Raw genomic sequence first — 53,706 nt, 5'->3', positions numbered from 1 at the left:
GCTTACATCCCGCGCGGCATCTGGCCGGCCGCATGAGCACTGCTCACCCCATCCGCGCGGCTCGCCGGCGCAACGCGCGGATCGCGCTCGCGCAGCATGTCGCGCGTGAGTTGCGCATGTTGACGGCGAAGTTCTCGGTCGTCAGGTCGCGCGTCTGCAATTGCTCGCAGGCCTCGCGCGCCTGCGCCAGCGTGCGGGCCGGATCGTCCACGAGCGCGTTCACGGCGTCGCGCAACTGCTGCGTGTTGAAGGGCTCGACGTAGTACGCGGCCTTATCGTCGAAATAATCTTCGAGTGCGCCCACTTTTGTCACGATCATTGGCTTGCCGACTGCGGCGGCTTCGAGCATCACCGTGATGCCCGAGGCGTGCGTGTTCGGACGCAGCGGCACGACGATGATATCGGCCCACTCATAGAGCGCGTGCTGCTGCTGAAGGCCCGAGACGCGCACGACTTCGACGTTCGGCGCGCGCACTTCGGCGGGAATGCGGCGACGCGTGGCGATACGCACATGGTAGCGCGCGTCGTTGCCGAGCGCGGCGGCGAGCGTGGTCCAGTCGCGGTCGCGATCGTTGCCGATGCCCGCGATACGCACGGGCGTATTCGGCTTCCAGTGCGACGGCGGACGCAGCGGAAAGTCCTGCGTATTGAGGCCGTACAGCACATGGCGCGCGTCGCGGCCGAAGAAGTCGCCGCACAGCGCGGCGTTCTCGCTCGCGAGCGTGGTCAGCAGATCGGCACGCTTGAGCAGACGCTGGTACGCGGCGCGACGCAGCGCGCCGTAACCGGGCCAGCGGTCGAGCAGCCAGACGCTTTGCGCGAGCAGCAGCGGACGCGCGCCGCCCTTCTTCGCATGCATCAGCAGCACGGCGGCCACGGCCAGATGCTCCTGCTCGGTATGCGTCCAGATCACGTCCGCGTCGAGAATCGCGCGGCGATTGCGCCACGCGTGAATCAGATCGAAGCCGAGCGCCGCTTTCAGCGCGCGGCGCGCGAAACGCACCGGCGTGCCTTCGCGCGCGTCTTCGGCGTAATTGAGAGCGAATTCCGCGGATTCCGCGTGATGGTAGCCGTACAGGCAACCGATATTCTCGCCCTTTCGGTAACGGCGCGGATCGGCGCCGTAAAACAGGTGCACGTGGACTTGGGTACCGCTCATTCGAGGTCCTCCGTAAATTCGATTGCAGGCGCGCGGGCGAATCGGCGCTTCGATGCCGATGCATGTCTGCCGCGCGCCGCGTAGCGCGTTCCGTCTGCGCGTTTAGCGTTCGGTGCGTGTCGTGTCGTTCAGACCGGCGCGCGACGCGCCTCGCGCGCGCCGCCGCGCACGGCGCGCCAGCGCGCGAACGCGACGCCGGGCGAGCCCGCGCGCAACGCGCTCAGGCCCGTATGCAGCAGCCCCGGATAAACACGCGTGCCGACCAGCGTCCACCACCACCACGCCGTCTCGCGATGCAGCGGCGGCAGATGGCTGCGCAAAATCAGATGGAAATTGAACGCGGCGTTGCGGATCGACGCGAGCGTCTGCGCATTGCGCGGATCCTCGCCCGGACGCGGCGCCGGATAATGGTCGACAGCCACGCGCGGGTCGTAGACGAGCTTCCAGCCCGCGCGCTTCACGCCCATGCTGAACGCCATGTCGTTGTGCGTCTGCGCGCCCGTGCCGCGCAGACGGCGGTCGAAACGCAGTCCGCCGATCGCCGCGCGCCGGTAGCTCATGTTCGCGCCCTTGAGCAGATCGACTTCGCGCGCCTCGCCCACGCCCAGATGATGATTGCCGACGATGCGGCCCGAGCGCTGCACGCGGCCCACCAGCGGGCGCTCGCCGTCAAGCACGCGGCCTTCTTCGTGAACCCAGTCGCGGCCGCCGAGCGCGCCGAGCTGCGCATCGGCCTCGAAATGCGCGGCGATGCGCGCGACCCAGTCGGCGTGCGGCGCGGCGTCGTCGTCGGTGATCGCGATCACGTCGCCCGTGGCCGCTTCGAGACCGCGATTGAGCGCGGCCACCTGACCCGGTTCCTCGACGCTCGCCACGTCGACGTTGAGCACGCGCGGCGTCACATGTTCGGCGAGGCACGCGTGCGTCGCGGCATCGTCGGCGCGCGCCACCACCACGATCTGATCGGGCGCGCGTTCCTGGCGCAACAACGCCGAGAGGCAGCGCGAGAGATCTTCAGGACGCCTGTACGTCGGTACGAGCACGGTCACTTTCATCGCGTGTTCCCCTTTCATCAGGCGCTCAGATATTCCTGCACGGCGCTGTAGCCATAGCCGTAGCTGCCGCGCGCGCGCGCCGGCACGCCGTTGAAGACGCCGCCCGTCACATGCACGCCCGCGGTGCGCAGACGCTTGAGCGTATCGGCGATTTCGCCTTCGGTATGCATGCCCGAACGCAGCACGAGGAAGGTCGATCCCGCGTGACCGCTGATGATCGCGGCATCGGTCACGGCCAGCACCGGCGGCGTATCGACGAGCAGAATGTCGTAGCGCTTCGCGAGGCCGTCGAGATACTGGCCCAGACGCGGCGACATCAGCAGCTCGGACGGATTCGGCGGACGGCGGCCGCACGAGATGAAGTGCAGGTTGTCCACTTCGGTCGCGCGAATCGCTTCGTCGAGCGAGATCTGACCCGAGAGCAGTTCGGAGAAACCGTTGTCCTGCGGGCCGCCGAGATAGCGCTCAAGCGCGCCGCGGCGCATGTCACCGTCGATCATCAGCACGCGCTTGCCCGAATGCGCGAGCAGCACAGCAAGGTTGGCGGTCATGAAGCTCTTGCCGACGCCCGGCACCGAACCCGTGAGCACGACCACGCGATTGCGCGCGTCCATCACGCTGAACTGCAGCGAGGTGCGCAGCGAACGCAGGCTTTCGACCGTGAGATCCTTCGGCGCGGCGCTCGCGAGCACTTCGCGCAGACGCGTGCCGCCGCGCACCGGCGCGCGCTTTTCGAGCGCCGTCTGTTCGGCCGAGAGCGGCACGAGACCGTAGACGGGAAGCTGGAACGTGCGTTCGATCACGTCCGGATCGACGATGCCCTTGAACATGTTCCGGCGCATCAGCACGAAGCCGGTGCCGAGAATCAGGCCGAGCATCGCGGCCGCCGAAACGATCAGCAGCTTCTTGGGCTTCGACGGCTTGCCCGGACGCATCGCCGGATCGACGATATGCACGTTGCCGCCCGTGCCCACGCGCTGCACCGAGAGTTCCTGAATGCGGTTCAGCAGCAGCACGTAGATGTCTTCCGCCACCTTGGCGTCGCGCTGGAGCTGCACGGCCTTCACTTCGGTCGCGGGCAGATCGCGGAACTTGGTGTCGTACTTGGCGCGCTCGCCCTGCAGTTGCGCGAGCTGCTGGCGCGCCGCGATCAGCACCGGATGCTGGTCGCCGAAACGCTGTTGCAGCGAAGCGATCTGCAATTGCAGCGCGGAAATCTGCTGCTCGTACTGCACGCTGCCATCGAGATAGATCTTCGCTTCGTCGCTGGCGTTGATCGAACCCGACTTGCTTTGATACGCGGTCAGCGCGGCTTCGGCGTTTTCCAGATCGGACTTCAGGCGCGGCTGCTCGCTGCGCAGGAAGTCGAGCATCTTGCTCGCGTCGGCCTGCTTGGTGGCCACGTGCTCGCGCAGATACGACTGCGCAACCGCGTTCGCCACGGCGGCGGCGTGCTCCGGATCGTTGTCTTCGAGCGAGATGTCGATCACGCCCGTCTGCTTGCCCTGCTCCTGCACCTTGATGGCGTTCTGGAACGCCGTGACGGCGTCCAGATCGTTCATGCGCACGACCGTGAAGCGCGTGCCGGGACGCGCCTTCAGCGCGCTCACGAGCATCGTCACGCCGCCGCCCTGCACCTGCTGGCCGACCGTGCCTTCGACGAGACGGCCGCCGTCGGGACCGGAAATCACGAAGCGGTTGTCGTCGAGCGCCGTCAACGTGAGCTTCTTGCCTTCGAGTTCGGGCGCGACGTCGATCGAATCGACAGTCGCCACTTCGCCGCCCCATGCGTAGCTCGTCAGACCGAACCACGGACGCGCGGGGTTGCCCGGCGTCGCGAGACGCGCGGCGAGACTGCCGATCACCGGCAGCGTGACCGGCGAGACCGAGTAGTTCAGCTTGAACTGCTGCACCACCGGCTCGAGCACGCTGCGGCTCTGGATCATCTGGATTTCAGCGTCCGTCGGCAGCGAGCCCTGCTGGCCGTTGGTGATGTTGGCGCCCGACTGCGTTTGCGTGAGCGCCTGCGACGTGTAATCGGCCTGCTCCACGCGCACTTGCGTGTCCGCGGTGTAGACCGGTTTGGCCACGTAGCAGTAGAACACGGCGCAGCCGACCACCACGGCCGCGATCGCGATGAGCCAGCCGATGTCGTCGATGATGACGCGCAGCAACTGGCCGAGGACGACGTCCTCTTCCTCTGTGCGGGCCGCCGGGGCCGCCTGACTGTTGGCTTGAATGCTCACGTTTTCGATCCCGTTTTAAATCGTGTTGCGTGGGAGGAAAGACCTCACGCCCTTAGCGCGTGATCTGCTTCAGGTAGAAGACCGTCTGGACCGTTGGCAGGACCTGCTGCAGCAAGCGGTTGAAGGTCGTCGAGGCCGCCGTACCGACGTACACGACATCCATCGGCTTGAGCTGGAATTGCGACGACAGCATGATCGCGTCCGGCTTCGTCATGTCGAGACGATAGATCTCGGGCTGCGTCGGGTTGTCCTTCATGCCGCGCATCACGAAGATCTGGCGCGGATTCGCGTCGGTGTCGAGAATGCCGCCGGCGGACGTGAGCGCGTCGGCGATCGTCAGCTTGCCGCGAATCATGCCGGTCTGGATCGGCGTCTTCACTTCGCCCATCACGAATATGCGGCTATCCGAACGGTCCGGCACGTTGATGATGTCGCCGTCCTGGAGCATCACGTTCTGCGTCGCGTCGCCCGAATCGAGCATGCGGTTCGCGTCGAGCACATAGAGCTTGCCGTTGCGCGTGAGGCGCACGCGGTTGATGTCGGCGTTGTCGGTGGTGCCGCCCGAGCGCGTGATCGCGTCGACGAGCGACAGCGGCACGTCGCTCATGGCGAGCGGGCCCGGCGTCTTCACGTCGCCGGTCACCTGGATTTTCTGGCTGCGGTAGGCGAGCACGCGCACGTCCACCTGCGGATTCTTGATATACGGACCGAGGCCCGACGCGAGGCGATCGCGCAGCTGCCCCGGCGTCTTGCCCGCCGCCATCACGCGGCCGACGAACGGGAAGTAGATCGTGCCGTCCTTCGCCACGGTCTGACCGTACGGATCGGACTCGCCGGACAGCGCGTTGGTGTACGGCTGCGTGAGTGTCTGCCCCACGGTCTGCGTGGTGTTGCCGCCCTGCGAGAACGTCGAGCCTTGCGGCGTCGAGATTTCCGGGTGGTCGTAGACCGTCACGCCGAGAATGTCCTGCGGCGCGATGTGATACGTGTAATCGGCGGCATTGGCGTACTTCGCGGGCGGCAGATCGACCTGCACGCCCGCGGCGGCCTGGGCCTGCTGCAGGACGAGCTGCGAGGTGATCAGATGCACGTCGTACTGCTGTTGCGGCTGATTGTTCGGCTGCTCTTTCAGGCTCGACGTGTCGAGATAATTGCCCGGTGCGGTCGCGCACGCGGAAACGAAGGCGCTCAACGCCAGCACGGTCATCAGATTGAGTTTCTTCATTGGCATATTCGGCTTAGCCACCCCTTAACCAGACGATCCATCAATTCGAGACTCTCGCGATACGCGGCTTCGTCGAGGCCGTGCGGATCGGAAACGTCCGAGTTCTCCCAATTGCCCAGCGCGAACACCTTCCCGCGCGCGGTCGGCTCGATGCGCTCCACGGCCGCCACCTGGCGGCGCTCCGTGACGAGCACGAGATCGGCGGCGCGCACGAGCTGGCTCGTGAGGCGGCGCGAGCGGTGTTCGCCCACATCCACGCCGCGCTCCGCGAGCAGTCGCTGCATCACCGGATCCATGTCCTCGCCGTCGAGCGCCCGCAGGCCCGCCGAGTGAAACGCGCCTGCATGCGCTTTCGCGTGCTCGCGAAGGCCCGCGCGAAACAGCTGCTCCGCCGCCGGTGAGCGGCAGACGTTCGCGTGACAGACGATCAATACGTCGTTGAACATGGCCGTATGGCTCCTTGTTGCGGCTTGCAGCGTGTGCCGGCGATCAGGCCGTGACACGCGTCTGCGTGACGGCTTCGGCACGCGCGCGGCTCGCCTGCGTGGCGCTCGCGCGACCCACCGCGTGATACTCGAAACCGAGTTCCTGCAGCGCGGGCGGGTCGTACAGATTGCGGCCGTCGAACACGATCGGCGTTTTCAGCTGCGACTTCAGCGTTTCGAAATCGGGCGCCTTGAAGACCTTCCATTCGGTCGCGACCACCAGCGCGTCCGCGCCGTTGGCGGCTTCCATCGCATCCTGCGCATAGCTCAGGCGTTCGAGCTGCTCGGGCGTCTTCGCGAAGTCGAGTTCGATCACGCGCTGCGCTTCCTTGATCGCGACCGGGTCGTACGCGACCACGCGCGCGCCGCGCGCGAGCAATTCGGCGATCAGCGTGCGGCTCGGCGCTTCGCGCATGTCGTCGGTGTTCGGCTTGAAAGCGAGGCCCCAGAGACCGAACGTGCGGCCCGTGAGATCGGAGCCGAAGCGCGTGACGATCTTCTGCGCGAGCACCTGTTTCTGCCCTTCGTTGACGTTCTCGACCGCGCGCAGGATCTGCAGCGGCTCGCCGAAATCTTCAGCGGTGCGCATCAGCGCCTTGACGTCCTTCGGGAAGCACGAGCCGCCGTAACCGCAGCCCGCGTACAGGAAGTCGTAACCGATACGCGGATCGGAACCGATGCCGCGACGCACCGCTTCGATGTCCGCGCCCACGCGATCGGCGAGATTCGCCAGTTCGTTCATGAACGAGATGCGCGTGGCGAGCATGGCGTTGGCCGCGTACTTCGTGAACTCCGCCGAATGCACGTCCATGTAGAGCGTGCGTTCGTGATTGCGGTTGAACGGCGCGTACAGGCGCTTCATGAGTTCGCGCGCGCGTTCGCCGGGCACGTCTTCGTCGCAGCCCAGCACGATGCGGTCGGGGCGCGCGAAGTCTTCCACGGCCGCGCCTTCCTTCAGGAACTCGGGGTTCGAGACCACCGAGAACATGTGGTTTTCGCCGCGCTTGCGCAGCTCGGACGCGATCGCGTCGCGCACCAGCGCCGCGGTGCCGACCGGCACCGTCGACTTGTCGACGATCACCTTGAAGCCCGTCATCGAACGGCCGATGTTGCGCGCCGCCTGCAGCACGTATTGCAGATCCGCAGAGCCGTCTTCGTCGGGCGGCGTGCCCACGGCGATGAACTGCACGTCGCCGTGCGCGACAGCCGCTTCGACATCGGTCGAAAACGTCAGACGGCGCGCGCGACGATTGCGCTCGATGATTTCCTGAAGGCCCGGCTCGTGAATCGGCACGACGCCCTGATTGAGCAGGTCGATCTTGCGCTGGTCCACGTCGAGACAGAACACGTCGTTGCCGATGTCGGCGAGACACGCGCCCGTCACGAGACCCACATAACCGCTGCCAATGATCGTCAGATTCATGCCCACCTCAAATGTAATTGCCTGTTGGTGTTCGCGAGAGCCGCGGCGTCATGAGCACGCCGCGCGCCCGCCGCGCGTCAATATGCGTTCTGTCCTGCGAAGCCTTTCCACATGGTCATGGCGACGATGCGCAGATCGAGCGCGAAGCTCCAGTGCTGCATGTAATGCAGGTCGAAGCGCACGCGGTCGCGCATTTTTTCCACGCGGTCGGTTTCGCCGCGATAGCCGTTGACCTGCGCCCAGCCCGTGATGCCCGGCTTGATGCGATAGCGCGCCATGTAGCCGCGCACGAGGTCCTTGTAGATGTCGTCGTGCGCGAGTGCGTGCGGACGCGGACCGACCACCGACATCTCGCCCTTGAGCACGTTGATGAATTGCGGCAGTTCGTCGAGGCTCGTGCGACGCAGGAAGGCGCCCACGCGCGTCACGCGCGGATCGCCGCGGCGCGCCTGCGTGACCTGGCCCGCGACTTCCGCATGCACCTTCATCGAGCGGAACTTGTAGATCTCGAACTCGTTGCCGTCGAGCCCCTTGCGGCGCTGCTTGAAGAACACCGGACCGCGCGAAGTCAGCTTCACCGCGAGGCCGACCACCGCGAACAGCGGCGCGAGCGCGATCAGCACGCAGCCCGCGAACAGGAAGTCGAACACGCGCTTGGGCATCACGCGCAGATCCGTGACCGGCGAGGCCGCGAGATTGATCGCCGGCACGCCGAGCAGATCGACCACGGGCTGGCTGAAGAACGAGAGACTGCGCACGTCCGGAATGAAGCGGATGTTCACGAAGTCGTTGCGCAGCGCCATCGTGATGCGGTGAATCGTGCGCTCCTTGGTGATGGGCAGCGCGAGCCACATTTCGCGCACGTCGTGTTCGCGTACGAACTCGATCACCGACTGCAGGTCGCGCGCGACCGGCACGCCGTCGAGGAACGCTTCGCCGTCCGCGTCGCTGTCCTCATCGAACACCAGCGCCGGATGAAAGCCCGCCTCGGGACGGCTCTTCATCTGCTCGACGAGAAAGCGCGCATACCGCGGGCTGCCCACCACGGCCACCGCCTTGTGGTTGTAGCCTTCGCGGCGCAGACCGCGCAGCACCATATGCACGAGCGCCTTCGAGACGATCAGGAACGCCACCGACGCGACCACCCAGTATGCGAGCCAGATGCGCGAGAGCGAATCGGCACGGTGGACGCTGAAGCTCAGCAGAATGCCCGTGCACTCCACCGCGACCCACGCGGCGCACACACGCGCGAACAGCACGTAGAGCGACTTGCCGCGCCACGACTGGTAGATGCCGAAGGCGGGGAACATCCAGATCGCCAGCACGCAGTTGAACGCCAGCGCCACGCTCTCCGGGTCAGACAGCGGCGCAAGCCTTCCGTGGTGCAAGGCAGCCGCCAGCAGCGCGCCTGCGGCGATGGCGGCAACGTCGATGATTCTCGCTAGAACGCTCAGCATGTCCGGCACCTCGGGTTGAAAAAAATAAACGACAGCCACGCGTTCTGCGCCATAGCGCACTGCGGGCTGCACGACGGGAATCAGGGAATTTCACGCCAGATTACCCCGGCGTTGATGAAACGGATCCGAATAAACCCTAATAAAGCGCGATAAAAATTCCGCGCGCAAGGTACAAAAGTATCTCCAAATGTTTCGTTGCTAACGATAGGGTTTTTGGCGCATTTTTTCGGCAACGATTGCCGGATAGCCACGCCGGACGGGCCGTTGAGGGGTCGAATTCGCGGCAAAATTTGCCGCTCCGCGCGTCTTTTGCGTCGATTTATTTTTCTGTGCAACGCGCATATCGCCTCTTTTTATTCGAATTTTTGTGCGCAGCGATTTATGACGAATAGCCGACTTTTAATTTAATCCGAATATTTTTCATTTTCTTCTTTACGGCGTGATTTCTGTTGATTTTAAGCATGCTACAAATCGCAGAACCGAAACCCCTTTCAGGAGATCGAGATGACGGATACGGGTTCCGCAACGGCAACGGTGCGAGCGGATCAACCGCAGAATGCGGTACGCAGTGCGCTGCAAGTCTGCCCCGTGGTGCTTGCGGGCGGCTCGGGTTCGCGGTTGTGGCCGCTGTCGCGCGAGCAGTACCCGAAGCAGATGATCAACCTCGTCGGCGAACAGTCGCTGCTCGCGAATACCGCGAGCCGCCTCGATGCGCTCGCTGAGCGCGTCACGCTCGCCGACAAGTTGATGATCGTGTGCAACGAGGAGCATCGCTTCACGACCGCCGAGCAGGTGCGCGCGGCCGGCAAGGAAGCGAAGCTGATTCTCGAACCGCTCGCGCGCGACACCGCGCCGGCGCTCACCATCGCGGCGCTGTCCGTGGTGGCCGAGCAGCAGGACGGCATTCTCGTCGTGATGCCCGCCGACCATGCGCTAGCCGACCTCGATGCGTTCCAGGCCGCGGTCGCCGACGGCGTGCGCCACGCGGCCAGCGGCCAGATCGTGACGATGGGCATCGTGCCCACGCGCCCCGAAACGGGCTACGGCTACATTCACGTGGGCGAGCCGGTCGCGAACGGCGAAGAGCAAGGCGCGCGACGCCTGAACGGCTTCGTCGAAAAGCCCTATTTCGAACTGGCGCAGCAGTACGTCTCGTCGCAACGCTATTGGTGGAACAGCGGCATCTTCATCGTGCGCGCGAGCACGTGGCTCAAGGCCATTCGCCACTTCCACCCCGCGATTCACGAAGCGTGCACGGCGGCCGTCGAGCACGGCAAGTCCGATGGCGACTTCTTCCGCGTGGACCGCGAAGCCTTCGAGCGTTCGCCGGCGAATTCGATCGACTACGCGGTGATGGAGCCGCTCTCGGGCGATCCGAGCGTGGCGAGCGGCGTGGTCGTGCCGCTCACGGCGGGCTGGACCGATCTCGGTTCGTGGGACACCGTCTGGCAAGTCTCCGACAAGGACGACGCGGGCAACGTGGCGCAAGGCGAAGTGATGTTCGAAGGCGCCAACGACACGTTCGCGCATTCGGACGGCCGCCTGATCGCGTGTCTGGGCACCGAGAATCTGGTGGTGATCGAAACCGCCGACGCTGTGCTCGTGGCCGACCGTTCGCGCGCGCAGGACGTGAAGAAGATCGTCCAGCGCCTGAAGACGCAACGCCGCAGCGAAGCCGTGGCGCACCGCCTCGTGCATCGTCCGTGGGGTCATTACGACAGCGTCGACAGCGGCGAACGCTTCCAGGTGAAGCGCATCGTCGTCGAGCCGGGCGCGCGTCTGTCACTGCAGATGCACCATCATCGCGCCGAACATTGGGTCGTCGTGCGCGGCACGGCGCTCGTCACGCGCGGCGAGGAACGCTTCATCGTTTCGGAGAACGAATCGGCGTACATTCCGCTCGGCGTATCGCATCGACTTGAGAATCCGGGCAAGATGCCGCTCGAAATCATCGAGGTGCAGTCGGGCTCCTACCTCGGCGAAGACGACATCGTGCGTCTCGAAGACGTGTACGGACGCCAGTGATGCTCATGCATGGCCGGTGCTGCTGAAGCACCGGCCATGCGGCATGCGGTCAGGATAGCGACAGCAGCAACAGAAGTGACAGAAGCAACAGCGGCAGCAACGAGGACGGGGCGTCGGCAACAACCGAACGCCCTGCCATGGCGGAGACACGACGAAACGCTGTAGCAGCCCAACGAACGGAATCACGAACGGTCGTGCTGCTACGGCGTTTTGCCAAAGACGGTGATGCGAGACATGTACGCAACGCAGTGTGCTACGACACGCGCGACGCATTCAATTGCGGCGTCGATGACTGAGTTGATAGCAGCGTCGATTGCAGCGGCGATTACAGCAATGAAGCCAGGCGAACGCGCGGATCGCTCCGCGGTGGCGGCTGGCGCGCGGTCGAACGCGCGCCGGCGCCTGTCTGACACGGTACTAGCCCAGATGCGTGCGGTAACGCGAGACGTGCACGCGGCGCTCGGCGCTGGAATCGCAGGGATCGACGCTCGCACGCAAGGGCGTGCTCGCGGTGAAACGCTGCATGGGCGCCAGCCGCACACTGCCGGCCGCGCTGCGCGTGATCACGCCATTCGTGCTTCGCGTCGTGCTCAGCGCCGTGGTTTGCGCGCCCGCTTCGCTAGCCGCTTCCGATGCGACGCTGCTGCCCGGTTCAGCCGCGGACGTGGCCGCCTCCGGTTCGATTTCGCCTTCGCGCTCGACCCATTGACGGGCCCAGTCGAATGCGAAATTGCGCGCGCTATCGGCGTCTTCGAACGGCGGCCCGATCAACCCCGAACGTTCGAGACGCTTGCCATCCTTGAGGATTTCCACGGCCGCGCGGTACATATTGTTGCGCGACGTTTCCACGCTCAGGTGCATGGCGTAGCCGTCCCATTCCACGATCTGCGTGGCTTCGACGATGGCGTTGGTCCAGAGCGGACCGGCGTCGACGTCGAGACCCTCTTCGAAGCGGGCTTCGACGGGCATGGCGGCCTGGTTAGCTGTCCGAACGGCGCTCTGCGCGAGCGGCATGCTCACGCGCGTGGCCGTGGCGCTCGAGTCTGCCTGGGGCGGCACGAGGCCCGCGCCAGGCACGCGCGGACGCGTTGGCGCAGGCTGCGCCGCACGCGCCTGCTGGCTGCGTGTTGTGGCGTGCGTCTGCGCACTCGTGATCGCTTCGTCCAGACGCGCGAGCTGGCGCGTCATGCTCTCGATCGGATTGGCCAGCGGCGTCTCGGCGATCGAAGCCGGCGCCTGCCAGGCCTCGGGGCTCTTCCAGTAGACGGCCGGCAGGCCGTCGTCCTCGACAGCTTCCTCGACCGCAACGGCCACGGCCTGAACGGCCTGGGCCTCCTGCACGACCGGCTGGGCCGGCACGGGCTCGGGCACATAGACGAAGTTACGCCCGCGCTGCGCAAGCAGTGCGACCAGTTCGCCCAGCGTGCCGGTCACGTGCCATTCCTCGAAACGGCGGCGGCATGTCGGTCCGGACGGATAACGCGCGGGCAGCCGCGACCAGGACTCACCTGTCGTGAGAATCCACAATACGGCGTTGGCGACCACACGCGGCTCGGCGCGGGGGCGGCCGCGCCGGTTGAGCCGAATAGGCGGTTCATCGGATACGAGCGAGGACACCAACATCCACTCGTCGTCGCTCAGTTCATCGAAATTCATGCTTTTCTCCACGCAGCCGGACCGGGGCTGCAGTGACTGAGACGTCGCTCGCGAATCTTTGCTGTTCGCGTTGACGTGCTCGGTTGCACCATATGTTTATATGTCATGTCCGTTTGCGTCACCGACTGCACGAAGGCAGTGCGCGTGTTCACGGTATTGACGCAAAGAACGTGGTCTCACTCGTGCAAGGGAGAATTTGTGCAGGAAGCATACCACCTGAAACCAGCCGATGAGGAGGCCCGTAATAAGTGTTACGGTTAGAAACAAAGTATCGCTTTGTGCGGCAAATTGCAGCCTTACCGCTCGCTAAAAACGCCCTGTTTTTCTGCCATCGCACGCAATTTAGCGCCTCATCCGCGCATCGCGTGGCAGCCCCGTCGACCGGATTCTTTCACGACTCGCTTCGTGTGCCAATGCATTAATTCGAATTGAATCGAATTCAATGAATTCGAATTAAATCGAATCGAATTGCATCATCACCCGCTTTTCTCTTTTCGATGTTGTGCCCGCAACAAATGACATGGCGATGAAACCGCCGCGCTTGATGGGTTGCACCTGCGCACATCATGCCGCACAGATTGAAACACGGCACTCATCACCCTGATGCGAACGCGGTGACATGCGTCCGGACGCAATCCGGAAGCAATTCGACGCGCCGGAATCATGCGGCCACGCTCGAAAAGCCGCGAAACGAATCCGTCTATAGTACGAAGGCCACGAACATCATGGAGAACTGGGTATGCAAACATCAGCACCGCGCAACGCCGGCTCGCACCGGCCGCTTCGACTGCATCGACTGCATCGACTGCATCGACTGCTGATACCCGCCGGCGTGGCCGTCGCCGCGCTGCTCGCGCCGTGGGGCGCCGCCCAGGCGCAGCTCGGCAATCTGCTCAACCAGGGCGGCAACAGCGGTTCGACTTCGGGCGCGCTCGGCAACCTCGGCGGCCTCGGCAGTTCCCTCTCGGGATCGTCGGTCACCTCGGGCAGTCTCGGCAACGTCACGGGTGTGCTGCAATACTGCATCAAGAACAATTACCTGAATGCCGACGCCGCGAGCAACGTCAAAGACTCGCTGCTCAGCAAACTGCCCGGCGGCGCATCCACCAGCGATAGCGGCTATCAGCAGGGCAGCAACGGCATTCTCACGACAAGCAGCGGTCAGAAGCTCGACCTGTCCGGCGGCGGCCTCAAGGACGCCGCCACGAAGCAGGTTTGCGACATGATCCTGAGTCAGGCCAAGTCGATGCTCTGATCGACGCTCGTACGCCGGACGGCCGCGCTCATGTGCACGCACGACGCGGCCGCCTGCGCCGCAGGACCTTCTTTGCAAGAATGTGCGGCGCGGCGCAGAAGTGCGCAATTAGTATGCCGCGACGGTTTGAAACGCTTGAACACCGGCCCGGTTTGGGTGTCGAATGAGTTGTACGGTTTTCAAGCGTCCTGAGCTCATGCCATGAATCCGCGCCTCGCCCGCCTCGCCCCTTTGCTGTCGTGGTTCGCCTTCGTCTGCGCCTTATGCGCGGGGCTGGCCGCACTGCTGGTTCCGCTTTCCGTCAAAGCGCAGCCGCAGGACGAGCATTTCGACTGCAAGTCGAATCCCCACGCATTTATTGCATCGCTGATTGAAGAAAAGTCGATCGAAGCGCAGCCCAGCCGCGTGGAAGCCAATTCGGTGAATGCGTTCCGACCCGTGCACGGCAGCCGTTTGAGCGCGTTCGGCTTTCCGGTTTATGTCGTGATCGGTTATGCGCAGGACGATGATTTATTCCGCCGCGGCGCCGGAAAGGAAATCCCTGCGCCGCTCTATGGCGTCGTAGTGTCGGCGCCGGCGGAATCGGTACGCACGCGACTACGCGAAGCCGATAGCGACGCCACCGTGCATTCGGTCGTGCCGCTACTGCTCACTGCCATCGTGTGCGGCGGTTGAATAACAATCTTTCTTGCGTGAAAGGAATGCACGCGAAACGGCCGGGCCAAACCGCGCGGCTCGCGCGCGTTTTGGCATTGAGCTCAATTCAATCAGCCTGAAAAGAACGCCAGCGCGCCGAGCACCACGCCCACCGCGCCCACGCCGAGCGAGCCGCGCAGCAGCCATTTGCTGCGCGTGAGCAGCGTAATCGCCGTCAACGCGATGGAAATCTGAATCAGCGTGGTGGCCTGCGCCCAGCGATGATGGCCGTGCAGGAGTTTTTCGCTGCGCACATCGTCTTCTTCGACCTGCTTTTCCAGCGCTTCGGCTTTCGCGCGAATCGGTTCCTTTTGCTGACGATAACGATCCGCGTCAGCGGCGAAACGACGCTGCGCATCGCCCGCATTCGGCGCGAGCGCGGACAGCGACGCGCCGAGTTCAGCGAGATTCTGCTTTTCGCCCTTCGCCTGGTAATACGCCCATTGATTCGCCGCTTCGGTTTTGTGAATCGCCGCTTCGTTCTTGTAATAGAGCGCGAGGTTTTCGCTGTTGCCGCTCTGATACGCGAGAATCGCGCCGATCGAGGCGAGAATTGCGGTCATGACCGCCATGCGGCTCGGGAACGGATCGCGGCCGCCTTCGCCGTGGCTTTCGTGGCCGCCGTGCCCATGACCGGCGGCCGCATGCTCGACCGCGTGATCGTGCGGTCCATGCACTTCATACTCTTCAGACATCCAACGACTCTCCGGTGTGACTGGCTGCATGTTTTTCTGACGCGCTTGCGCGCGCCGGAGGCTCAATTATCGTGAGCGCGCGGCCGTTGTCCAGTATTCGAAATGCATGTCGATACAAGAAAGAGAAACGCATCATTTCGAAAGCTATTCGCAAGATCAATCGTCTATCAATAGACGATGCGTTTAGCATGCTGCGGCGCATTCATTATGTACGCCGTTTGCTAACGAAGCTGGCGCGTTGCGTTGAGGCATTTTTTTCCGCGCCGCCACATCCTTATCACGCTCTGGATTGCGTTGGGCGCAGCGGCCTCGCCGCGCGCCCGGAGCACGCCATGCCGGCAGACGACGCAGCCGATTCGCTCGGCAGCCTGATCGACGCGATCTACGACGCGGGGCTCGACGCGCGCCGCTGGCCGGCCCTGCTTGCGCGCCTCGCCCGGCGTATCGGCGCGACGTACGTGAACCTGAGCGTGCTCGCACCGGACGAGGCGCTGCCGCTCGCCGACTGGAACGGTATCGAAAGCGGCTTTGCCCGCCGTTACGCGCAGCATTACGGCGCGCTCGATCCGCTCGTGCCGCAGGTGCGCCGCTGGCCGGCGGGCACGCTCGTGACGGACACGATGATCCGTCCGCAAACCGCGCATGCCAGCAGCGAATTCGTGCAGGACTGGGTACGCCCGCAGCGCATTCACACGGTCGCGTTCGCCAGCGTGATGCGCGAGGACGGCGTGACGGCCGTGCTCGGCGCGCTGCGTCATACGCCGCGTTTCTACGCCGACGATGAACTCGACGTACTGCGCGCGCTGCTGCCGCATCTGCGCAACGCCATCCGCGTGCAACGTCGCGTGACGCAGAGCCTGCAGAGCACGTCACACCCGCCAGCCGATCCGCTCGCGGCGCTCGACGCCTTCGATGCGCTCGACAGCCTCGCGCAATGCGTGCTGATCGCCGACCGCGACGCGCACGTGGTATTCGCCAACCGTGCGGCGAGCGCGCTGCTCGCGCAGGCGCGCGGCCTGCGCGAAGAACGCCAGGGGCTATGCGCGCCGACGCTCGATGCCACGCAGCGCTTGCGCGCGATGATCGCGCGCGCGTCGTCCAGCGAGTCGGGCACACGCGCGGGCGGCGCGATGCTGATTGAACGCGCGGCGCACGACGCGCCGCTGCAGGTGCTGGTCGCGCCGCTGGGTACGCATCGCGTCATCGAGGGCGCCACGGCCGTCTCGCGGCGCGGCACGGCCATGCTGGTGATAACCGATCCGCAGGCCGCGCGGCGCGGCGTGGAGCAGCGTCTGATCGCCCTGTTCGGACTCACGCCCGCCGAGGCGCGCGTGGCAGGCGAAGTCGGCAAAGGTCATGAGCCGCGTGACATCGCCGCGACCTTGCAGATCATGCCGTCGACCGTGCGCACGCATCTGCATCACGTCTTTGCGAAAACGGCCACGCGCCGTCAGGGCGATCTCATGCGTCTGCTCGAACAGATCGCGCTGACGCGCGGCGATTGAATAGCGCGATCGACCCTAAAAAAAGCGGCGTAAAAATGAAACCGGCCCGCGCAATCGCCGCTCGAAAGCAGCACATTGCGCGGGCCGTGATACGGCGAAATCGACTCGAATCCGAGTGATCAACCGCCCAGATAGGCGCGCTTGATATCGTCGTTGGCGAGCAGGTTGTCGGCGCTGTCCGCCAGCACGACGCGGCCCGTTTCGAGCACGTAGCCGCGATCGGCCACATGCAGCGCCTTGTTCGCGTTCTGCTCGACGAGGAACACCGTCACGCCTTCCTCGCGAATCGCGCGGATGATGTCGAAGATCTGCGCGATCACGAGCGGCGCGAGGCCGAGCGTGGGTTCGTCGAGCAGCAGCAGACGCGGCTTGCTCATCAGCGCGCGGCCGATCGCGAGCATCTGCTGCTCGCCGCCCGACATCGTGCCCGCACGCTGCTTCGCACGCTGATTCAGGCGCGGAAACAGCTTGAAGACGTGCTCGATGCCCGCTTCGATCTCGTGCTGCGAGGCGAAAAAACCGCCCATCTGCAGGTTTTCGAGCACCGTGAGGCTCGGAAACACGCGACGGCCTTCCGGCGAAATCGCCATGCCCTTGCGCATGATTTCATGCGTGGGCAGACGCGTGATGTCCTCGCCTTCGAACGTCACGCGGCCCGACGAGGCGCGCGGCGTGCCGCACACGGTCATCATCAGCGTGGTCTTGCCGGCGCCGTTGCTGCCGATCAGCGTGACGATCTCGCCCTTGTTCACTTCGATCGACACGCCCGCCAGCGCTTCCACCGCGCCATAGTGGGTATGGACCTGTTCCAGCTTCAGCATCAGTCCTCTCCGAGATACGCCTTGATCACGCGCGGGTCGTTGCGCACTTCATCGGGTTTGCCGATCATGATCGGTTTGCCGTGCTCCATCACCAGAATGCGATCCGACACGCCCATCACGAGGCTCATGTCGTGTTCGATCAGGAGTACGGAGATTCCGAACTCATTGCGCAAGCCGTCGACCATCTGCTGCAGCTCGATCTTTTCCTGCGGATTGAGACCGGCAGCCGGTTCGTCGAGCATCAGCAGACGCGGATCGGTAATCATGCAGCGCGCGATTTCGAGGCGTCGCTGATGACCGTACGAGAGCGTGCCCGCTTCGCGATTGGCCACGTTTTTCAGGCCCACGCGATCGAGCCAGTACGCGGCGCGTTCGAGCGCGGCGCGTTCGGCGCGACGATAGCCGGGCGTGGCGAACAGGCCGCTCAGCATGTTGCGGTTGACCTTCAGGTGCTGCGCGACCATCAGGTTTTCGAGCACCGTCAACTGCTTGAAGAGGCGAATGTTCTGGAACGTGCGCACGAGGCCGCGGCGCGCCACCATGTGGCTCGGCTGGCCCGTGATCGCGTGGCCGTCGAGCACGATGTCGCCCGCGGTGGGCTTGTAGAAGCCGCCCACGCAGTTGAACACCGTGGTCTTGCCCGCGCCATTCGGCCCGATGATGGCGAACACTTCGTTCGGACGCACATCGAAGTCGATGCCGTCGACGGCCAGCAGACCGCCGAAGCGCATCTGCAAGCCCGCTACTTTCAACAGGTTTTGTGCGCTCATTGCGGCAACTCCACATGCGGACGGCTGGCAGGCAACAGACCCTGCGGACGCCACATCATCATCAGCACCATCACCAGACCGAAAATCAGCATGCGATATTCGGCGAAGCCGCGCGCCACTTCCGGCAGCGCCGTCAGCAGGATCGCCGCGAGCACCACGCCGAGCTGCGAGCCCATGCCGCCCAGCACGACCACGGCGAGAATCAGCGCCGACTCGATGAAGGTGAACGACTCGGGCGTGACGAGGCCCTGGCGCGCCGCGAAGAACGCGCCCGCGAGACCCGCGAACGACGCACCCAGCGTGAACGCCGAGAGCTTGATGCGCGTGGGATTCAGACCGAGCGAGCGGCACGCGATTTCATCTTCGCGCAGCGCTTCCCAGGCGCGGCCCATCGGCATGCGCAGCAGGCGGCTCGTGACGAACAGCGTGAACGCAACCAGCACCAGCGCGAGCAGGTACAGGAAGATCACCATGTGCTCGCCGCTGTACTCGATACCGATCAGATCGTTGAAGGTCTTCGCGCCATCGACGCTCGCGTGGCGCGCGAGTTCGAAACCGAACACGGTGGGCTTCGGAATCCCCGAGATGCCGTCCGGGCCGCCCGTGATGCTCGTGAGGTTATTGAGCAGCAGGCGGATGATTTCGCCGAAACCGAGCGTGACGATCGCGAGATAGTCGCCGCGCAGACGCAGCACCGGAAAGCCCAGCACGAAACCGAACGTGGCCGAGGCCAGCGCCGCGAGCGGCAGGCATTCCCAGAACGTGAAGCCGAAGTACTGGTTGAGCAGCGCGTACGTATAGCCGCCCACCGCGTAAAAGCCCACGTAACCGAGGTCGAGCAGGCCCGCGAAACCCACCACGATATTCAGGCCGAGGCCGAGGATCACGTAGATGAGCGCGAGCGTCGCGACGTCGATCGAGCCGCGCGAGCCCATGAACGGGAACAGCGCGCCGAACGCGAGCAGCACCCAGATCGCCACGCGCTGCTGACGCGCGCCGAGCGCGGGCGCCGAGGGCAGCTTCAGGCCGCTCGTCGCGCGCTGGAACAGCGGCTTGACGAGCTGGAACACGAACACCACGGCGGCGGCGATCCACACCGGACGCCAGTGTTGCTGCAGCACGACCTGATAGCCGTCGAGCGTCAGTTGCAGGCCGAGAATCGGCGCGGTCAGGATGATGGTCGCGACGGCGGCGGCGAACGCGCCCTTCACCGTCTGCGCCGACGACTGGCCGTGCGCGCGAGTGTCGGCCGCGCGAACCGGAACAGATTGGCTCATATCGACCTCACACTTTTTCGACGTCCGGCTTGCCGAGCAAACCGGTGGGACGGAACAGCAGCACGAGCACGAGCAGGCCGAAAGCCACCACGTCCTTGTACTCCGACGGCATGTAGCCCGCCGCGAAGGTTTCCGCGAGACCGAGCAGCACGCCGCCGAGCATCGCGCCCGGAATGCTGCCGATACCGCCGAGCACCGCCGCCGTGAACGCCTTGATGCCCGCGATGAACCCGATATACGGATTGAGCTTGCCGATCGTCAGACCGATCAGCACGCCGCCCACCGCCGCGAGCATCGCGCCGAGCACGAACGTGAACGAGATCACGCGGTTCGTGTCGATGCCGAGCAGGTTGGCCATCTTCATGTCTTCCGCGCAGGCGCGGCACGCGCGACCCATGCGCGAACGCGAGATGAACAGCGTGAGCGCGATCATCAGCACGAGCGTCACGCCGACGATCAGCATGCGCGCGTACGGGATCGTCACTTCGAAGTTGCCGCCCATGTTGAAATCGAGCGCGCCGGAAATGAGTTCCGGCACCGACACGTCGCGCGCGCCCTGCCCGATCTGCACGTAGTTCTGCAGGAAGATCGACATGCCGATCGCGGAGATCAGCGGCACGAGACGCGGCCCGCCGCGCAACGGCCGATACGCCACGCGCTCGACCGCGAAACCGTAGAGCCCGGTGACCAGCACCGAGACGATGAGCGCCGCGCCCAGCACGAGCGGCAGCGGATAACCCGCCGAGGTGCCGATGGCCGTGAGCGTGACGAGGCCCACATAGGCGCCGATCATGTAGATCTCGCCGTGAGCGAAGTTGATCATGCCGATGATGCCGTAGACCATCGTGTAGCCGATGGCGATCAGCGCATAGATCGCACCCAGCGTGAGCCCGTTGACGAGCTGCTGGGTGAACTGAGGAAGAAAATCATTCATGCGTAAGCCCCGCGGCCATGAAGCCGATGAGAGACCTTGGAGAAACTCTTGAAACCGTGACGATCCGTCCGCTGTTGCGCATCGTTGGAAAACGCCCCGCCCGCCGCGACGGCGAACGGGGCGTTGCGATGCGCGGCGAGAATCAGTTCGCGGCGGTCTTCGTGGCGTCCTTGTGCCACGTGTAGACGACGAAACGGAACGACTTCAGGTCGCCCTGCTTGTCGTATTCCACCTTGCCGATCGGCGTGTTGAACGCGTTGGCGTGCAGGTAGGCCGCGACCTTGGTCGGGTCCGTGCTCTTCGCGCCCTTGATGCCGTCGGCGATCACTTCGACCGCTGCGTAGGCCGGCATCTGGAACGGGCCGTTCGCGTCGCGCTTGGCGTCGGCGAAGGCCTTCACGAGCTTCGCGTTGGCCGGGTCGGCGGCGAAGTCGGCCGGCAGCGTCACGAGCATGCCTTCCGAAGCCGGGCCAGCGATCGCCGTCACGTCCTTGTTGCCCACGCCTTCCGGACCCATGAACGTCGCTTTCACGCCCTGTTCACGCGACTGGCGCATGAGCAGGCCCATTTCCGGGTGGTAGCCGCCGAAGTAGACGAAATCCACGCCCTGCGACTTGAGCTTCGTGACGACTGCCGAGTAGTCCGAATCACCGGCATTGATGCCTTCGAACACGACGACCGGAATGTGGGCCTTGTCGAGCGCGGCCTTCACCGACGTCGCGATGCCCTGACCGTACGACTGCTTGTCGTGCAGGATCGCGACCTTCTTCGGCTTGACCTTGTCGATGATGTACGCAGCGGCTGCCGGACCTTGCTGGTCGTCGCGGCCGATGGTGCGGAAGATGAACTGGCGCTTCTTGCCTTCGGTCAGCTGCGGCGCGGTCGCCGACGGCGTGACCATCACGACGCCTTCGTTCTCGTAGATGTCGGAAGCGGGGATCGTCGAGCCCGAGCAGACGTGGCCGACCACGTACTGGATGTGCTGCGAGACGATCTTGTTCGCGACGGCGACGGCTTGCTTCGGCTCGCACGCGTCGTCCATCAGGACGGCTTCGAGCTTGTTGCCGTTCACGCCGCCAGCGGCATTGATCTGTTCGATCGCGGTCAGGGCACCCGCCTTGACCATGTCGCCGTACTGGGCGACCGGGCCGCTGAACGGACCGGCAATGGCGATCTTCACGGTATCGGCTTGCGCGGATGCACCAAAGGCGAGCAGCGCGGCAGCCAGGGAAACTGCGGTGAGGCGGGACAACGTCATCAGGAGCTCCTCGATTGTTTTCGGGTCAACCGGTCAGACGGATTGACCTGCGCAAACGAACAGCACCCCAATGGCGAGCATTGGAGAACGACAACGACGGGCCAGAAAAGAAAGACGCAACGGGGCCCGGCATATATCACCCGCTTTGTTGCGGTTGAGTTCGGAGAGATCACGTGGATACGTGTCTCTGTTGCGCAAGCGATCCGCCTGCCCCGTTCACTGCATTTCGCGCCGGGAAGGTGGTCCGGGCTCAATCAGCGACCCGCGGATGCTATCAATAAACCCTCCCACTCGCAAGCAAGGGTTTTTTCCGATACCTACAGGGGTATTGACTTGAGTCAATTGACGAAAATCATTAGGAACCGCTTGAAAACATTTGGAAAATGACCGGTGACCGCGACGCGAAATCGGCCGTTCACGCGCTGAGGCCCGACTGGCGCGGCACGACGGATTTCATTTTCCGATCCGAAATAAATGGCGCGGTTTTTTCCTTTCGGAAACCGCCGTGATTTCCGAATCGAAACTATTTATCCGATCGGAAACTTACGTCATTCACATCAAGCAATATCAATACAATTCGCACATGCGCATACAGGAAAACCCTAAATGCAGAACGCGCCAAGTCGTTGATTCGATTCACAAAACTTACACAAACATTTCAATCGACTCGCGGAGTCGGATGGAGACTCCGAGAAAATCGCCGCGCACACACGCTGCGGATATTTCCATTTGGAAACCAGGAAAATTTTCGGGCGCCTACGTATTTTTCTAAAAAATGGGCCAACGACGTTGATGAAAATCAGCGGACATACCGTCGCATTACCGCACCACTGCGCCGCAGCGTCGTTCCAGACGCGCGAACTCCGGTGTATGCTCGCTGCCTCGCCGCCGGTCTTATGCACCAACGCGGCGCACGGCGTGCGGGCATGACCGGGGCACCTTTGCGGGCCAACTTCCGGGGCACCACGGGCGCCGCGCGCCGCGCTGCGGCGAAGCCGCACACAGCGGCCCACACCCGTCCAGAACCGAACATTCGGGGGAGATCAAAGAGAATGAAGACCGTCAAACTGGCCGCCCGCGCCGCCACCCTTACCCTGATCGCCAGCGCCGCCGCGCTCTCGCTCGCCTGCGGCGCCGCGCACGCAGCCGAGACCGCCACCGTCGAAGTGCTCTCGATCGTCGAACATCCGGCGCTCGACGCGATCCGCGACGGCGTGCGCGACGAGCTGAAGGCCGCCGGCTACGACGCCGGCAAGAACCTCAAGTGGGAATACCAGAGCGCGCAGGGCAACACCGGCACCGCCGCGCAGATCGCGCGCAAGTTCGTCGGCGATAACCCGAGCGCGATCGTCGCCATCGCGACGCCGTCGGCGCAGGCCGTGGTGGCCGCAACGAAGTCGGTGCCCGTGGTGTATTCGGGCGTGACCGATCCGGTCGCCGCGCAGCTCGTCAAGACGTGGACGGCGAGCGGCACCAACGTGACCGGCGTGTCCGACAAGCTGCCGCTCGACAAGCAGGTCGCGCTGATCAAGCGCGTCGTGCCGAACGCGAAGACGGTGGGCATGGTCTACAACCCCGGCGAAGCAAACTCGGTCGTGGTCGTGAAGGAACTGAAGGCGCTGCTCGCGCAGCAAGGCATGACGCTCAAGGAAGCCGCCGCGCCGCGCACCGTGGACATCGGCTCGGCCGCCAAGAGCCTGATCGGCAAGGTCGACGTGATCTATACGAACACCGACAACAACGTCGTCTCGGCCTACGAAGCGCTCGTGAAAGTCGCCAACGACGCGAAGATCCCGCTCGTCGCGTCCGACACGGACAGCGTGAAGCGCGGCGCGATCGCGGCGCTCGGCATCGACTACAGCGACCTCGGCCATCAGACCGGCAAGGTCGTCGTGCGCATCCTGAAGGGCGAAAAGCCCGGTTCGATCGCTTCGGAAACCAGCAACAAGCTGCAACTGTTCGTGAATCCGGCCGCCGCGCAGAAGCAAGGCGTGACGCTGTCGGCCGATCTGCTCAAGGACGCGACTTCGGTCGTGAAGTAAGGCCCGCGCGCGCATGAAGGATCGACAGCCGAGCAGGTAGCGCGCGCCGCGTTTCCCATCGGAAACGGCCGCCCGCCGTCGATTCCGCAAGGCCCGCCAGGGCACCCTCGCACGCGCCGGCGTGCGGCCTCACCCGGGCCGCACGCCGCTGCGGCGACCGATCCGGCGACGTCGCCACAATCGACGCGCCGGAGACCGCAACAGGATTCCCCATGTCCCTCTATTCGCTGCTGGGCGCGCTGGAGATCGGCCTGATCTTCAGTCTCGTCGCCCTCGGGGTGCTGATCTCGTTTCGCATCCTCAACTTCCCCGACCTGACCGTCGACGGCAGCTTTCCGCTCGGCGGCGCCGTCGCGGCCACGCTGATCGCCAGCGGCCACGATCCGTTTCTCGCCACCGTCTGCGCGATGCTCGCGGGCGCCGCCGCCGGTTTCGTCACGGGCTGGCTCAACGTACGCCTGAAAATCATGGATCTGCTCGCCAGCATCCTGATGATGATCGCGCTTTACTCGATCAATCTGCGCGTGATGGGCGCGCCCAACGTGCCGCTCATTTCCGAAGCCACCGTCTTCACGATGATCCAGCCCGCGTGGCTGCCCGACTACGTGCTGCGCCCGCTCGCGCTGCTCGTCGTCGTGTGCGTGGCGAAGTTCGGCGTGGACTGGTTCTTCTCGTCCGAATACGGTCTCGCGTTGCGCGCGACCGGCGCGAATCCGCGCATGGCGCGCGCGCAGGGCATCGCCACCGGCCGCGCCACGCTCGCGGGCATGGCGCTGTCGAACGCGCTCGTCGCACTCGCCGGTTCGCTGTTCGCGCAGACCCAGGGCGGCTCGGATATTTCGATGGGCATCGGCACCATCGTCATCGGCCTCGCGGCGGTGATCATCGGTGAAAGCATTCTGCCTGCGCGCCGTCTCGTGCTCACGACGCTCGCCGCCGTGCTCGGCGCGATTCTCTATCGCTTCTTCATTGCGCTCGCGCTCAATAGCGACTTCATCGGCCTCAAGGCGCAGGATCTGAATCTCGTGACCGCCGTGCTCGTGACGATCGCGCTCGTGCTGCCCGCGACGCGCAAGAAGCTGTTTGGCCGCAAGAACGGGAGAGGCTAAGCCATGCTCAGCGCACAAGACCTTCGACTCACTTTCAATCCCGGCACGCCAATCGAGACGCGCGCGCTGCGCGGGCTCACGCTCGAGATTCCGACCGGCCAGTTCGTGGCCGTGATCGGCTCGAACGGCGCGGGCAAATCGACCTTCCTCAACGCGATCAGCGGCGACCAGATGGTCGACGAAGGCACGATCACGATCGACGGCCAGGACGTCACGAAGAAGCAGGCCTGGGACCGCGCGCATCTGGTCGCACGCGTGTTTCAGGACCCGATGGCGGGCACCTGCGAGGCGCTCACGATCGAGGAGAACATGGCGCTCGCGATGGCGCGCGGCAAGCGGCGCGGCTTCGGTTCGGCACTGAAAAAACAGGATCGCGAGCTGTTTCGCGACAAGCTGCGGCTGCTGAATCTGGGCCTGGAAAATCGTCTGACCGACCGCATCGGGCTGCTCTCGGGCGGCCAGCGCCAAGCCGTGAGTCTGCTGATGGCGTCGCTGCAACCGTCGCGCATTCTGCTGCTCGACGAGCACACGGCCGCGCTCGATCCGAAGACCGCCGCGTTCGTGCTCGAACTCACGGCGCGCATCGTCGAAGAAGCGAAACTCACGACGATGATGGTCACGCACAGCATGCGCCAGGCGCTCGATTACGGTCAGCGCACCGTGATGCTGCATCAGGGCCAGGTGGTGCTCGACGTGTCCGGCGAGCAGCGCCGCGGCCTCGACGTGCCCGACCTGCTGCGCATGTTCGAGCAGAATCGCCACGAGCAACTCGACGACGACGCTCTGCTGCTGGGCTGATTTTCCGACGCGACTCAACGCCATCAGCAAGATAAATAGCCCGCATCCCTCCGGAAGCGGGCTTTTTTTACGCCTGACCGATTAATTCGGATCCCGAATCAACCAGCAATCCCGGCAATCAAGCCGATTTCGCGTACTTGAACGTGCCTTGCGCACTCGCGATCAGCAGCGTGTCGTCCACCCAGGCTTCCGCGCGCGCGAAGAAAATCGAACGGCCGCCGCGTTCGAGAAAACCCTTGGCGCGGACGAACTGGCCCAGACCCTTGTCGAGATAATTGGTGGTGAGCGAGAGCGTGAAGCCGTGCCGTTTGGGCGCGTCCAGTTCGGCGAACAGGCCCGCATAGCCCGCGGCGGCGTCGAGCAGCGTGGCGATCGCGCCGCCTTGCAGCACGCCCTGGCGATTGAGCTTCGATGCGTCGATCGGCATCAGCAGTTCGGCGTAGCCTTCGCGCCAGGCCGCGACGCTCACGCCGAGCGTTTCGAGAAACGGATTGTCGACGGCGAATTGCGTCATGCGTGCTGTCCCCTCGGTGTTGTCGATGAATGCGGGCGCCGCGTTTGAAACGTCGTTTGAAACGTCGTTCGAAGCATCGTTGCAAAGCCGCGCCGCGCAGCCGATTATAGAACCCCGCGCCGCGCGTCGCAGCGCCGCATCCCGACTGTTCAGGCGAAAAGCGCACAACTGTACATGGTATTGCGCGGCGAGCCGGAGAACACTGTACGTTTCCCTTGCCGCCCGAGCGCGCGCATTTCTCCACTGTCCGAAAAGGAATCATCATGACCGACAACACGCGACCCACCGACTCCCTCACCCTGCAACGGGCGGCAGCGGCGGCCGCCGCCGCGTTGCCGGTCCCGTGCCCCGGCGTCGATCCGCTCACCGAGATCCTGCCCGACGAGCCGCTGCTCATGATGGGCGCGGGCCCGGTGCCGATTCCGGACGCCGTCGCGAAGGCCAACTCGGTCGTCATCAATCACCTCGGCGACACCATGGCGCGCGTCATCGACCAGGTGAAAACCATGGCGCGCTACGTGTTCCAGACGCGTTCGAACTGGGTGCTCGGCGTGGCCGGCCCCGGCTCGGCGGCCATGGAAATGGCGATCTGCAACCTCGCCTGGCCCGGCACGCGCGTGCTCTCCATCGTCAACGGCTTCTTCAGCGGCCGCATGGCGGAGATGGCACGCCGCATCGGCGCCGACGTCACCACGCTCGACGTGCCCGACCGCGAGATCGCGTCGCTCGAAGCCGTCGCGCAGGCCATCGAACGCACGCGCCCGGCCATCGTCACCATCGTGCACGGCGAAACCTCGAACACGGTCTGGAACCGCCAGCTCAAGGACATCGTGCAGATCGCCAAGGCAGCGGGCGCGCTCGTGGTGGTGGACGCCGTCTGCACGCTGAGCACCATGCCGCTGGAAATGGACGCCTGGGGCATCGACACGGTGATTACGGGCGGCCAGAAAGGTCTCTCGTCGATTCCGGGCGTCTCGCTGATCGCGTTCTCCGACGCCGCCTGGGAACGCGTGCGCACGCGCACCGCGCCGAACACGCACTGGTGTCTCGACGCCGTGCTCGCCGAAAACTTCTGGCACAAGGCGGGCTATCACTACACCGCGCCGGTGTCGGGCGTGCTCGCGCTGCACGAAGCGCTGCGGCTCGTCTGCACGGAAACGCTGGAAAAGCGCTTCGCGCGCCATCAGCGCTGCTCGCTCGCGCTGCAAAGCGGCGTAGCGGCGCTCGGCCTCGCGCTGTACACGCCCGAGCTTTGCCGCCTGAATTCCGTGGTCGGCATCGAGTTGCCCAACGGACTCACGCCGCGCGACGTGTGCAATCACATCTCGCAGCAGTATCAGGTGGAAATCGCTGGATCGTTCGGACTTCCAATCATTCGTATCGGACAGATGGGCGAGCAATGCCGCGAGCACCATCTGTTCCGCACCGTGCATGCGCTCGGCCGCACGATGCGCGATCTGGGCGCGAACGTCGATCTGCCCGCGGGTGTGGCCGCGCTCGAAGAGTCGCTGTCGGCGGCGAGCGCGCGGCGCTGATCGCCAGGCGCACACACAGACGCTCGCCGCGCTTCGTGGCGCGTCAGATCACACGCGACGCGCCCGCACGCAGATAAACGCGGGCGCGATCATCAACTCCGCGTAGAGCGCGGGCGCGACGGCCTTCATCTCGGGCAAAGGCTTCGGCTCGCTGACGCGATCGATGCTCCAGCCCGTGTCGATCAACGCGTTGACGATATCGGCGAGCGGGCGGCGATACGCCTCCACATACGGCTTCGGTTCGCCGAAGCCGCCCCAGTGCAGGCCGAAGCGCGTGGTCTCGAAGTACGTGCGGCCGCCGCGCGTGCGCGTGTCGATCCAGTCGCGCATCGGGTGCGCCATCGAGAACACCAGTTGCGCGCCGGGCCGCGCCACGCGATGAAACTCCGCGAAGGTGTCCGCGAGATGCTCGACATAGTCGAGCGCGAGCGAGCAGACGATGCGGTCGAACTGCGCGTCTGCGAGCCAGTGGAGCGGCTGGCCGAGATCGCCTTGCGCGACCTCGACCGCCATGTCCGCGCAACGCACGCGGGCGAGTTCGACCATCGCCGGCGTGACGTCGAAAGCCTGCACGCGCGCGCCCTTGCCCGCGAGTTCGGCGCTGACGATACCGGGGCCGCAACCCGCGTCGAGCACCGCGAGGCCCGCCACGTCGCCGAGCAGCGCTTCGGTGGCCGGGCGTTCGTAGAGCGCATTGTGCGGTTTTTCGGGCGCCATTTGCGCGTAGCGGTCGGCGAACTGCGTGTAGCTGGCGCGGCCCGGCAGTTCGGGGGCGGCGTCGGTCTTGTCGGCGGCGGAGTCGTTGTGCATGCTGGCGTGAACGGAAAAGCGAAACCGCCATTGTCCCGTGTTTCGTGCCTTCGACTCCAGTGCGCGCCGCGTGCCGGTATCATCGCGCTCTTGCCGCGCGGCTCGCGCCCGCTCATGATTTCAATCTGCTTTCACTGCTCCCACGCTCATTCGACGATGTCCGTACTTTCCGCTCTCCCCTTCGACGCCGTGCTGTTCGATTGCGACGGCGTGCTGGTCGATTCCGAACGCATCACGCATGTCGTGCTGGTCGAAATGCTCGGCGAACTGGGCTGGACGCTCAGCGTCGACGATGCCATGCGCATCTTCGTCGGCAAGATGGTGAAGGACGAGGCCGATCGCATCGAGGCGCACACCGGCTATCGCATCACCGAAGACTGGCTGACGGGTTTTCGCGCGCGCCGCAACGAGGCGCTCGCGCGCGACCTCGTGGAGATTCCGGGCGCGCCCCACGCCGTGCGCGCCGTGCATACGGCCTTTGGCGGACGAATCGCCGTGGCGTCGGGCGCCGATCGCCGCAAGGTCGAACTGCAACTGCGCAAGGTCGGCCTGCTCGCGTGTTTCGACGGACATATTTATAGCGGCCACGAAACGCCGCGCAGCAAGCCGCATCCCGACGTCTATCTGGCGGCGGCGGCCGGGCTCGGCGTGGACCCGCGCCGCTGCGCCGTGATCGAAGACACCGTGACCGGCGCGCGCGCGGGCCTCGCGGCGGGCGCGACGGTGTTCGGCTACAGCCCCGCCGAACCGGGCCACAGCAGCGCCGAGGCGCTGCGGGCCGAAGGCGTCGCCGACGTGATCACCGATATGGCCGCGCTGCCGGCCGTGCTGCAAGGCTGGTCCGCGCGCTGAGACCGCGCCGCGCGTCATCGCTCGTCGCTATCTGTATTGGCGTGTCGACGTGTCCGCGCCTGGCGCTTCGCTGCAAAGCAAGTAAGCGTGTGTGACAATCTGCACCCGCCGGGCTCCGGCAGCCGCCCGGCGTGGTGCGGGCGTCACACGCAGGGCGCGCGGCCGCCACGCGAACGCCGGCTCGATTACTATCCGAGGATGGCGTCGTCAGCCGGAAAAAGATAGTTTGCTACCAAATCGCTTTGGGCTATCATCCCGCCGATGTCGAATCTTCACACCTTACGACTGGCCGTCAGCAGTTCGCTCGTCCTCGCCGCCCGCAAATGGCGCCGCACGACGCATGGCGCGCTCACGGCCTATAACGTCTCCGAAGCCTGCGCCTCGCCGCTGCTGATCGCCGGCCGCCTGGGCGAAGGCGTGCGCCAGGTCACGCTCGCCGAACACGTGGGCATCGAAGGCCCGTCGCTCGTGCGTCTGCTCGATCAGCTCTGCGCCGCCGGCCTCGCCCGCCGCGACGAAGACCCGGACGACCGCCGCGCGAAAACGATTTCACTGACCGACGAAGGCCGCGCCGTCACCGCGCGCATCGAAGCCGATCTGCGCGATCTGCGCGCGCGCGTGCTCAAAGGCGTGAGCCGGGCGGATCTCGAAGCCACGCTGCGCGTGCTCACCGCGTTCAACGCCCCGGACCCGGCCGAGGGCGCGCCCCGGACCGAAAGCTGAAAGCGGCCTCATGACCTACCCGACCCTCCGCGACTGGCTGTTCTCGGTCAAGACGTTCGCCGCGTCGATGCTCGCGCTCTATATCGCGCTGATCTTCCAGTTGCCGCGTCCGTACTGGGCGATGGCGAGCGTCTATATCGTCTCGAATCCGTTTGTCGGCGCGACGCGCTCGAAGGCGCTCTATCGCGCGCTCGGCACTGCGCTCGGCGCGGCCGCCGCGATCGCGCTCGTGCCGCCTTTCGTCGAAACGCCGCTGCTGTTCAGCGTGATCGTGGCGACCTGGACCGGCACGCTGCTCTATCTCGCGATCATGGACCGCACGGCGCGCAGCTATGTGTTCATGCTCGCGGGTTACACGATGCCGCTGATCGCGCTGCCCACCGTGACCGATCCGGGCACCGTGTTCGACGTGGCCATCGCGCGGACCGAGGAAATCACGCTGGGCATCATCTGCGCGAGCGTCGTGGGGAGCAACATCCTGCCGAGCCGCCTCGCGCCCACGCTGATCGAGCGCGCCGACGCCTGGTTTCGCGACGCCGCCTTCTACGGCCGCGAAACGCTCTCGGGCCACATCACCGGCAAGGCGCTTTCGGCTTGCCGCCAGCGTCTCGCGGCCACGGTCAATCAGCTCGAATTCCTGCTCAGCCAGTTGAGCTACGACCATACGCATCCCGAAGTGCTCGCGCGCGCGGAGAATCTGCGCGGCCGCATGCAACTGTTTCTGCCGATGATTTCGGCGCTCGCCGACCCGCTGCTGGCCTTGCGCCGCGACCTGCACACGTGGCCCGAAGGCCTCGACAAGCTGCTTGCCGACGCCGCCCAATGGTTCGACGCGCCGCTGCCCACGCGCGCCGCCGAGATGCACGACGACTCCGGCGACCCCGTCGCCGACAGCCTGCGCGCGCGCATCGTCGCGCTGCAGCCCGGCCACGACGCGCTCACGAGCTGGGAAGGCGCGTTGCTCTCGAACGCGCTCTGGCGGCTGGGCCAGGTGATCGACGTGTGGCAGGACTGCCGCTCGCTGCGTGCGCTGATCGCACACGAAGCGGGTTCGTGGCGGCCGCGCTATCGCCATTGGCGCCTGGGCGGCACCGAGCGCTTCTACGATCGCGGCATGATGCTGATTTCGTGCGCCGTGCCGGTGAGCGCGATTCTCGTGGCCTGCTGGCTCTGGGTCAGTTCGGGCTGGCACGACGGCGCGGGCGCGGTGACGCTCGCGGCCGTGGCCTGCTGCTTCTTCGCCGCGCTCGACGAGCCCGCGCCGATGGTGTTCCGCTTTTTCGCCGCGACCGCCGCGAGCGTGGTGTTCGCGGGCCTCTATCTGTTCGTGGTGCTGCCCAAGGTGCACGATTTCCCGATGCTCGTGCTGCTGTTCGCGGGACCGTTCATCCTGATCGGCACCTTGATACCGCGTCCGCAGTTCAATATGGTGACGATGCTCGTGGCCGTGAACACCGCCACCTTCATCAGCATCCAGAGCGCCTACGAGGCCGACTTCCTCGTGTTCCTGAACAGTAATATCGCGGGCGTCGCGGGCCTGCTGTTCGCTTATGTGTGGACGCGCGTGACGCGCCCGTTCGGCGCCGAACTCGCCGCGCGCCGACTGCTGCGTTCGAGCTGGTCCGACGTAGCGCTCTCGGCCTCGGTCGCGCCGCTCGGCGATCAGCGCAATCTGGCCTCGCGCATGCTCGATCGCCTGATGCAGTTGCTGCCGCGTCTCGCGGCTTCCGACGAGCACCGCCATCCGTCGATCGAGAGCTTCCGCGATCTGCGCATCGCGCTCAACGCGCTCGATCTGCGCCGCTCGCGCCGCAAGCTCGACGGCGACGTGCCCGCCGCCATCGACCGCGTGCTCGCCGGCGTCAGCGATCATTACGCGCGCTGCGCGCAGGCAAGCGCGCGCCAGGATGCGCCGCCCGCGCTGCTCGCCACCATCGACGACGCGCTGCACCGCGTGGCCACGCGCGGCATCGCGCAAGGTCTCGGCAACGCGCAGACCGAAAACGCCGCGCCGCTGCGCATGCGCGTCTCGCAGCGCTGGCTGCGCGACACGCTGCACGCGCTGGTCGGGCTGCGTCTCTCGCTGTACCCGACGCTGGTCGCCCAGCGTCCGAGCGGCGATACCTCGGGAGGCAAAGCGTGAGCGCACAACCATTTTCTGTCTTTGTAAAACCCGCACCATGATCGGCGAAATCGATATCTTCGGCGTGTTCGTGCCGGCCGTGCTCGTGCTGATGCTGATCGCGTACCTCATCAATGTCGTGATCGGCAGGGTGCTCACGCGGGTCGGTTTTTACCGGCTCGTCTGGCATCGCTCCATTTTCGATCTCGGCATTTATGTGTTCGTCCTGGCTGCCGTCATCATCGTGTCGCATCGCTTCGTGAACTAACGTGAACGTGAAAAAAACCTGGTTCTCCGCAGGCCAAATCCTGCTGACGCTCATCGTCGTCGTCGTCGCCGCGCTCGTGCTGTGGCGCATCGTCAACTACTACATGTTCTCGCCGTGGACGCGTGACGGCCACGTGCGCGCCGACGTGATCCAGGTCGCGCCCGATGTCGGCGGCCTCATTACGAATGTCGATGTGGTCGACAACCAGCAGGTCAAGAAAGGCCAGGTGCTGTTCGTGATCGACCAGGCGCGCTATACGCTCGCGCTGCGTCTCGCGCAGGCCGCGCTCGAACAGCGCAAGGCCACGCTCGCGCAGGCCAAACGCGAATTCGCGCGCAACATCACACTCGGCAACCTGGTGGCGAGCGAAACGCTCGAAGAGAGCCGCACGCGCGTCGAACAGGGCGAAGCCGCCGCGGCCGACGCCCAGGTGCAGGTGGACACCGCGAAGCTCAATCTCGAACGCACGACCATCGTGAGTCCGGTTGACGGTTATCTGAACGACCGCGCGCCGCGCGTGGGCGAGTACGTGTCGGCGGGCCGCGCGGTGCTGTCCGTGGTGGACATGCATTCGTTCCGCGTCGACGGCTATTTCGAGGAAACGCGTCTGCACGGCATTCATATCGGCCAGCCGGTCGAGATCACGGTGATGGGCGAAACGCGTCCGCTGCGCGGTCACGTGCAGAGCATCGTCGCGGCCATCGAGGACCGCGATCGTCAGGCGAGCCCGAACCTGTTGCCGAACGTGAACCCGGCGTTCAGCTGGGTGCGTCTTGCGCAGCGCATTCCGGTGCGCGTCGCGCTCGACGAAGTGCCCGACGACTTCCGCATGATCGCGGGCCGCACCGCGACCGTCGCCGTGCGCGCGGACGCCAGCGACAAGCAGCGTGCGAAGGACAACGCCAATGGCGCCAGCAGTGCAAGCGGCGCAAGCGCAGCAACGGCCGCGAGCGGAGCCTCGCAATGACGCGCCGCCGCCTCTGGCGCTCGTTTGCACTTGCGCCGCTCACGCTCGCGCTCGGCGCGTGCATGAATCTGGGCCCGAACTACAAGTTGCCGAACGAAGCGCTCGTCAACGCGCCGCTCGCGCAAGGGCCGATCGCGGGCGCGGATAAAGCGCCGGTCTCGCAGGGCGACGTGCCCAACGACTGGTGGCGTCTTTACGACGATCCCACGCTCGATCAGCTCGTGCAGGATGCGCTGCAATCGAACGCGAGCCTGCGCGTGGCCGCCGCGAATCTCGCGCGTTCGCGCGCGGCGCTCGACGTGGCCAACGCGCAAGGCGGCTTCTCGGGCGGGGCGACCGTGGGCTTCCAGCGCGCCCAGGAATCGGCGGAACAATACCTGCTGTTCAGCAAGCTGCCGGTGGAAAACCTCGGCTCGCTCGGCGTGAACGTCTCGTATGAACTCGATCTGTTCGGCAAGCTGCGCCGTGGCGTGGAATCGGCGCAGGCCGAAGACGAAGCCGTGCTGGCCGCCGCCGATCTCGCGCGCATCACCGTGGTCGCCGACGTCGTGCAGGCCTATGTCGAATCGTGCTCGGCGGGCGAGGAACTCGCCATTGCGCAGGAATCGCTGAAGCTGCAACAGCAGCGCGTGGCGCTCACCAAACGTCTGCGCGACGCGGGCCGCGGCAACCAGCCCGACGTGACGCGCGGCGTGACGCAAGTCCAGACGCTCGCCGCCGACATTCCGCGCTTCCAGGGACGCCAGCGCATCGCGCAATATCAGCTCGCGATGCTGCTCGCGCAGCCGCCGTCGGCGCTGCCGCCGGCCGTACTCAGTTGCAACCGCCTGCCGAAGCTCTCGCAGCCGATTCCGGTCGGCGACGGCGCGGCGCTGCTGCGCCGCCGCCCGGACGTGCGCGAAGCCGAACGCCAGCTTGCGTCCGCGACGGCGAAAATCGGCGTGGCGATGGCGGAGATGTATCCGGATATCAGCATCGGCGCAAGCGTCGGCTCGGTCGGTATCGCGAGCGATCTGTTCTCGCCGATCACCAATAGCTGGTCATTCGGACCCCTGATTAACTGGACGTTCCCGGCGAACGGCCAGCGCGCCCGCGTGCGCGGCGCGCAAGCGGCAACGGCCGGCGCGCTTGCGCATTTCGACGGCGTCGTGCTGAACGCGCTGCGCGAAACGCAGTCGAGCCTCGCCACCTACGCCGCCGATACGCAACGCGCCGATTCGCTGCGCACCGCGTATGGCTCGGCGCAGCAGTCCGCCGACGAAACGCATCGCCTCTATTCGGCGGGCCGCGAATCGTTCCTCTCCGATCTCGACGCCACGCGCACGCTCACGGCGGCGCACTCGCAAGTGGCCGCAGCCGAAGGCCAGGTCGCGCTCGATCAGGTCAAGCTGTTCCTCGCGCTCGGCGGCGGCTGGCAGCCCGATCAGGAAAAGCCCGCGCCCGCCGATGCGGCTTCGGGCACGCAGGCCGCCGCGCCCGCGCAATAACTTCAACGTAGCCCGGGCGCGCAAGCAGACTCGCGCGCCCGGCTTCGACACTTCACGTTTGCTTACTTCGCTTCGGCGGCCGTCGCGCGATAGCGCGCCGCCGGCTTCGATTGACCGAAGTTCGCCGCCATCGCCTGACGCGCGGCCTCGAACGTCTTCCACTGCTGATCGTCGGGCAACGGCGGAATGGTGACCGTCTCGCGCAGGTCGTAGCCCGCGAGCGCCGCATCGACGAGATCGTCGACTTCCATCACGCCATTCAGTTCGTTCACGTCCTTGCCCGCGTGCGACCAGATGTCCGTGCGCGTCGCGCCCGGCAGCACCGCCTGCACGTAGACGCCCTTCGGCCCGAGTTCGACGTGCAACCCTTGCGAGAGGAACAGCACGAACGCCTTGGTCGCGCCGTAGAGCGTCGCATGATATTCGGGCACGAGACCCAGCACCGACGCCACATTGACGATCGCGCCCTGCCCTTCGCGCGCGAAACGAGGCGCGACGGCGGCGGCGAGCCGCGCGACCGCCGTGGCGTTCAGCGCGATCAGCTTGCTCACGACCTCGGCGCCTTGCTCGACGAACGTGCCCGCCGCCGCGGTGCCCGCGTTGTTCACCAGCACGCCGATGCCCGCATCGTTCGCGAGGCGCGCTTCCACTTGTTCGAGGTCTGCTTGCTGCGTCAGGTCGGCGCGCAGAATCTCGACATTCACGCCATCTCGCTCGCGCAGCCGTGCAGCCAGCGCTTCGAGCCGCGGCTGATCGCGCGCGACGAGCACGAGATCGTGACCGCGCTGCGCGAAACGATCGGCATAGACCGCGCCAATTCCTGCTGACGCGCCGGTGATCAGAACAACGGGTTTTGCTGACATGGTGACACTCCTTTGTGTATCGATCGGCTTATACATGATGGCCGTCATGTATTTGAATAGAATCATGATGAGCATCATGTATAATGTCAAGCAGAAAATCGGAGTCCGTGGAGAACGCGATGCGAGTCAGTCGTGAGCAGGTGGCGATCAATCGCCAGAAAATTCTGGAAGCGGCCAGCCGCTTGTTCCGCGAGCGCGGCTACGACGCCGTTACGGTCGCCGAGGTCATGAGCGCCGCCGGCCTCACGCACGGCGGCTTTTACGGCTATTTCAAGTCGAAGGACGATCTGATCGCGCAAACGCTCTCGCACGTGTTTGCGCAGGGCGAGGTCGGCGAAACGGATGTGGCGCGTTACGCGGCGCGCTATCTGTCGCGCGCGCATCGCGACAATCTCGCCGGCGGTTGTCCGACCGCGGCGCTGGGCGCGGAAACGGTGCGTCAAACGCCCGAAGCGCGCGCCGTGATGGCGGCGGGCCTCAAGAAGCAGATCGAGCGATTGAGTGCCGCGAAGGCGGCGAGTGGAGACGCTTCCACGGCGGCACACGCGCGGCGCGCGGCCATCGGCAGCTGGTCGGCGATGGTGGGCGCCGTGATTCTTGCGCGCCTGATCGACGATGCCGCGCTCTCGAACGAAATTCTCGACGAGACGCACGCATGGATCGACGACCGGGATCGCGACTCAATTCAAAACATTTAACGCGTCCAGCGAATACGCCGTAGTGAAAGCGCTTTCACCGCGATCGTATTGAATTATTCAGAACACGAAAACGCGGTGCGCCCCATCGGGACGCACCGCGTTTTCGCATTCCATTACGTTGTATCACGCTCACTTCATGATGACCGGCGGCGAATACGAGCTGGCCGAACCGCTTTGCGAGGTGCCATCGGTCGAAGGACCGTAGCCGCTACGTGCGGCGAGGCGGGCCTGCGCGGCGCGGTAATCTTCAGGATAGTAAGGAGACACGACGTTCGGTCTCCAACCCACCGATTCCAGCTGTTTCAGCTCATTGCGCACCTGTGCGCGCGTGACGGGGCCGTTTTCCGGCTGCGATTGGGCAAACGACACAGCGGGCACCGCCAGCACGGCGGCCAGCGCAACAGCCTTGAGAAGCGACTTCATGACATAACCTCCGGTAACTTGACTTGTCGGTGCAGCGCTCGCTGCGAACCGTTATTGACAAGTCTAGAAAGTCCGGGCTCCAAGATAAATGTCAGCCAAACGAATTCACTGTTTTCGTGACTCGTATAATCGCGCGCCGATTTTTATCCCTGCTCACATGATGGGAATGCGCTTCGTTTGTTAAGACATAAGCTTTTTCCCTTATGGAATAAGGCGCGGCGGGCAATCATCGCTCACCCACGCGAGTCGGCTCTGGTGCATCATAGCCACTCCGACTCGTCGAAGTGCAAGGAGGAGACAGCGATGGCAACGTGGAAACCGGACCCGACGTTTTACCCTTCGGCCCGTCTTGCCGCCGACGCGGCCCCCGAAAAGCTCGCGTGGGTCGCGAGTTTCGACCCTACTGGCGCGGTGCCGGACTCGCTCGACGTGGTCGATCTCGATCCTGCTTCGGCGGAATTCGGCCGCATCGTCCATCGTCTCGCGATGCCCCATACCGGCGACGAGCTACATCACTTCGGCTGGAATGCGTGCAGTTCGTGCCTGTGCCCGAACGCGCCGCACGCGCATACGGAGCGCCGTTATCTCGTCGTGCCGGGATTGCGATCGTCGCGTATTCATATTGTCGATACGAAACCCGATCCGCGTCGGCCGCATATCGTGCGCGTTCACGAACCGGAGAGCGTCGCGCAACGTGCGGGCTACACGCGCCCTCATACGGTGCATTGCGGGCCGGATGGCATTTATGTCACCGCGCTCGCCAATGCCGACGGCGAAGCGCCCGGCGGCATCTTCCTGATGGATCACGAGAGCTTCGACATTCTCGGCCAGTGGGAAATCGAACGCGGCCCGCAGGAACTGGCGTACGACGGCTGGTGGCATCTGGGCTTCGACACGGTCGTGACGAGCGAATGGGGCCTGCCCGCGACGTTCGAAAACGGCCTCGTGCCCGAAGTGCTGCTGGGCGGCCAGTACGGTCACCGCCTGCACTTCTGGGACCTGCACACGCGGCGGCACAAGCAGACGCTCGACTTCGGCGCGGAGAATCAACTCGTCTTCGAACTGCGGCCCGCGCACGATCCCACGCGCCCGTATGGCTTCGTGAATTCCGTGATCAGCCTGAAAGATCTTTCGGCCTCGATCTGGCAATGGTATCTCGACGGCGATCAATGGGCGGCGCGCAAAATCATCGAGATTCCCGCCGAACCCGCCGATCCGGAACTGCTGCCGCCGATGCTCAAGGGCTTCGCCGCCGTGCCGCCGCTCGTGACCGATATCGCACTGTCGCTCGACGACCGCTTCCTCTACGTGGCGTGCTGGGGAACCGGCGATCTGCGGCAATACGATGTTTCGGACCCCGAACATCCCAAACTGACTGGCAGCGTGCGGATCGGCGGCATAGTTTCGCGCGCGACGCATCCGCTCGCGGGCGGACGTGCGCTCAACGGCGGCCCGCAGATGGTCGAAGTGAGCCGCGACGGGCGGCGCGTCTATTTCACCAATTCGCTGTATGGCGCGATTGACGGCCAGTTTTATCCCGAGGGAATCGACGGATGGATGGTGAAGCTCGACGCCGGTCCGGACGGCGGCCTCGCCTTCGACGAGCGCTTTTTCGTGCAATGGCCCAAGACGCATCGACCGCATCAGATCCGGCTGGAAGGCGGCGATTGTTCGTCGGACTCGTATTGCTACCCGTGAGCGTGCCGTGCGATGAACGGCATCTTCGGCGGCTTTGACGCGCACTGGGCGGCGTGGAGCGCCGTGGTGGGCAGCGGCGTCTTTCACGGCGCGAATCCGGCGATGGGCTGGCTGTTCGCGACGGCGCTGGGCCTGCAACGGCGCAATCGCGGCGCGCTGTTGATGGCGCTCCCGCCGATCGCGCTCGGGCATGCGGCTTCCGTGCTGCTGTTCACGAGTTCGATTGCGTTGCTCGGCGCGTGGGTGCCGCGTCTCGCGCAAGGCGGCCTGCATTGGGTGCTGGGCGCGCTGCTGATCGGCTGGGCGATCTGGCAGCATGTGTACGGGCATCGGCATCGCGCGCGCGTAGGCATGACCGCCGGATTTCTCGGTCTCGCAGCGTGGTCCGCGTTGATGGCGACGCTGCACGGCGCGGGTCTCATGCTCATGCCCGCTATGCTGTCGTTGTGCGGCGCGGGCGGCGTCAATCCGCTGGCCGTGTCGTTTGGCTTCACCGCGCTGCATACGCTCGTCACGCTCGCGACGACGGCGGTCATCGCACTCGTCGCTTATGAATACGTCGGGCTGGGGATACTAAAGCGCGGCTGGATTAACTTCGACTGGTTATGGCGCGGCGCACTGGTCGCGACAGGGACGTTGGTGATGGCGACGGGATGAGCGAATGGGAATGCAGCGAAGGATGACTCGAAGCATGCCTCACCAATTTTTGCAGCACCCTTATGGCGCAAACATCCCACCTTCATTCCCCCGCCGGAAAATCCGTCGCCAGTCCCGCCTCGCGCCACGTTTCGATATCGGCGAGCGCGGCGCGCAAACGCGCCGCCACCGCATCCACGCCGAACGCGCCGAGCACGAAGTGACGCGGCGGCGACTCCACTTCCGCGATGCGGATAATCGCCTGCGCGGCGCGCGCCGGATCGCCCGGCTGATGGCCGCTGCCTTCGGCCGTGCGCTGCATGCGCGCGCCCGCGGTTTCCGCGTAATCGGCAATTCGATTCGGCGTCTGCACGAGCGAGCGCCCCGCCCATTCGGTGCGGAACGGTCCCGGCTCCACGCAGGTCACCTTGATGCCGAGCGGCCCCGCCTCCGCGAGCAAGGCGTCGGAGAAGCCCTCTACGGCGTGCTTGCTGGCCGCGTAATAGCCCGACCCCGGAAAGCCCGCGAGCCCCGCCACCGACGTAATGTTGATCACGTGCCCGCGTTTCTGCTCGCGCATGACCGGCAGCACCGCGCGCGTCAGCGCAAACAGACCGAACACATTTGCATCGAATTGCGCGCGAATCTGAGTCTCTTCACCTTCTTCAATCGAGCTTTGATAACCATAACCCGCGTTATTCACGAGCACGTCGATCGCGCCAAAACGTTCTCGCGCCTGCGCAACGGCCGCAGCAATCTGCGCCGGATCGGTCACGTCCAGCGAGACACACAGCAAACGCTCGCCCGCCTCGGGCGCGAGATCGTCGAGCGCGGCCTTGTTGCGTGCGGTCGCGATGCAGCGCCAGCCGCGCGCGAGCACGGCGCGCGCGAACTCGCGGCCGAAGCCGATCGAGCAGCCGGTGATGAACCAGACGGGTGTTGCGTTCGGGAAAGCATTCGAAGAATTCGCCGACATAACAGGGCCTCGCAGACGTTGACACTGCACGTGAACGCGCGCCAGCTCAGCGCGCGAAAGGCAATCGGAAGGCGTGCGCGGCCGGGCGGAAGGTCGAATGCCGCGGCGCGTGCGCGCAATGATGATAACGGCAACGCGCCGACTGTGCAGAGCGCAGCGCGCATGCCACCCACTCGCCCCCCAGCGCCAAATCGCGAGGCCATGTACCATACGGCGCTCGCGCCCACGCGCCCCGCTTAACCCGTCTGCATTCAACGTATTCGCCGGAGTCAACCCGATGTCCACCCTCAGCACGCCCGAGACCGCCGCCCAGAACGCCACCGAAGCACTCGACGCGCGTTACGGCACGCCCTGGAACGCACCGCTGCCCGCCTGGAACACCACACTCGACACGCTGCTCGCGCATCGTTCAGTGCGCAATTACGCCAAAAAGCCGCTGCCCGAAGGCACGCTGGAAACGCTGATCGCCGCAGCGCAGTCGGCCTCCACGTCATCGAATCTGCAAACGTGGAGCGTCGTCGCTGTCGAGGACCCGGAACGCAAGGCGCGTCTGTCGAAGCTCGCCGCCGACCAGTCGCAAGTCCGCGAAGCGCCGCTCTTTCTCGTCTGGCTCGCCGACCTCAACCGTCTGGAAGCCGCCGCGCAACGCACGTCCGCGAGCGCCGAAGGTCTGCACTATATGGAAACGCTGCTGGTCGGCGTGATCGATGCCGCCCTCGCCGCGCAGAACGCCGTGGTCGCGCTCGAATCGCTCGGCCTGAGCTCGGTGTATATCGGTGCGATCCGCAATCAGCCCGAACAGGTCGCCGCCGAACTCGGTTTACCGCCGCGCGTGATGCCCGTGTTCGGCCTCTGCGTGGGCTACGCGGATGAGTCGCGCCCGGCGCAGGTCAAGCCGCGTCTGCCGCAAAGCGTGGTGCTGCATCGCGAGCAATACGACGCGCCGACGCAAACCGAAGGCATCGCGCAATACGATGAAGTGATGGGCGCGTTCCAGACCGCACAAGGCCTCAGCGCTGCCGGCTGGACCTCGCGTTCGCTCGCGCGCTGGCGTAGCCGCGAGTCGTTGCATGGCCGCGACCGTCTGCGCGACGCCCTCCAGGCGCTCGGCTTCGAACTGCGTTAAGCCGCGCTGCGCGGACGACCGTGCTGAAATCATCAGCATACCGAAGCATTTGAATGAAGGAGCCAGGAAGATGAAAGTCGCCATCATGGGTGCGGGCGCGGTCGGCTGCTATTACGGCGGCATGCTTGCGCGCGCGGGACACGACGTCGTGCTGATCGGCCGCGAGCAGCACGTCGAAGTGATCGCGCGCGAAGGTTTGCATCTGGAAACACAGACCTTCGACGAGCGCATCGGCGCGCCGCATCTGCGCGCCAGCACGCGCGCCGATGCGGTGGCGGGCGCGCAACTCGTACTGTTCTGCGTGAAGTCGCCCGATACGGAAAGCGCGGGCGAGTCGATCAAACCGCATCTCGGCGCGGACACGCTGGTGCTCACGCTGCAGAACGGCGTCGATAACGCCGAGCGTTTGCGCACGGTGATCGCGCAGGACGTCGCCGCCGCCGTCGTGTATGTGGCGACCGAAATGGCCGGCCCCGGCCATGTGCGCCATCATGGCCGCGGCGAACTCGTGATCGAGCCTTCGCGCAGCAGCGAAGCCATCGCGCAAACGTTGATCGCCGCCGACGTCCCCACCGAAATCTCGGCGAACGTACGCGGCGCGCTCTGGGCGAAGCTGATTCTGAATTGCGCGTACAACGCGCTCTCGGCGATCACGCAATTGCCGTATGGACGCCTCGTGGAAGGCACGGGCGTGCGCGACGCGATGCACGACGTCGTCGAAGAATGCAAGGCCGTGGCGCATGCCGATGGCGTGACGCTGCCGCCCGATGTGGAAGCCGCGGTGCGCCGCATCGCCGAAACCATGCCGGGCCAGTTCTCCTCCACCGCGCAGGATCTTGCGCGCGGCAAGCGCAGCGAGATCGATCATCTGAACGGTCTGATCGTGCGGCGCGGCACGGCGCTCGGCGTGGCCACGCCCGCGAACCGCCTGCTTCACACGCTCGTCAAACTTATCGAGGACAAGGCGCACGGCGCGCTTTGAGTGTCCCGCTCACGTCCTCTGCGCGGCCGCATCAGCCTGCGAACAAGCCAGGCGGCTGCGGCGGCAGCTTCACGCGAAAAATCGCGAAGCGCCCTTTGCGCGGATAGCCATTCGAAAAGTTCAATTCGTGCAGATGTGAATCCGCGAAATACAGATAATCGTTCTGAAGTGCGAATCCATCGGCCCATGACACCTTGCCGGGTTCATCGACGAGCGTGCGTTGAGTAAAGGCCGGCTTGCCGTTGCGCGCGACGAGCGTGAGCGCCACCACCGTGCGCTTTTCGAGGTCGCCGCCGTAGAGCGTGCCGTCCGCGCCCATTAGCAGACCACCGGTGAGCGCGTAATCGCCGAGATACTGCACGCGCTTCGCGAGCGCTTGCGGCGAGAGCGATTCGTCGATGAGCGCTTCAATCGGCGCGCGCCAATAGTGATGATCGGTGAGCGGGCGGTAATAGAGCCAGTCGCGCTGCGGCGACAGCGCGATGCCGTCGGTTTGCAGCACGAGCACCTGGCCGTCGAGCTTGCGCGCCACGCGGTCGCCGAACATCAGATGCTGCTGCGGATCGGACACGCTGGACCGGTCGCCCGCGAGCACGAGGCGCGCGCGTCCATCGCTCAATCGCGCAACCACCACGCCGCCGCGATTGCCCGCGTTGCTGATGAACGCGTAGCCATGCTGCAGATCGATGCGCACGTCGTTGATCGAATCGGCGGGCGTGATGGCCGACTCGAACGTATACGTGCGCACAGGCGTGGCCTTGCCGATATCGAACTGCACGAGTTTGGGCGGTTGCAGGCGCTGATCGACCGAGGGCAGCGACGAATCGAGCACCCACAGGCGATCGCGCTCATCCACCCAGAGCGCCTGCGCGGAAATCCACTGACGCTCACCCGGGCGATTCGGCTGGTACGTGTTCCAGCGCGTGTCGGGAAACGGCAGCAGACTGCCGCTGCGCAGATCGACTTCGACAACACTGAAACGCGAGCGATGCACCGAGGACGGCGCAGTCGCAAAGACGCGCCCCGCTTTCGACACACCAATACCGACGAGACGAAAATCGTCACCGAAGGTCGCGACTGTTTCGAGTTTCGCACCAGCGGGCGCGGGCTGTTTTGCATCCGCCGGATTCGCAGCGCTTGCTGCGTGCGCCGCATTGGCGGACAGCAAAGCGGGGAAAGCCGCGCTATAAACCGCGGCGCCCAGCCCGGCGACAAAGCGTCTGCGCGAACGCAGGAAGGAATGCACGGCGTCCATGCTGTCTCCTCGCGGTTGGGAAACCGTGCGCCTGCACGGCCCTCGCTGATCATGTGGCAGCCGCGAGGCCGTGTTGGTTCCCTTGAAATCCGCAATGAGCGAATGCCGTGCCCGTCTTTATCCGCGTGACATCAGTCCTTCGGCGTTTCACGTTCGAAAACAAGCAGCGTCGAGGTCGCCGATGCGTAGAGCTTGCCGGCCGCATCGGTAATCGACGCCTCCGCGAAGGCCGCGCGGCGGCCGATGCTCAGCACGCGCCCTTCCGCGCGCACCGGGCCTGTGTTTGCGGTCATGGGGCGGTGGTACGCCACCTTGAGTTCGAGCGTGGTATAGCCCTGATTCGGCGCGAGGCGCGAATGCGCCGCGCAACCGCAAGCGGAATCGAGCAGCGTGGCCGCGTAGCCGCCGTGCACCGTGCCGATGGGGTTGTACGCGTGCAGTCCCGGCACGCCTTCGAACACCACGCGGCCTTCGTCGACTTCGACAAGCCTGAAGCCGAGCGTTTCACCGATGGGCGCGCTGCGCCCGCTCGCGAGCATGCGCTGGAGTTGTTCGAGGCCGCTCAGGTCGGCGGGCAATTCAGCAACGAGGTTCATGGCAGTCCGGTCTCCGTCGGGTTGCGCGAGCTTATGCGTGCGTATGCACAGATGTGCCCAAAAAAGTGGACGGCGCGCGCCTGACGTATTGCATTCATTGCGCAATGCGATGCGCACGCCGCCGTCCCGACATCCTACCGCGTTGCGAACGATCGTGCACAAATCGTTTTCGACCTGAACCGATGCTCCATTCCAGGCGGCAACCGCCCTCCAATCCGTCAATACGTTTCGAGGTGCAGCCGCCCTTCCCGCTTGAGCCGCTCCCACAAACGCTCCCAACCGATGCCATGCGCCTCCGCGATCTCGGCGAGCGCCTGCAACACGCCGTCTTCCATGCCCTTGAGTCCGCAGACATAAACATGCGTATTGCCGTCCGCGAGCAGCGGCGCGACGTCGGTCGCCCGTTCGCGCATGGCGTCCTGCACATAGCGTCTCGGTTGGCCAGGCGTGCGCGAAAAAGCCAGATTCGTATCGATGAAATCCTTCGGCAAATTCATCAGCGGGCCGAAGTAAGGCAATTCCGCCTGGGTGCGCGCGCCGAAGAACAGCATCAGTTTTCCGGTCGCGCCCTTGAGCCGGCCGCGGCGGCGATACTCCGTCATCGCGCGCATCGGCGCAGAACCGGTGCCGGTACAAATCATCAGCAAATGCGAGTTAGGATGATTCGGCATCAGGAAGGTATTGCCGAATGGCCCGATGACGCTCACCACCTCGCCCTTTTTCAAATCGCAGAGATAATTCGAGCACACGCCGCGCGCGGCATTTCCAGCGTGATCGTGCGTCACGCGCTTCACGGTGAGCGAGACGTTGTTGTAGCCGGGCCGCTCGCCGTCGCGCGGACTTGCGATCGAATACTGGCGCGCGTGATGCGCGCGGCCATCGGCGTTCGAACCGGGCGGCAGAATGCCGATCGACTGGCCTTCGAGCACCGGAAACGGCAGCGCGCCGAAATCGAGCACGATGTGATGAATATCGCCCGGCGTGGAGTCGTCGGTAAGACGATAGTTGCCGACCACGGTCGCGGTCGTCGGCGCCTTGTGCGTGTAGAGATTTACATAAGGACGCGCCGCCGACCACGGCGGCACGGTCGAACCGCGCACGAAATCCGAACTGGCAGGCAGCGCCGCGGATGCTTCATCCACAAGGTCTCGTGCCGCATGGTCCGGCGACGCCGACGCGGGCGCGCTGACCGTGGGATTCTGCGCAGGCAATTCGTCCCACGAATATTGCTCGTCGACGGTATACGCGTTCGCCTTGAACACGTTGCGCCAATTATCGATTGCGCCCGTCGGGCACGGCGGCACGCACGCCATGCAGCCGTTACAGACCTCGGCCTTCACCACGTAATTCGTACCGTCGTGCGTAATCGCATCGATCGGACAGGTTTCTTCGCAGGTATTGCAGCGAATGCAGATCTCGGGATCGATCAGATGCTGCCTGACGATGTCCACGGGAACCGGTCCGTTCATGATTGTCTCCCTGCCTGCGACGCCATCTTTCAGTTGAAGCGCACGTACTCGAAATCGACGGGCTGTCGATTGATGCCCATTGCAGGCGGCGCGATCCAGTTAGCGAATTTGCCGGGCTCCACCACGCGGCCCATCAACGAAGCCACATACGCGCGATCCTCCGCCGTGGGCAGCCAGTTCGCCTCGTTCGCCGCCCATTGCGCCTCGTCGATCACGCGGCCGTCGGGCGCCACGCGCAAGCCAGCGAATGTGCCGATCTGCCGATTGAACGCCTTGTGCGGCACGCTCAGGCGAAAGCCGATACCCGCCTTTTCCAGCACCTTGTTCCAGCGATTCACGCCCGCCACCGAGTCCTTGATGTAATCGTCGCGCAGCACTTCATTCATGGCGTTGAGCATCGGCACCTCGCGCTCGACGAGCTTTCCCTCCTGAACCTCGAGCAGACGATAATGCTGGCCTTCGAGACGGTGATCGTCGTCGCGCTTCGTTTCCTCGTAGCGGCCCTTGAGACCGGAGCTGTAGAACGTCGCGGCATTCGACGAATGATCGGCGCCGAACAGGTCGATCGTCACCGAATAATGGAAGTTCAGATACCGCTGGATCGTATCGAGGTCGATCACACCCGCCGCTCGCAGACGCGCCGCGTCGTCGGTGCCCAGTTCGTTGATTGCCTGCGCCGTGCGCTGCACCACGCGCGACACGCCCGATTCGCCGACGAACATGTGATGCGCTTCTTCGGTCAGCATGAATTTCGTGGTGCGCGCGAGCGGATCGAATCCCGATTCCGCGAGTGCGGAAAGCTGGAATTTACCGTCGCGGTCAGTGAAATACGTGAACATGAAAAACGCCAGCCAGTCGGGCGTTCGCTCATTGAATGCGCCCAGAATGCGCGGATTGTCGTCGTCGCCCGAACGGCGCTCCAGCAATGCTTCGGCTTCCTCACGACCATCGCGACCAAAGTAGCGATGCAGCAGATACACCATCGCCCACAGATGCCGTCCTTCCTCCACGTTCACCTGAAACAGGTTCCGCAGGTCGTACATCGACGGCGCAGTCAGGCCCAGATGACGCTGCTGCTCGACCGAAGCCGGCTCCGTATCGCCCTGCGTGACGATAATGCGGCGCAGGTTCGCGCGATGCTCGCCCGGCACCTCCTGCCACGCGGGCTCGCCCTTGTGCGCGCCGAAATGAATCTTGCGATCCGCTTCGCCCGGCGTGAGAAAAATACCCCAACGATAATCGGGCATTTTCACATGATCGAAATGCGCCCAGCCGCCCGCATCCACACTCACGGCCGTGCGCAGATACACGTCGAAACCGTGTGACCCGTCCGGCCCCATGTCGCCCCACCACGAAAGAAAATTCGGCTGCCATTGTTCGAGCGCGCGCCGAAGCGTGCGGTCGTCGGCGAGATTGACATTGTTCGGAATCTTTTCGCTGTAGTTAATGGTGGACATATCGGTTCCTTGCGGCGATCTGTTTCGAATCGGGCGTGAATAGAAGACGAATCACGCGCATGTCAAACACGAATCAAACGCGCGACGCATCGAACTGCGCCTTGCTGCCCTTGCCGTACACCTTGAGCGCGCCCTTTTCGCCCACCGCATTCGGGCGATTGAAGATCCAGTTCTGCCATGCGGAGAGGCGGCCAAAGATGCGTGTTTCCATCGTCTCCGGTCCGTTGAAGCGCAGATTGGCTTCGAGTCCCGTGAGCGCATCGGGCGACATCGCCGCGCGTTCTTCCAGTGCGATACGAATTTCGTCGGCCCAGTCGATATCGTCCGGCGCGGCGGTCACAATCCCGAGCCGCTCGGCGTCCGCGGGATTGACCGGTTGGCCGATCTTTTCGCGCACCGCATCGAGCGATTCCGCTTCGCCGTAGAAACGCCGCGCGAGCCGCGACTCATGCGTAATCATCGGATAGAGTCCGAAATTTGTTTCGGATACCGTAATAACTGGCTCTTCGTCTTCGTTCGACGGCAGCGCCGCCATATAGGTCCGGTCGGCGGCAAAAGCGAATTCCGCGAAGGTGCCCGCGAAACACGATCCCGGTTCGATCAGCGCGAACAGCGAACGCGACGACACGTCGAGGCGCGCCAGCGTTCTGCGCAACATGCCGATGGTTTCGCGCACGAACCAATGATCGCGATGGGCCAGCAGCGCGGCGTCGGCGGCCAGCACGGCGCGCGCATCGCCTTCGGTCTTGAGCAGCCACGTGCCGACGTCGAGTTCGTTGCTACGCATCGACAGGATTGCGTCGTCCAGCTCGCGCGCGAATTGAAGCGGCCACCAGGCCGCACCCGCCGCCACGATCGCATCGATGCCTTCGGGCAGCGGTTCGACCGGCGCTTTCGTCGTAAAAGTGGCCGTGCGTTTCGCGCGATCGATCGTCACGTCGAGACAGGCATAACTCAAGCCGTTCTCGTGCTCGACGCGCGCCACACGCGTCAGCGCGACGCCCTCGGCATCCACGGGACGATCACTCGTTGCGGCCAGTTCGAGCGCGCGCGCCTGCACGGCCTGGCGAAACTGGTTCGGCTTCACGACATCGTCGACGAGACGCCACGCTTTCGCACGCTCGCCGCGAATGCCTTCCACCACCGTGCAGAAGATATCCGCGCGATCATGGCGCACCTTGCGCTTGTCGGTGAGACGCGTGAGGCCGCCCGTGCCGGGCAGCACGCCCAGCAGCGGCACCTCAGGCAGCGCGACCGTCGACGAGCGATCATCCACGAGCAGGATCTCGTCGCAGGCGAGCGCGAGTTCATAACCACCGCCCGCACACGCGCCATTCACCGCCGCAATGAATTTAAGGCCCGAATGGCGCGACGCATCTTCCATGCCGTTGCGCGTTTCGTTCGTGAACTTGCAGAAGTTGACCTTCCACGCATGCGATGAAAGGCCGAGCATGAAGATATTCGCGCCCGAGCAGAACACGCGCTCTTTCAGGCTTGTGAGCACCACCGTACGCACTTCGGGATGCTCGAAACGGATGCGCTGGAGCGCGTCGTGCAATTCGATATCGACGCCCAGATCATAGGAATTGAGTTTGAGCTTGTAGCCGTCGCGAATGCCGCCGCCTTCGGCAATATCAAGGCCGAGCGTGGCAATCGCGCCGTCGAATGTGAGCGTCCAGTGTCGATACTGCGAGGGATCGGTCCGGTAATCGACTCGCGCAGGGAGCGCGGCGTCTTGCGGGGCGAGGACGGTTTCGGCGGCAGCCATGGGCGTCTCCTGGGGTATTTGCCTCATCGTTTCAATGAACGATAGTGCAACACCCCACCCAAGTAAAGCACTTTACTGCATATTAAGACGCCACGATGGGTAAACCATGAACTACAATGCAGGATGAATACGCAGCTCGTGCGCGCCGCGCGACAGCGCCACTCAATCCTTCAATCGACGCGCACCGGCAACTCCGCACCCAACCGCGCCGCCAACCGGTCGCGCAGTTGCAGATAGGCATCGGCCAGCGTGCGTTCGCTGGTGTCGAAGCTCATGTCCGCGCGTCCATACAACTCGGCGCGGCCCGCGAGAATACGCTTGAGATCGTCCATCGCCTCGTTGTTACCCGCGTGGCCCGACATCGGACGCAGGTCGCCTTGCGCCACCACGCGACGCATGTGTTCCTCGGGCGCGGCCTGCAGCCAGACCGTGAAGCAATGCGCGAGCAACGCGTTGAAAGTCGCGGGCTCGGAAACGAGGCCGCCGGGCGAAGCGATCACCGCGCGCGGATGCTCCGCGATCACCGCCTCGAGCGCGCGCTGCTCGTAACGTCGGTACGCACTCGCGCCATAGAGCGAATGGATTTCCGACGGCGGGCAGCCCGCCATCTGCTCGATCACGCGCGTGAGTTCGACGAACGGCACCTTGCGCTCCTGCGCGAGCATGCGGCCGAGCGTGGATTTGCCCGCGCCGCGCAGGCCGATCAGCGCGATACGTTCATTGCGATGCGGGTCGGCGGGCGCCTGCGCAAACATCTCCGCGAGCGCGACGCGCGCGCGATGCAGCGCGGCCGGGTCGCGTCCTTGCAGCAGTTCGCGAATCAAAAGCCATTCCGCCGACGACGTGGTGACGTCGCCGGTCACTTCGGCGAGCGAGCAATTGAGCGTGAGCGCGATCTGGCGCAGCACCAGCACGGAGGCGTTGCCCACGCCCGACTCCAGATTCGCGAGGTGACGCTCGGACAAGCCGGTCTCCGCCGCCAGCGCCTTGCGCGTCATGCCACGGCGCGCGCGCAGCATGCGCACGCGCTCGCCCATCGCCGTGAGAAACGGATCGCGTTCCGCCCGTTCGCCGCGCGCGCCCTCCTGCGCCTCGGCAACCTCGGCGGCCTCGTCCGCCTGCGGTTCGGCAACGTATGTTTGCTTCATCTTCAGAACCTCTCAGCGCGATTTTATGTACTATAGTGCTTGACACAGACTTTGCTACCGGCTAATTTTCCGCCAAATGGCTCCGCGGCGATAGTCTGGTGGCTCGGACAGATCGTCCCGGGCGAGCGTCAGCGCGATTTCATGCAAAATTATGCACATCGAGTTGACCGACCGAGCAACGTGCGGAACGATGCGAGCGGCAGCATCGAAACGGCCGACACACGAAAAATCCGCACGGAAGCCAAAGCAATAGTTAGCAATCCACACCAATATAACGACCGATAGCACCACCGGCCAGCGGCGACGCGCAATCGAGCCGGACAGAGCGGAGACAGCATCGTGGACACTCAGGCAGCGTCATTCGAAAGCGCCGCGTCACCGGCACGGGCAACCGCATCGATCGTTCCCCCGCCCACGCAATTCAATTTCGCCGCGCATCTCTTCGCATTGAATGCCTCGCGCGCCAATAAAACCGCTTATATCGACGACGACGCCACGCTCGCTTACGGTGAACTCGAAACACGCGCGCGCCGCTTCGCTGGCGCGTTGCGCACGCTGGGCGCGCATGCCGAGCAACGCATCCTGCTCGTGATGCTCGACACCGTGGAATTGCCCGTGGCCTTTCTCGGCGCACTGCTTGCGGGCGTGGTGCCCGTGATCGTCAACACGCTGCTCACTGCCGCCGACTACGCCTATATGCTCACGCATAGCCGCGCGCGTGTCGTGATCGCATCGGGTGCGGTGCTGCCCGCCGTGACGACCGCACTCGAACAGGCGGGCTGCACGGATTGCACGCTGATCGTTTCGCATCCGCTCACGGATCAGCACGTCGATCATGCACTGAACGCGCTCATCGACGCCTCGCCACCGCTCACTCACATCGCACCCACCCACGCCGACGATATCGCTTTCTGGCTCTATTCGTCGGGCTCGACCGGCAAACCGAAAGGCACCGTCCATACGCACGCGAATCTTTACTGGACCGTTGAAACCTACGCAAAGCCGATACTCGGCATCCGCGAAACCGATATTGTATTTTCAGCAGCCAAACTCTTTTTCGCGTATGGACTCGGCAATGGCCTTTCATTTCCGCTTTCGGTCGGCGCGACCACCGTGTTGATGGCCGAGCGCCCGACCGCCGACGCGGTCTTCGCACGTCTCGTGCAGCATCGCCCCACGGTCTTTTACGGCGTGCCCACGCTCTACGCCAGCATGATGGCCTCGCCCGGTTTGCCCGCACGCGCGGAGGTCGCGCTGCGTATCTGCACGTCGGCCGGCGAAGCGTTGCCACGCGAAATCGGCGAGCTTTTTCACCAGCATTTCGGCAGCGATATTCTCGACGGACTGGGCTCCACGGAAATGCTGCATATCTTTCTGTCGAATCGTCCCGGCGAAGTCGAATACGGCACCACGGGCCGCCCTGTACCCGGCTACGACATCGAGTTGCGCGACGAAACCGGCCAGCTCGTCGCCGATGGCGAAATCGGCGACCTTTATATTCGCGGCCCGAGCGCCGCGCTGATGTACTGGAACAATCGCGAGAAAACCCGCGCGACCTTTCTCGGCGACTGGGTCCGCAGCGGCGACAAATACCGGCGCCTGCCGGGCGGCTGCTACGTCTACGCGGGCCGCAGCGACGACATGCTCAAGGTCAGCGGTCAATACGTTTCGCCGATCGAAGTGGAAATGGTACTCGTGCAGCACGAAGCGGTGCTCGAAGCGGCGGTGATCGGCGTCGAACAGAACGGGCTCGTGAAAACCTGCGCCTTCGTCGTACTCAAACGCGGGCGGCGCGCGGAATGCGCCGAAACCGAAGCCATGACCGCGACGCTCAAGGCCTTCGTGAAAACACGTCTGGCGCCCCATAAAACGCCGCGCGATATTCTCTTCGTCGACGATTTGCCGAAGACCGCGACCGGTAAAATCCAGCGCTTCCGTCTGCGCGAACAATTTCACGCTCCGCCTTGAACTCATGAACAGCAGCGAATTCGCCGTCTTGCCCGCCAGCGCCAACCTTGCCGCCCGACGCGGCACGCTGACCATCGAATATCGCCGGGTCGGCGTGCGCGATCCGCATGCGCCGCTCGCCGTGTTTCTGCACGAAGGACTCGGCTCGATCGCGATGTGGAAAGACTGGCCACACGAACTCTGCGAACGTCTCGGTCTGCGCGGGCTGCTGTATTCGCGACCCGGTTATGGCCGCTCCACGCCGCGCGCGCCCGCAGAAAAATGGCCCGTCGATTTCATGTCGGAGCAGGCGCGGGACGTGTTGCCCGCACTGCTCGACACGCTTGGCGTGAGCGAAGCCGAACGCGCGCGAATGTGGCTCATCGGGCACAGCGACGGGGCCTCGATCGCGCTGCTCTACGCGGCGCTTTATCCGCGTGCGCTCGCAGGCGCGGTCGTGATCGCTCCGCATGTATTCGTGGAAACGATTTCGGTCACGAGCATCGCCGAAACGAAACGTGCCTACGAAGCGACCGATTCACAATCGACTCTGCGTGCGAAGCTCGCGCGCTATCACGACGATGTGGATTCGGCGTTCTATGGCTGGAATGACATCTGGCTCGATCCGGCATTTCGCACGTGGAATATCGTCGAGACCATCGCATCCATCACCGTGCCATTGCTCGCCGTACAGGCGCGCGACGATCAGTACGGCACGCTCGCACAAATCGAAGCGATCGGCGAGGCCGTAGCGCACGCCGAGGTGCTAACGCTCGACTCGGGCGGCCATTCTCCTCATCGCGACGCCCGCGCCACGCTCGACGACGCCATCGAGCGCTTCGTGCGTATCCACATGGGCGCTGAATAACACGCTGAATATCAGCTGAACAACGCGCTCAATCTCATCGCACGGCTGCGGCCCGCTATTCATGCACCACGGCGCTGCAAAACGATGCGCCCGGCATCGAATGCTTACACCGCGCAAAGCCATCCGTTCAACGGCAACTGTTCGGACCCCGCACAGCTCGAACGGCGCATCGCAATGATGGTATCGTTTGCTCTGGCCGCGAGCGCCGCCTGACCGCCACGGGGACGCGCGGCACGGCGCGCGGCGCTGCAACACGCCGCAACGTGTGCACACGCACAGCCGCGCAGCCGGCGGTCCGGTACCCAACGATGAGCGACTCCATCCTGATGAACGTATCGAGAATCTCGCTGCGCGCGCGGCGCGAATGGGCTGCGCTGAGGGCGTTCATGGCACACGCCTTCGCGCCCGCGCTGCGCAACATGCAATACGTGAAGCGGCGCATGCGGCCGTTCGCCGTGGTCGCCACCCTCGGCTTCCCGCTTTATTACTATGTCTGGAAAGTCCTGTTTCCGCAGCCGTATGAAAATCTTACGCTGCGTCTGATTGGTTCCGCACTGTTCGCGCCATTTCTGTTTCCGGATCGCTGGCCCGCCGCGATAAAGAAATACCTGCCGTGGTACTGGTATT

At 64.7% G+C, this 53,706-nt stretch carries 46 protein-coding genes and 1 pseudogene (1 of these 47 only partly in view); 22 read left to right on the top strand and 25 right to left on the bottom strand.

Annotated features, from left to right (window positions below; genetic code table 11):
- Positions 1-2 precede the first annotated feature (2 nt).
- The 7 genes and pseudogenes from G5S35_RS23490 to G5S35_RS23460 all read right to left on the bottom strand — a co-directional run bounded on the left by G5S35_RS23490 (position 3) and on the right by G5S35_RS23460 (position 9,050).
- A pseudogene (locus tag G5S35_RS23490) lies at positions 3-1,159 on the bottom strand (glycosyltransferase).
- Positions 1,160-1,287: 128 nt separating this feature from the next.
- Complete coding sequence (locus G5S35_RS23485) at positions 1,288-2,214, bottom strand: glycosyltransferase family 2 protein (RefSeq protein WP_183039114.1); 927 nt, start codon at positions 2,212-2,214, stop codon at positions 1,288-1,290.
- A 17-nt stretch (positions 2,215-2,231) separates the two neighbouring features.
- On the bottom strand, positions 2,232-4,460 hold the full coding sequence (locus G5S35_RS23480; RefSeq protein ID WP_065065378.1) for a polysaccharide biosynthesis tyrosine autokinase: 2,229 nt from the start codon (positions 4,458-4,460) through the stop codon (positions 2,232-2,234).
- Positions 4,461-4,512: 52 nt separating this feature from the next.
- Positions 4,513-5,685, bottom strand: a complete 1,173-nt coding sequence (locus tag G5S35_RS23475) for a polysaccharide biosynthesis/export family protein (RefSeq protein ID WP_065065379.1) — start codon at positions 5,683-5,685, stop codon at positions 4,513-4,515.
- Positions 5,682-6,131: an arsenate reductase/protein-tyrosine-phosphatase family protein gene (locus G5S35_RS23470; protein WP_065065380.1), complete on the bottom strand. Its 450-nt coding sequence runs from the start codon at positions 6,129-6,131 to the stop codon at positions 5,682-5,684. The genes G5S35_RS23475 and G5S35_RS23470 overlap by 4 nt, the downstream gene beginning before the upstream one ends.
- Before the next feature lie 43 nt (positions 6,132-6,174).
- Positions 6,175-7,593 carry a UDP-glucose dehydrogenase family protein gene (locus G5S35_RS23465; protein ID WP_074982425.1) on the bottom strand — a complete coding sequence of 473 codons (1,419 nt, stop codon included), beginning with the start codon at positions 7,591-7,593 and terminating at the stop codon, positions 6,175-6,177.
- Between the two features lie 77 nt (positions 7,594-7,670).
- Positions 7,671-9,050 (bottom strand): undecaprenyl-phosphate glucose phosphotransferase, encoded by a 1,380-nt coding sequence (locus G5S35_RS23460; protein WP_065065477.1) that lies wholly within the window; start codon positions 9,048-9,050, stop codon positions 7,671-7,673.
- Positions 9,051-9,554: 504 nt separating this feature from the next.
- Here G5S35_RS23460 and G5S35_RS23455 point away from each other — a divergent pair.
- Positions 9,555-11,075, top strand: a complete 1,521-nt coding sequence (locus G5S35_RS23455) for a mannose-1-phosphate guanylyltransferase/mannose-6-phosphate isomerase (RefSeq protein WP_065065382.1) — start codon at positions 9,555-9,557, stop codon at positions 11,073-11,075.
- 417 nt (positions 11,076-11,492) lie between these two features.
- On the opposite strand, the gene G5S35_RS23450 is transcribed toward G5S35_RS23455, so the two are convergent.
- Positions 11,493-12,731 (bottom strand): transposase, encoded by a 1,239-nt coding sequence (locus G5S35_RS23450; protein WP_183039113.1) that lies wholly within the window; start codon positions 12,729-12,731, stop codon positions 11,493-11,495.
- Between the two features lie 739 nt (positions 12,732-13,470).
- Here G5S35_RS23450 and G5S35_RS23445 point away from each other — a divergent pair.
- Entirely contained in the window at positions 13,471-13,986 is a 516-nt protein-coding gene (locus tag G5S35_RS23445; RefSeq protein ID WP_183039112.1) for a DUF2501 domain-containing protein, read from the top strand.
- A gap of 201 nt (positions 13,987-14,187) precedes the next feature.
- Positions 14,188-14,661, top strand: coding sequence for a hypothetical protein (locus G5S35_RS23440; RefSeq protein ID WP_110326852.1), 474 nt, complete (start codon positions 14,188-14,190; stop codon positions 14,659-14,661).
- A 92-nt stretch (positions 14,662-14,753) separates the two neighbouring features.
- Here the strand turns inward: G5S35_RS23440 and G5S35_RS23435 are convergent, their stop codons facing one another.
- The gene (locus G5S35_RS23435; RefSeq protein WP_065065385.1) at positions 14,754-15,377 is read right to left on the bottom strand and encodes a DUF4337 domain-containing protein; all 624 of its coding nucleotides are present in this window, start codon (positions 15,375-15,377) and stop codon (positions 14,754-14,756) included.
- Positions 15,378-15,709: 332 nt separating this feature from the next.
- Here G5S35_RS23435 and G5S35_RS23430 point away from each other — a divergent pair, with 332 nt between their 5' ends.
- Entirely contained in the window at positions 15,710-16,882 is a 1,173-nt protein-coding gene (locus G5S35_RS23430; RefSeq protein ID WP_183039111.1) for a helix-turn-helix transcriptional regulator, read from the top strand.
- 119 nt (positions 16,883-17,001) lie between these two features.
- On the opposite strand, the gene G5S35_RS23425 is transcribed toward G5S35_RS23430, so the two are convergent.
- The 5 genes from G5S35_RS23425 to G5S35_RS23405 all read right to left on the bottom strand — a co-directional run bounded on the left by G5S35_RS23425 (position 17,002) and on the right by G5S35_RS23405 (position 21,942).
- On the bottom strand, positions 17,002-17,703 hold the full coding sequence (locus tag G5S35_RS23425; protein ID WP_065065387.1) for an ABC transporter ATP-binding protein: 702 nt from the start codon (positions 17,701-17,703) through the stop codon (positions 17,002-17,004).
- Positions 17,703-18,473 carry a high-affinity branched-chain amino acid ABC transporter ATP-binding protein LivG gene (gene livG / locus G5S35_RS23420; protein WP_065065388.1) on the bottom strand — a complete coding sequence of 257 codons (771 nt, stop codon included), beginning with the start codon at positions 18,471-18,473 and terminating at the stop codon, positions 17,703-17,705. The genes G5S35_RS23425 and livG overlap by 1 nt, the downstream gene beginning before the upstream one ends.
- A complete protein-coding gene (locus G5S35_RS23415; protein ID WP_074982433.1) occupies positions 18,470-19,750 on the bottom strand; it encodes a high-affinity branched-chain amino acid ABC transporter permease LivM in 1,281 nt (426 codons plus the stop codon). Before G5S35_RS23415 ends, livG begins: the two co-directional genes overlap by 4 nt.
- Before the next feature lie 7 nt (positions 19,751-19,757).
- Positions 19,758-20,684, bottom strand: coding sequence for a high-affinity branched-chain amino acid ABC transporter permease LivH (livH, locus tag G5S35_RS23410; protein ID WP_065065390.1), 927 nt, complete (start codon positions 20,682-20,684; stop codon positions 19,758-19,760).
- A 142-nt stretch (positions 20,685-20,826) separates the two neighbouring features.
- Positions 20,827-21,942, bottom strand: coding sequence for a branched-chain amino acid ABC transporter substrate-binding protein (locus G5S35_RS23405; RefSeq protein WP_183039110.1), 1,116 nt, complete (start codon positions 21,940-21,942; stop codon positions 20,827-20,829).
- A gap of 1,052 nt (positions 21,943-22,994) precedes the next feature.
- Between G5S35_RS23405 and G5S35_RS23400 the strand changes: the two genes are divergently transcribed.
- From G5S35_RS23400 to G5S35_RS23390, 3 genes are all read left to right on the top strand, one after another.
- The gene (locus G5S35_RS23400; protein ID WP_065065392.1) at positions 22,995-23,984 is read left to right on the top strand and encodes an ABC transporter substrate-binding protein; all 990 of its coding nucleotides are present in this window, start codon (positions 22,995-22,997) and stop codon (positions 23,982-23,984) included.
- Positions 23,985-24,196: 212 nt separating this feature from the next.
- Positions 24,197-25,093, top strand: a complete 897-nt coding sequence (locus tag G5S35_RS23395) for an ABC transporter permease (RefSeq protein ID WP_065065393.1) — start codon at positions 24,197-24,199, stop codon at positions 25,091-25,093.
- Positions 25,094-25,096: 3 nt separating this feature from the next.
- A complete protein-coding gene (locus tag G5S35_RS23390; protein WP_065065394.1) occupies positions 25,097-25,891 on the top strand; it encodes an ABC transporter ATP-binding protein in 795 nt (264 codons plus the stop codon).
- Positions 25,892-26,009: 118 nt separating this feature from the next.
- Here the strand turns inward: G5S35_RS23390 and G5S35_RS23385 are convergent, their stop codons facing one another.
- On the bottom strand, positions 26,010-26,405 hold the full coding sequence (locus tag G5S35_RS23385; RefSeq protein WP_065065395.1) for a PaaI family thioesterase: 396 nt from the start codon (positions 26,403-26,405) through the stop codon (positions 26,010-26,012).
- A 395-nt stretch (positions 26,406-26,800) separates the two neighbouring features.
- On the opposite strand from G5S35_RS23385, the gene G5S35_RS23380 reads away from it, so the two are divergent.
- Positions 26,801-27,940 (top strand): pyridoxal-phosphate-dependent aminotransferase family protein, encoded by a 1,140-nt coding sequence (locus tag G5S35_RS23380; RefSeq protein ID WP_234774728.1) that lies wholly within the window; start codon positions 26,801-26,803, stop codon positions 27,938-27,940.
- A 48-nt stretch (positions 27,941-27,988) separates the two neighbouring features.
- On the opposite strand, the gene G5S35_RS23375 is transcribed toward G5S35_RS23380, so the two are convergent.
- Positions 27,989-28,750, bottom strand: a complete 762-nt coding sequence (locus G5S35_RS23375) for a class I SAM-dependent methyltransferase (RefSeq protein ID WP_065065396.1) — start codon at positions 28,748-28,750, stop codon at positions 27,989-27,991.
- Positions 28,751-28,906: 156 nt separating this feature from the next.
- Here G5S35_RS23375 and G5S35_RS23370 point away from each other — a divergent pair, with 156 nt between their 5' ends.
- The 6 genes from G5S35_RS23370 to G5S35_RS23345 all read left to right on the top strand — a co-directional run bounded on the left by G5S35_RS23370 (position 28,907) and on the right by G5S35_RS23345 (position 35,169).
- Complete coding sequence (locus G5S35_RS23370) at positions 28,907-29,602, top strand: HAD family hydrolase (protein ID WP_183039109.1); 696 nt, start codon at positions 28,907-28,909, stop codon at positions 29,600-29,602.
- 261 nt (positions 29,603-29,863) lie between these two features.
- Entirely contained in the window at positions 29,864-30,325 is a 462-nt protein-coding gene (locus tag G5S35_RS23365; RefSeq protein ID WP_065065398.1) for a MarR family winged helix-turn-helix transcriptional regulator, read from the top strand.
- Between the two features lie 10 nt (positions 30,326-30,335).
- Positions 30,336-32,468, top strand: coding sequence for an FUSC family protein (locus tag G5S35_RS23360; protein ID WP_074982441.1), 2,133 nt, complete (start codon positions 30,336-30,338; stop codon positions 32,466-32,468).
- A gap of 37 nt (positions 32,469-32,505) precedes the next feature.
- Positions 32,506-32,715 (top strand): DUF1656 domain-containing protein, encoded by a 210-nt coding sequence (locus tag G5S35_RS23355; RefSeq protein WP_065065400.1) that lies wholly within the window; start codon positions 32,506-32,508, stop codon positions 32,713-32,715.
- A 7-nt stretch (positions 32,716-32,722) separates the two neighbouring features.
- A complete protein-coding gene (locus G5S35_RS23350; RefSeq protein ID WP_124260579.1) occupies positions 32,723-33,682 on the top strand; it encodes an efflux RND transporter periplasmic adaptor subunit in 960 nt (319 codons plus the stop codon).
- Positions 33,679-35,169: an efflux transporter outer membrane subunit gene (locus G5S35_RS23345; RefSeq protein WP_183039108.1), complete on the top strand. Its 1,491-nt coding sequence runs from the start codon at positions 33,679-33,681 to the stop codon at positions 35,167-35,169. Before G5S35_RS23350 ends, G5S35_RS23345 begins: the two co-directional genes overlap by 4 nt.
- 62 nt (positions 35,170-35,231) lie before the next feature.
- Here the strand turns inward: G5S35_RS23345 and G5S35_RS23340 are convergent, their stop codons facing one another.
- Entirely contained in the window at positions 35,232-36,032 is an 801-nt protein-coding gene (locus tag G5S35_RS23340) for an SDR family NAD(P)-dependent oxidoreductase (protein ID WP_110326985.1), read from the bottom strand.
- 119 nt (positions 36,033-36,151) lie between these two features.
- Here G5S35_RS23340 and G5S35_RS23335 point away from each other — a divergent pair, with 119 nt between their 5' ends.
- Positions 36,152-36,730, top strand: coding sequence for a TetR/AcrR family transcriptional regulator (locus G5S35_RS23335; RefSeq protein ID WP_183039107.1), 579 nt, complete (start codon positions 36,152-36,154; stop codon positions 36,728-36,730).
- A gap of 129 nt (positions 36,731-36,859) precedes the next feature.
- Here the strand turns inward: G5S35_RS23335 and G5S35_RS23330 are convergent, their stop codons facing one another.
- Complete coding sequence (locus G5S35_RS23330) at positions 36,860-37,153, bottom strand: DUF4148 domain-containing protein (RefSeq protein WP_065065404.1); 294 nt, start codon at positions 37,151-37,153, stop codon at positions 36,860-36,862.
- 303 nt (positions 37,154-37,456) lie between these two features.
- On the opposite strand from G5S35_RS23330, the gene G5S35_RS23325 reads away from it, so the two are divergent.
- A complete protein-coding gene (locus G5S35_RS23325; RefSeq protein WP_176080198.1) occupies positions 37,457-38,851 on the top strand; it encodes a selenium-binding family protein in 1,395 nt (464 codons plus the stop codon).
- Positions 38,852-38,863: 12 nt separating this feature from the next.
- Positions 38,864-39,508, top strand: a complete 645-nt coding sequence (locus G5S35_RS23320; RefSeq protein ID WP_176080197.1) for a hypothetical protein — start codon at positions 38,864-38,866, stop codon at positions 39,506-39,508.
- A gap of 82 nt (positions 39,509-39,590) precedes the next feature.
- Here G5S35_RS23320 and G5S35_RS23315 read toward each other — a convergent pair whose 3' ends face one another.
- A complete protein-coding gene (locus G5S35_RS23315) occupies positions 39,591-40,463 on the bottom strand; it encodes an oxidoreductase (RefSeq protein WP_065065407.1) in 873 nt (290 codons plus the stop codon).
- A 277-nt stretch (positions 40,464-40,740) separates the two neighbouring features.
- Between G5S35_RS23315 and G5S35_RS23310 the strand changes: the two genes are divergently transcribed.
- Both G5S35_RS23310 and G5S35_RS23305 read left to right on the top strand, forming a co-directional pair.
- Complete coding sequence (locus tag G5S35_RS23310; RefSeq protein ID WP_110326828.1) at positions 40,741-41,589, top strand: NADPH-dependent oxidoreductase; 849 nt, start codon at positions 40,741-40,743, stop codon at positions 41,587-41,589.
- A gap of 70 nt (positions 41,590-41,659) precedes the next feature.
- Complete coding sequence (locus G5S35_RS23305; protein WP_074982449.1) at positions 41,660-42,571, top strand: ketopantoate reductase family protein; 912 nt, start codon at positions 41,660-41,662, stop codon at positions 42,569-42,571.
- A 31-nt stretch (positions 42,572-42,602) separates the two neighbouring features.
- On the opposite strand, the gene G5S35_RS23300 is transcribed toward G5S35_RS23305, so the two are convergent.
- The 6 genes from G5S35_RS23300 to G5S35_RS23275 all read right to left on the bottom strand — a co-directional run bounded on the left by G5S35_RS23300 (position 42,603) and on the right by G5S35_RS23275 (position 50,264).
- Positions 42,603-43,826, bottom strand: coding sequence for an L-dopachrome tautomerase-related protein (locus tag G5S35_RS23300; protein WP_183039106.1), 1,224 nt, complete (start codon positions 43,824-43,826; stop codon positions 42,603-42,605).
- A gap of 131 nt (positions 43,827-43,957) precedes the next feature.
- Complete coding sequence (locus G5S35_RS23295) at positions 43,958-44,422, bottom strand: PaaI family thioesterase (protein ID WP_065065411.1); 465 nt, start codon at positions 44,420-44,422, stop codon at positions 43,958-43,960.
- Between the two features lie 218 nt (positions 44,423-44,640).
- On the bottom strand, positions 44,641-45,891 hold the full coding sequence (gene boxA, locus G5S35_RS23290) for a benzoyl-CoA 2,3-epoxidase subunit BoxA (protein ID WP_183039105.1): 1,251 nt from the start codon (positions 45,889-45,891) through the stop codon (positions 44,641-44,643).
- 29 nt (positions 45,892-45,920) lie between these two features.
- A complete protein-coding gene (gene boxB / locus G5S35_RS23285) occupies positions 45,921-47,348 on the bottom strand; it encodes a benzoyl-CoA 2,3-epoxidase subunit BoxB (RefSeq protein WP_074982454.1) in 1,428 nt (475 codons plus the stop codon).
- Positions 47,349-47,421: 73 nt separating this feature from the next.
- Positions 47,422-49,116, bottom strand: a complete 1,695-nt coding sequence (boxC, locus tag G5S35_RS23280) for a 2,3-epoxybenzoyl-CoA dihydrolase (protein ID WP_183039104.1) — start codon at positions 49,114-49,116, stop codon at positions 47,422-47,424.
- Positions 49,117-49,286: 170 nt separating this feature from the next.
- Positions 49,287-50,264, bottom strand: a complete 978-nt coding sequence (locus tag G5S35_RS23275) for a helix-turn-helix transcriptional regulator (protein ID WP_237181404.1) — start codon at positions 50,262-50,264, stop codon at positions 49,287-49,289.
- A 339-nt stretch (positions 50,265-50,603) separates the two neighbouring features.
- On the opposite strand from G5S35_RS23275, the gene G5S35_RS23270 reads away from it, so the two are divergent.
- The 3 genes from G5S35_RS23270 to G5S35_RS23260 all read left to right on the top strand — a co-directional run.
- Positions 50,604-52,232, top strand: coding sequence for a benzoate-CoA ligase family protein (locus G5S35_RS23270; protein ID WP_183039103.1), 1,629 nt, complete (start codon positions 50,604-50,606; stop codon positions 52,230-52,232).
- 4 nt (positions 52,233-52,236) lie between these two features.
- A complete protein-coding gene (locus tag G5S35_RS23265; protein WP_124260498.1) occupies positions 52,237-53,079 on the top strand; it encodes an alpha/beta fold hydrolase in 843 nt (280 codons plus the stop codon).
- 440 nt (positions 53,080-53,519) lie between these two features.
- Positions 53,520-53,706, top strand: partial view of a sensor histidine kinase gene (locus G5S35_RS23260; RefSeq protein ID WP_237181403.1) — the 5' end (the start) only. It continues 1,043 nt past the right edge of the window; 187 of the gene's 1,230 nt are visible here — the first part of the coding sequence; its start codon is at positions 53,520-53,522; the stop codon falls past the right edge of the window.

The organism is Paraburkholderia tropica (assembly GCF_014171495.1).
Classification (GTDB): Bacteria; Pseudomonadota; Gammaproteobacteria; order Burkholderiales; family Burkholderiaceae; genus Paraburkholderia; species Paraburkholderia tropica.
Note: the sequence above shows the minus strand (reverse complement) of the source record. Positions and strands in the feature narration are given on the sequence as shown.

Excerpts from the sequence above, each read along its gene's own strand:
- G5S35_RS23485 (WP_183039114.1), bottom strand. The coding sequence starts at position 2,214 with ATGAAAGTGACCGTGCTCGTACCGACGTACAGGCGTCCTGAAGATCTC.
- G5S35_RS23475 (WP_065065379.1), bottom strand. The coding sequence starts at position 5,685 with ATGAAGAAACTCAATCTGATGACCGTGCTGGCGTTGAGCGCCTTCGTT.
- G5S35_RS23470 (WP_065065380.1), bottom strand. The coding sequence starts at position 6,131 with ATGTTCAACGACGTATTGATCGTCTGTCACGCGAACGTCTGCCGCTCA.
- G5S35_RS23465 (WP_074982425.1), bottom strand. The coding sequence starts at position 7,593 with ATGAATCTGACGATCATTGGCAGCGGTTATGTGGGTCTCGTGACGGGC.
- G5S35_RS23460 (WP_065065477.1), bottom strand. The coding sequence starts at position 9,050 with ATGCTGAGCGTTCTAGCGAGAATCATCGACGTTGCCGCCATCGCCGCA.
- G5S35_RS23455 (WP_065065382.1), top strand. The coding sequence starts at position 9,555 with ATGACGGATACGGGTTCCGCAACGGCAACGGTGCGAGCGGATCAACCG.
- G5S35_RS23450 (WP_183039113.1), bottom strand. The coding sequence starts at position 12,731 with ATGAATTTCGATGAACTGAGCGACGACGAGTGGATGTTGGTGTCCTCG.
- G5S35_RS23445 (WP_183039112.1), top strand. The coding sequence starts at position 13,471 with ATGCAAACATCAGCACCGCGCAACGCCGGCTCGCACCGGCCGCTTCGA.
- G5S35_RS23440 (WP_110326852.1), top strand. The coding sequence starts at position 14,188 with ATGAATCCGCGCCTCGCCCGCCTCGCCCCTTTGCTGTCGTGGTTCGCC.
- G5S35_RS23435 (WP_065065385.1), bottom strand. The coding sequence starts at position 15,377 with ATGTCTGAAGAGTATGAAGTGCATGGACCGCACGATCACGCGGTCGAG.
- G5S35_RS23430 (WP_183039111.1), top strand. The coding sequence starts at position 15,710 with ATGCCGGCAGACGACGCAGCCGATTCGCTCGGCAGCCTGATCGACGCG.
- G5S35_RS23425 (WP_065065387.1), bottom strand. The coding sequence starts at position 17,703 with ATGCTGAAGCTGGAACAGGTCCATACCCACTATGGCGCGGTGGAAGCG.
- livG (WP_065065388.1), bottom strand. The coding sequence starts at position 18,473 with ATGAGCGCACAAAACCTGTTGAAAGTAGCGGGCTTGCAGATGCGCTTC.
- G5S35_RS23415 (WP_074982433.1), bottom strand. The coding sequence starts at position 19,750 with ATGAGCCAATCTGTTCCGGTTCGCGCGGCCGACACTCGCGCGCACGGC.
- livH (WP_065065390.1), bottom strand. The coding sequence starts at position 20,684 with ATGAATGATTTTCTTCCTCAGTTCACCCAGCAGCTCGTCAACGGGCTC.
- G5S35_RS23405 (WP_183039110.1), bottom strand. The coding sequence starts at position 21,942 with ATGACGTTGTCCCGCCTCACCGCAGTTTCCCTGGCTGCCGCGCTGCTC.
- G5S35_RS23400 (WP_065065392.1), top strand. The coding sequence starts at position 22,995 with ATGAAGACCGTCAAACTGGCCGCCCGCGCCGCCACCCTTACCCTGATC.
- G5S35_RS23395 (WP_065065393.1), top strand. The coding sequence starts at position 24,197 with ATGTCCCTCTATTCGCTGCTGGGCGCGCTGGAGATCGGCCTGATCTTC.
- G5S35_RS23390 (WP_065065394.1), top strand. The coding sequence starts at position 25,097 with ATGCTCAGCGCACAAGACCTTCGACTCACTTTCAATCCCGGCACGCCA.
- G5S35_RS23385 (WP_065065395.1), bottom strand. The coding sequence starts at position 26,405 with ATGACGCAATTCGCCGTCGACAATCCGTTTCTCGAAACGCTCGGCGTG.
- G5S35_RS23380 (WP_234774728.1), top strand. The coding sequence starts at position 26,801 with ATGATGGGCGCGGGCCCGGTGCCGATTCCGGACGCCGTCGCGAAGGCC.
- G5S35_RS23375 (WP_065065396.1), bottom strand. The coding sequence starts at position 28,750 with ATGCACAACGACTCCGCCGCCGACAAGACCGACGCCGCCCCCGAACTG.
- G5S35_RS23370 (WP_183039109.1), top strand. The coding sequence starts at position 28,907 with ATGTCCGTACTTTCCGCTCTCCCCTTCGACGCCGTGCTGTTCGATTGC.
- G5S35_RS23365 (WP_065065398.1), top strand. The coding sequence starts at position 29,864 with ATGTCGAATCTTCACACCTTACGACTGGCCGTCAGCAGTTCGCTCGTC.
- G5S35_RS23360 (WP_074982441.1), top strand. The coding sequence starts at position 30,336 with ATGACCTACCCGACCCTCCGCGACTGGCTGTTCTCGGTCAAGACGTTC.
- G5S35_RS23355 (WP_065065400.1), top strand. The coding sequence starts at position 32,506 with ATGATCGGCGAAATCGATATCTTCGGCGTGTTCGTGCCGGCCGTGCTC.
- G5S35_RS23345 (WP_183039108.1), top strand. The coding sequence starts at position 33,679 with ATGACGCGCCGCCGCCTCTGGCGCTCGTTTGCACTTGCGCCGCTCACG.
- G5S35_RS23340 (WP_110326985.1), bottom strand. The coding sequence starts at position 36,032 with ATGTCAGCAAAACCCGTTGTTCTGATCACCGGCGCGTCAGCAGGAATT.
- G5S35_RS23335 (WP_183039107.1), top strand. The coding sequence starts at position 36,152 with ATGCGAGTCAGTCGTGAGCAGGTGGCGATCAATCGCCAGAAAATTCTG.
- G5S35_RS23330 (WP_065065404.1), bottom strand. The coding sequence starts at position 37,153 with ATGAAGTCGCTTCTCAAGGCTGTTGCGCTGGCCGCCGTGCTGGCGGTG.
- G5S35_RS23325 (WP_176080198.1), top strand. The coding sequence starts at position 37,457 with ATGGCAACGTGGAAACCGGACCCGACGTTTTACCCTTCGGCCCGTCTT.
- G5S35_RS23320 (WP_176080197.1), top strand. The coding sequence starts at position 38,864 with ATGAACGGCATCTTCGGCGGCTTTGACGCGCACTGGGCGGCGTGGAGC.
- G5S35_RS23315 (WP_065065407.1), bottom strand. The coding sequence starts at position 40,463 with ATGTCGGCGAATTCTTCGAATGCTTTCCCGAACGCAACACCCGTCTGG.
- G5S35_RS23310 (WP_110326828.1), top strand. The coding sequence starts at position 40,741 with ATGTCCACCCTCAGCACGCCCGAGACCGCCGCCCAGAACGCCACCGAA.
- G5S35_RS23305 (WP_074982449.1), top strand. The coding sequence starts at position 41,660 with ATGAAAGTCGCCATCATGGGTGCGGGCGCGGTCGGCTGCTATTACGGC.
- G5S35_RS23300 (WP_183039106.1), bottom strand. The coding sequence starts at position 43,826 with ATGGACGCCGTGCATTCCTTCCTGCGTTCGCGCAGACGCTTTGTCGCC.
- G5S35_RS23295 (WP_065065411.1), bottom strand. The coding sequence starts at position 44,422 with ATGAACCTCGTTGCTGAATTGCCCGCCGACCTGAGCGGCCTCGAACAA.
- boxA (WP_183039105.1), bottom strand. The coding sequence starts at position 45,891 with ATGAACGGACCGGTTCCCGTGGACATCGTCAGGCAGCATCTGATCGAT.
- boxB (WP_074982454.1), bottom strand. The coding sequence starts at position 47,348 with ATGTCCACCATTAACTACAGCGAAAAGATTCCGAACAATGTCAATCTC.
- boxC (WP_183039104.1), bottom strand. The coding sequence starts at position 49,116 with ATGGCTGCCGCCGAAACCGTCCTCGCCCCGCAAGACGCCGCGCTCCCT.
- G5S35_RS23275 (WP_237181404.1), bottom strand. The coding sequence starts at position 50,264 with ATGAAGCAAACATACGTTGCCGAACCGCAGGCGGACGAGGCCGCCGAG.
- G5S35_RS23265 (WP_124260498.1), top strand. The coding sequence starts at position 52,237 with ATGAACAGCAGCGAATTCGCCGTCTTGCCCGCCAGCGCCAACCTTGCC.